This is a genomic window from Brevundimonas vancanneytii (assembly GCF_901421975.1).
Classification (GTDB): domain Bacteria; phylum Pseudomonadota; class Alphaproteobacteria; order Caulobacterales; family Caulobacteraceae; genus Brevundimonas; species Brevundimonas diminuta.
Genome location: NZ_LR588407.1, coordinates 500,613 through 555,655, shown reverse-complemented (window position 1 = coordinate 555,655; position 55,043 = coordinate 500,613). Strand labels below are relative to the sequence as shown.

At 69.0% G+C, this 55,043-nt stretch carries 55 protein-coding genes, 2 tRNA genes and 5 pseudogenes (2 of these 62 cut by a window edge); 25 read left to right on the top strand and 37 right to left on the bottom strand.

Annotation, left to right across the window (positions count from 1 at the left end; all coding sequences use genetic code 11):
- Together FGL25_RS02720 and FGL25_RS02715 are read right to left on the bottom strand one after the other, a co-directional pair.
- Positions 1-12 carry the 5' end (the start) of a MaoC family dehydratase gene (locus FGL25_RS02720; RefSeq protein WP_138140889.1) on the bottom strand. Its footprint begins 450 nt before the window's first position, so the window shows 12 of its 462 coding nt (coding positions 1-12); its start codon is at positions 10-12; the stop codon falls past the left edge of the window.
- A 38-nt stretch (positions 13-50) separates the two neighbouring features.
- Positions 51-920: a TIGR01459 family HAD-type hydrolase gene (locus tag FGL25_RS02715; protein ID WP_138140888.1), complete on the bottom strand. Its 870-nt coding sequence runs from the start codon at positions 918-920 to the stop codon at positions 51-53.
- A 106-nt stretch (positions 921-1,026) separates the two neighbouring features.
- Between FGL25_RS02715 and lspA the strand changes: the two genes are divergently transcribed.
- The 5 genes from lspA to FGL25_RS02690 all read left to right on the top strand — a co-directional run bounded on the left by lspA (position 1,027) and on the right by FGL25_RS02690 (position 7,174).
- Complete coding sequence (gene lspA / locus FGL25_RS02710; RefSeq protein WP_003165948.1) at positions 1,027-1,554, top strand: signal peptidase II; 528 nt, start codon at positions 1,027-1,029, stop codon at positions 1,552-1,554.
- Between the two features lie 67 nt (positions 1,555-1,621).
- Positions 1,622-2,188 (top strand): DUF3035 domain-containing protein, encoded by a 567-nt coding sequence (locus FGL25_RS02705; protein ID WP_138140887.1) that lies wholly within the window; start codon positions 1,622-1,624, stop codon positions 2,186-2,188.
- A 167-nt stretch (positions 2,189-2,355) separates the two neighbouring features.
- Positions 2,356-3,831: a TolC family protein gene (locus FGL25_RS02700; protein WP_252969984.1), complete on the top strand. Its 1,476-nt coding sequence runs from the start codon at positions 2,356-2,358 to the stop codon at positions 3,829-3,831.
- Positions 3,828-4,895, top strand: coding sequence for an HlyD family secretion protein (locus tag FGL25_RS02695; protein WP_252969983.1), 1,068 nt, complete (start codon positions 3,828-3,830; stop codon positions 4,893-4,895). The genes FGL25_RS02700 and FGL25_RS02695 overlap by 4 nt, the downstream gene beginning before the upstream one ends.
- Positions 4,892-7,174: an ABC transporter permease gene (locus FGL25_RS02690; RefSeq protein WP_138140886.1), complete on the top strand. Its 2,283-nt coding sequence runs from the start codon at positions 4,892-4,894 to the stop codon at positions 7,172-7,174. Before FGL25_RS02695 ends, FGL25_RS02690 begins: the two co-directional genes overlap by 4 nt.
- 4 nt (positions 7,175-7,178) lie before the next feature.
- Here the strand turns inward: FGL25_RS02690 and FGL25_RS02685 are convergent.
- Positions 7,179-8,067: pseudogene (locus FGL25_RS02685) on the bottom strand (SDR family NAD(P)-dependent oxidoreductase).
- A 43-nt stretch (positions 8,068-8,110) separates the two neighbouring features.
- Positions 8,111-8,843 (bottom strand): annotated as a pseudogene (gene gloB, locus FGL25_RS02680) (hydroxyacylglutathione hydrolase).
- 369 nt (positions 8,844-9,212) lie between these two features.
- Here gloB and FGL25_RS17210 point away from each other — a divergent pair.
- From FGL25_RS17210 to FGL25_RS17190, 8 genes and pseudogenes are all read left to right on the top strand, one after another.
- Positions 9,213-9,722: a methyltransferase domain-containing protein gene (locus FGL25_RS17210; RefSeq protein WP_354702819.1), complete on the top strand. Its 510-nt coding sequence runs from the start codon at positions 9,213-9,215 to the stop codon at positions 9,720-9,722.
- A gap of 10 nt (positions 9,723-9,732) precedes the next feature.
- Positions 9,733-10,227, top strand: a complete 495-nt coding sequence (locus tag FGL25_RS02670; protein ID WP_088410353.1) for a SixA phosphatase family protein — start codon at positions 9,733-9,735, stop codon at positions 10,225-10,227.
- Positions 10,224-10,577, top strand: coding sequence for a DUF952 domain-containing protein (locus FGL25_RS02665; protein WP_138140885.1), 354 nt, complete (start codon positions 10,224-10,226; stop codon positions 10,575-10,577). Before FGL25_RS02670 ends, FGL25_RS02665 begins: the two co-directional genes overlap by 4 nt.
- Before the next feature lie 2 nt (positions 10,578-10,579).
- Positions 10,580-11,618: pseudogene (locus FGL25_RS02660) on the top strand (quinone-dependent dihydroorotate dehydrogenase).
- A 456-nt stretch (positions 11,619-12,074) separates the two neighbouring features.
- Positions 12,075-12,518: a histidine kinase dimerization/phospho-acceptor domain-containing protein gene (locus FGL25_RS17205; RefSeq protein WP_252969981.1), complete on the top strand. Its 444-nt coding sequence runs from the start codon at positions 12,075-12,077 to the stop codon at positions 12,516-12,518.
- Positions 12,519-12,631: 113 nt separating this feature from the next.
- Positions 12,632-12,913: an ATP-binding protein gene (locus FGL25_RS17200; RefSeq protein ID WP_252969980.1), complete on the top strand. Its 282-nt coding sequence runs from the start codon at positions 12,632-12,634 to the stop codon at positions 12,911-12,913.
- Entirely contained in the window at positions 12,897-13,070 is a 174-nt protein-coding gene (locus tag FGL25_RS17195) for a hypothetical protein (RefSeq protein WP_252969979.1), read from the top strand. Before FGL25_RS17200 ends, FGL25_RS17195 begins: the two co-directional genes overlap by 17 nt.
- Positions 13,071-13,080: 10 nt before the next feature.
- Positions 13,081-13,572 carry a response regulator gene (locus FGL25_RS17190; RefSeq protein WP_252969978.1) on the top strand — a complete coding sequence of 164 codons (492 nt, stop codon included), beginning with the start codon at positions 13,081-13,083 and terminating at the stop codon, positions 13,570-13,572.
- On the opposite strand, the gene FGL25_RS02650 is transcribed toward FGL25_RS17190, so the two are convergent.
- On the bottom strand, positions 13,569-13,988 hold the full coding sequence (locus tag FGL25_RS02650; protein ID WP_128720635.1) for a very short patch repair endonuclease: 420 nt from the start codon (positions 13,986-13,988) through the stop codon (positions 13,569-13,571). The genes FGL25_RS17190 and FGL25_RS02650 overlap by 4 nt on opposite strands.
- A 23-nt stretch (positions 13,989-14,011) precedes the next feature.
- Positions 14,012-14,500, bottom strand: coding sequence for a peroxiredoxin (locus tag FGL25_RS02645; protein ID WP_088410358.1), 489 nt, complete (start codon positions 14,498-14,500; stop codon positions 14,012-14,014).
- Between the two features lie 134 nt (positions 14,501-14,634).
- Between FGL25_RS02645 and FGL25_RS02640 the strand changes: the two genes are divergently transcribed.
- Positions 14,635-15,204 (top strand): YqgE/AlgH family protein, encoded by a 570-nt coding sequence (locus FGL25_RS02640; RefSeq protein ID WP_003165965.1) that lies wholly within the window; start codon positions 14,635-14,637, stop codon positions 15,202-15,204.
- 16 nt (positions 15,205-15,220) lie between these two features.
- Here the strand turns inward: FGL25_RS02640 and FGL25_RS02635 are convergent, their stop codons facing one another.
- The 13 genes and pseudogenes from FGL25_RS02635 to coxB form a co-directional block, all read right to left on the bottom strand.
- On the bottom strand, positions 15,221-16,216 hold the full coding sequence (locus FGL25_RS02635) for a serine hydrolase domain-containing protein (protein WP_003165966.1): 996 nt from the start codon (positions 16,214-16,216) through the stop codon (positions 15,221-15,223).
- Positions 16,217-16,395: 179 nt separating this feature from the next.
- Positions 16,396-18,069 carry a putative bifunctional diguanylate cyclase/phosphodiesterase gene (locus tag FGL25_RS02630; RefSeq protein ID WP_138140884.1) on the bottom strand — a complete coding sequence of 558 codons (1,674 nt, stop codon included), beginning with the start codon at positions 18,067-18,069 and terminating at the stop codon, positions 16,396-16,398.
- A complete protein-coding gene (locus FGL25_RS02625) occupies positions 18,066-18,686 on the bottom strand; it encodes a GNAT family N-acetyltransferase (RefSeq protein WP_138140883.1) in 621 nt (206 codons plus the stop codon). The genes FGL25_RS02630 and FGL25_RS02625 overlap by 4 nt, the downstream gene beginning before the upstream one ends.
- A 46-nt stretch (positions 18,687-18,732) precedes the next feature.
- Entirely contained in the window at positions 18,733-19,947 is a 1,215-nt protein-coding gene (locus tag FGL25_RS02620) for a M16 family metallopeptidase (RefSeq protein WP_138140882.1), read from the bottom strand.
- A gap of 55 nt (positions 19,948-20,002) precedes the next feature.
- The gene (locus FGL25_RS02615) at positions 20,003-20,521 is read right to left on the bottom strand and encodes an SURF1 family protein (protein ID WP_252969977.1); all 519 of its coding nucleotides are present in this window, start codon (positions 20,519-20,521) and stop codon (positions 20,003-20,005) included.
- 100 nt (positions 20,522-20,621) lie between these two features.
- Positions 20,622-20,729: pseudogene (locus FGL25_RS17185) on the bottom strand (SURF1 family protein); the annotation flags it as partial.
- Complete coding sequence (locus FGL25_RS02610) at positions 20,726-21,154, bottom strand: DUF983 domain-containing protein (RefSeq protein ID WP_436835247.1); 429 nt, start codon at positions 21,152-21,154, stop codon at positions 20,726-20,728. The pseudogene FGL25_RS17185 and the gene FGL25_RS02610, both read right to left, overlap by 4 nt.
- Complete coding sequence (locus tag FGL25_RS02605; protein ID WP_003165974.1) at positions 21,151-22,029, bottom strand: cytochrome c oxidase subunit 3; 879 nt, start codon at positions 22,027-22,029, stop codon at positions 21,151-21,153. The genes FGL25_RS02610 and FGL25_RS02605 overlap by 4 nt, the downstream gene beginning before the upstream one ends.
- 42 nt (positions 22,030-22,071) lie before the next feature.
- The gene (locus FGL25_RS02600) at positions 22,072-22,647 is read right to left on the bottom strand and encodes a cytochrome c oxidase assembly protein (protein WP_003165975.1); all 576 of its coding nucleotides are present in this window, start codon (positions 22,645-22,647) and stop codon (positions 22,072-22,074) included.
- 5 nt (positions 22,648-22,652) lie between these two features.
- Positions 22,653-22,913, bottom strand: coding sequence for a hypothetical protein (locus FGL25_RS02595; protein ID WP_003165976.1), 261 nt, complete (start codon positions 22,911-22,913; stop codon positions 22,653-22,655).
- A gap of 5 nt (positions 22,914-22,918) precedes the next feature.
- Positions 22,919-23,897: pseudogene (cyoE, locus tag FGL25_RS02590) on the bottom strand (heme o synthase).
- Positions 23,898-23,960: 63 nt separating this feature from the next.
- A complete protein-coding gene (gene ctaD / locus FGL25_RS02585) occupies positions 23,961-25,607 on the bottom strand; it encodes a cytochrome c oxidase subunit I (protein ID WP_046652139.1) in 1,647 nt (548 codons plus the stop codon).
- Positions 25,608-25,630: 23 nt separating this feature from the next.
- The gene (gene coxB, locus FGL25_RS02580) at positions 25,631-26,599 is read right to left on the bottom strand and encodes a cytochrome c oxidase subunit II (RefSeq protein WP_138140880.1); all 969 of its coding nucleotides are present in this window, start codon (positions 26,597-26,599) and stop codon (positions 25,631-25,633) included.
- 264 nt (positions 26,600-26,863) lie between these two features.
- Here coxB and FGL25_RS02575 point away from each other — a divergent pair, with 264 nt between their 5' ends.
- The 4 genes from FGL25_RS02575 to tldD all read left to right on the top strand — a co-directional run bounded on the left by FGL25_RS02575 (position 26,864) and on the right by tldD (position 30,203).
- A complete protein-coding gene (locus tag FGL25_RS02575; protein WP_252969976.1) occupies positions 26,864-27,277 on the top strand; it encodes a PadR family transcriptional regulator in 414 nt (137 codons plus the stop codon).
- Between the two features lie 15 nt (positions 27,278-27,292).
- The gene (locus FGL25_RS02570; RefSeq protein ID WP_138140879.1) at positions 27,293-27,859 is read left to right on the top strand and encodes a DUF1700 domain-containing protein; all 567 of its coding nucleotides are present in this window, start codon (positions 27,293-27,295) and stop codon (positions 27,857-27,859) included.
- Positions 27,860-27,884: 25 nt separating this feature from the next.
- Positions 27,885-28,664 carry a GIN domain-containing protein gene (locus FGL25_RS02565; protein ID WP_138140878.1) on the top strand — a complete coding sequence of 260 codons (780 nt, stop codon included), beginning with the start codon at positions 27,885-27,887 and terminating at the stop codon, positions 28,662-28,664.
- A 108-nt stretch (positions 28,665-28,772) separates the two neighbouring features.
- Positions 28,773-30,203 (top strand): metalloprotease TldD, encoded by a 1,431-nt coding sequence (tldD, locus tag FGL25_RS02560; protein WP_138140877.1) that lies wholly within the window; start codon positions 28,773-28,775, stop codon positions 30,201-30,203.
- Here tldD and mnmH read toward each other — a convergent pair.
- From mnmH to FGL25_RS02540, 4 genes are read right to left on the bottom strand one after another with little or no spacing between them, the layout of a single operon-like run.
- Positions 30,200-31,252 (bottom strand): tRNA 2-selenouridine(34) synthase MnmH, encoded by a 1,053-nt coding sequence (gene mnmH / locus FGL25_RS02555; RefSeq protein ID WP_252969975.1) that lies wholly within the window; start codon positions 31,250-31,252, stop codon positions 30,200-30,202. The two genes, tldD and mnmH, sit on opposite strands and share 4 nt — an antisense overlap.
- Complete coding sequence (gene selD / locus FGL25_RS02550) at positions 31,252-32,307, bottom strand: selenide, water dikinase SelD (protein ID WP_138140876.1); 1,056 nt, start codon at positions 32,305-32,307, stop codon at positions 31,252-31,254. Before selD ends, mnmH begins: the two co-directional genes overlap by 1 nt.
- Positions 32,308-32,338: 31 nt before the next feature.
- A complete protein-coding gene (locus FGL25_RS02545) occupies positions 32,339-33,271 on the bottom strand; it encodes a TraB/GumN family protein (protein WP_252969974.1) in 933 nt (310 codons plus the stop codon).
- 55 nt (positions 33,272-33,326) lie between these two features.
- Entirely contained in the window at positions 33,327-34,304 is a 978-nt protein-coding gene (locus FGL25_RS02540; RefSeq protein WP_138140874.1) for a TraB/GumN family protein, read from the bottom strand.
- Between the two features lie 145 nt (positions 34,305-34,449).
- Here FGL25_RS02540 and FGL25_RS02535 point away from each other — a divergent pair, with 145 nt between their 5' ends.
- Positions 34,450-36,498, top strand: a complete 2,049-nt coding sequence (locus tag FGL25_RS02535) for a TonB-dependent receptor plug domain-containing protein (protein ID WP_138140873.1) — start codon at positions 34,450-34,452, stop codon at positions 36,496-36,498.
- 168 nt (positions 36,499-36,666) lie between these two features.
- Here the strand turns inward: FGL25_RS02535 and FGL25_RS02530 are convergent, their stop codons facing one another.
- Positions 36,667-38,517, bottom strand: a complete 1,851-nt coding sequence (locus FGL25_RS02530; RefSeq protein WP_088410368.1) for a peptide MFS transporter — start codon at positions 38,515-38,517, stop codon at positions 36,667-36,669.
- Between the two features lie 332 nt (positions 38,518-38,849).
- Between FGL25_RS02530 and FGL25_RS02525 the strand changes: the two genes are divergently transcribed.
- Positions 38,850-40,013 (top strand): N-acetyltransferase, encoded by a 1,164-nt coding sequence (locus tag FGL25_RS02525; protein WP_138140872.1) that lies wholly within the window; start codon positions 38,850-38,852, stop codon positions 40,011-40,013.
- Between the two features lie 24 nt (positions 40,014-40,037).
- Here the strand turns inward: FGL25_RS02525 and mscL are convergent, their stop codons facing one another.
- The 5 genes from mscL to aroA form a co-directional block, all read right to left on the bottom strand.
- Complete coding sequence (gene mscL / locus FGL25_RS02520; protein WP_003165991.1) at positions 40,038-40,445, bottom strand: large-conductance mechanosensitive channel protein MscL; 408 nt, start codon at positions 40,443-40,445, stop codon at positions 40,038-40,040.
- Between the two features lie 26 nt (positions 40,446-40,471).
- Positions 40,472-40,762: an integration host factor subunit beta gene (locus FGL25_RS02515; RefSeq protein WP_003165992.1), complete on the bottom strand. Its 291-nt coding sequence runs from the start codon at positions 40,760-40,762 to the stop codon at positions 40,472-40,474.
- Between the two features lie 260 nt (positions 40,763-41,022).
- Positions 41,023-42,720, bottom strand: coding sequence for a 30S ribosomal protein S1 (gene rpsA, locus FGL25_RS02510; RefSeq protein ID WP_003165993.1), 1,698 nt, complete (start codon positions 42,718-42,720; stop codon positions 41,023-41,025).
- A 186-nt stretch (positions 42,721-42,906) separates the two neighbouring features.
- Positions 42,907-43,551, bottom strand: coding sequence for a (d)CMP kinase (gene cmk / locus FGL25_RS02505; RefSeq protein WP_138140871.1), 645 nt, complete (start codon positions 43,549-43,551; stop codon positions 42,907-42,909).
- Complete coding sequence (aroA, locus tag FGL25_RS02500) at positions 43,548-44,882, bottom strand: 3-phosphoshikimate 1-carboxyvinyltransferase (protein ID WP_290125511.1); 1,335 nt, start codon at positions 44,880-44,882, stop codon at positions 43,548-43,550. The genes cmk and aroA overlap by 4 nt, the downstream gene beginning before the upstream one ends.
- A gap of 133 nt (positions 44,883-45,015) precedes the next feature.
- On the opposite strand from aroA, the gene FGL25_RS02495 reads away from it, so the two are divergent.
- From FGL25_RS02495 to FGL25_RS02485, 3 genes are all read left to right on the top strand, one after another.
- A complete protein-coding gene (locus FGL25_RS02495; RefSeq protein WP_003165998.1) occupies positions 45,016-45,477 on the top strand; it encodes a TIGR02300 family protein in 462 nt (153 codons plus the stop codon).
- Positions 45,478-45,608: 131 nt separating this feature from the next.
- Positions 45,609-45,684 (top strand) — tRNA-Ala (locus tag FGL25_RS02490).
- 91 nt (positions 45,685-45,775) lie between these two features.
- Positions 45,776-45,851, top strand: a tRNA-Ala gene (locus FGL25_RS02485).
- Positions 45,852-45,898: 47 nt separating this feature from the next.
- On the opposite strand, the gene FGL25_RS02480 is transcribed toward FGL25_RS02485, so the two are convergent.
- Together FGL25_RS02480 and trhO are read right to left on the bottom strand one after the other, a co-directional pair.
- Complete coding sequence (locus tag FGL25_RS02480; RefSeq protein WP_138140870.1) at positions 45,899-47,515, bottom strand: acyl-CoA dehydrogenase family protein; 1,617 nt, start codon at positions 47,513-47,515, stop codon at positions 45,899-45,901.
- Positions 47,516-47,566: 51 nt separating this feature from the next.
- Complete coding sequence (gene trhO, locus FGL25_RS02475) at positions 47,567-48,505, bottom strand: oxygen-dependent tRNA uridine(34) hydroxylase TrhO (RefSeq protein WP_138142349.1); 939 nt, start codon at positions 48,503-48,505, stop codon at positions 47,567-47,569.
- 188 nt (positions 48,506-48,693) lie between these two features.
- On the opposite strand from trhO, the gene FGL25_RS02470 reads away from it, so the two are divergent.
- Positions 48,694-50,385, top strand: coding sequence for an MFS transporter (locus FGL25_RS02470; RefSeq protein ID WP_197733793.1), 1,692 nt, complete (start codon positions 48,694-48,696; stop codon positions 50,383-50,385).
- A 153-nt stretch (positions 50,386-50,538) separates the two neighbouring features.
- Positions 50,539-51,819, top strand: a complete 1,281-nt coding sequence (locus tag FGL25_RS02465; RefSeq protein WP_354702818.1) for a D-amino acid dehydrogenase — start codon at positions 50,539-50,541, stop codon at positions 51,817-51,819.
- 153 nt (positions 51,820-51,972) lie between these two features.
- On the opposite strand, the gene FGL25_RS02460 is transcribed toward FGL25_RS02465, so the two are convergent.
- The 6 genes in view from FGL25_RS02460 to FGL25_RS02435 are tightly spaced (at most 8 nt apart) and all read right to left on the bottom strand, a layout consistent with a single transcriptional unit that may run on beyond the window.
- Positions 51,973-52,425 (bottom strand): hypothetical protein, encoded by a 453-nt coding sequence (locus FGL25_RS02460; RefSeq protein ID WP_046652162.1) that lies wholly within the window; start codon positions 52,423-52,425, stop codon positions 51,973-51,975.
- Complete coding sequence (locus FGL25_RS02455) at positions 52,422-53,009, bottom strand: response regulator (RefSeq protein ID WP_003166006.1); 588 nt, start codon at positions 53,007-53,009, stop codon at positions 52,422-52,424. Before FGL25_RS02455 ends, FGL25_RS02460 begins: the two co-directional genes overlap by 4 nt.
- Positions 53,010-53,012: 3 nt before the next feature.
- Complete coding sequence (locus tag FGL25_RS02450; protein WP_003166007.1) at positions 53,013-53,387, bottom strand: hypothetical protein; 375 nt, start codon at positions 53,385-53,387, stop codon at positions 53,013-53,015.
- Between the two features lies 1 nt (position 53,388).
- On the bottom strand, positions 53,389-53,934 hold the full coding sequence (locus FGL25_RS02445; protein ID WP_138140868.1) for a chemotaxis protein CheD: 546 nt from the start codon (positions 53,932-53,934) through the stop codon (positions 53,389-53,391).
- Positions 53,931-54,320, bottom strand: a complete 390-nt coding sequence (locus FGL25_RS02440) for a response regulator (RefSeq protein WP_003166009.1) — start codon at positions 54,318-54,320, stop codon at positions 53,931-53,933. The genes FGL25_RS02445 and FGL25_RS02440 overlap by 4 nt, the downstream gene beginning before the upstream one ends.
- Before the next feature lie 8 nt (positions 54,321-54,328).
- Positions 54,329-55,043, bottom strand: the 3' portion of a protein-coding gene (locus FGL25_RS02435) for a protein-glutamate methylesterase/protein-glutamine glutaminase (protein WP_003166010.1). 323 nt of this gene lie beyond the right edge of the window; the window shows 715 of its 1,038 coding nt (coding positions 324-1,038); its start codon lies beyond the right edge, outside the window — the gene reads right to left on this strand; its stop codon occupies positions 54,329-54,331.

Below are 55,043 nucleotides of genomic sequence, written 5' to 3'. Positions count from 1 at the left end.
CAGATCAACCATGAGCCGCCTTTAAGGCAGGTGCGACGAAATGGCGAGACTCACCACGTCACTTCCAGCGCGGCGTAGCGGGCGAAGGTCGTCTCGGCGCGGAGCAGTTCGGCCGCGCGCGCCGGATCGAGCGTTCCGTCCGCCCCCTTGGCGGCGTCGCCGTGAATGCCCTGGGCGATGAACAGACAGTCCAGCGCCTGTTCTGCGGCGCCCAAAACGTCCGTGACCACGCCGTCGCCGATGCACAGGACGCGCGAACGATCGACGGGGCACCCCATCAGGCCCTCAGCCTCTTTCAGAGCCAGGGCGTAGATGGGGGCGAACGGCTTGCCCGCCATGACCACCCGACCGCCCATCGATTCATAGAGGTCGGCGATGGCGCCGCCGCAGTAGATGATGGAATCGCCGCGCTGCACCACGCGGTCGGGGTTGGCGCAGATCAGCTCCAGTCCGCGCGCGACGGCGGGCGTCAGGCGCTCACGATAGTCCTCGGGCGTCTCGGTCGTATCGTCGTAGGGGCCGGTGACGGAGATGAAGGCGGCGTCGTTCGCGTCATGGGCGCTGGTCAGGTCCAGGCCCTCATAGAGGACGAAGTCGCGATCCGGCCCGATGATCCAGGCCGGGCCCGGCGCGCGGCGCGCCAGTTCCATGCGGGTGGCGTCGCCCGAGGTGACGAACGCCTTCCAGGCGCTGCGCGGCACGCCCAGAGCATCCAGCTGGGCCACCACGTCCGGCGAGGGGCGCGGCGAGTTGGAGATCAGGACGACATGGCCGCCCTTCTCATTGAACTTCGTCAGGGCATCGCAGGCCGCAGGCCAGCTTTCGCGACCGTTGTGGATCACGCCCCAGACGTCGCAGAGCAGGATGTCGTAGTCGTCGGCGACGGCGGACAGGCGGGGCAGCGGATGAGGCAGGGTCATGCCCCGCTTATAGCGGGGGAAAACCGGGGGGGAAGGCCGTGCGGCGATCGATGCGCCTGCGCTTTCCCTCTTCGCCGTCGAACGTCTTCCTGCTAACCGGCAGGACATGAAGATTTCCCGTCTCGCCCTGGGCGCCTATCTGATCGCCCTCGCCGTCATCGTGCTGGATCAGCTGACCAAGGCCTGGGTGTTGAGCGCCATCGGCGCCGAACACATCACCCACATTCCCGACGGCTTTCGCATCGCCGAGGTGGCGCCGCCGGTGTTCAACCTGACCTATGTGCTGAACACGGGCGTCAGCTTCGGCCTGTTCGGCGGCGGCGCCGGGCGCTGGATCCTGAGCGTCTTCTCCGTCGTGGTGGCGGGCCTGCTGGCCTGGTGGGCGACGCGGGCGGACCGTCGACTGCTGATCGCCGCCATCGGCCTGGTCATGGGCGGCGCCGTCGGCAACGTCATCGACCGCATCCGCTTCGGCGGCGTGGTCGACTTCCTCGACTTTTCCGGCACGGGCCTGTTCCCCTGGATCTTCAACATCGCCGACAGCGGCATCACCGTAGGCGTCGCCCTGCTGATCCTGGACAGCTTCTTGTCCGAGCGCCGTTCCGCAGTTGGCTCGGCCCACGAAAAGTCGTAATCACACCCCCTTAACTATCGACCCGAGCCTGCGCCCGCGCGGCGCGCCTCCCGGAGCCGAACGACCCATGCGTATCCGTCCCGTCCTGATCGTGACCCTGGCCGCCGGCGCGGCCCTCAGCCTGAGCGCCTGCGGATCGATGAAGCAGAGCATCGGCCTGACTAAGGTCGTGCCGGACGAATTCGTCACCGTGGCCAGCGCCCCCCTCGTGGTGCCGCCGGAATACGGCCTCACCCCGCCTTCGCCCGGCGCCCCGCGCCCGCAGGAGCTGGCGCCTGAAAGCGCCGCCCGCCAGATTCTGCTGGGTCAGCGCCAGGCCGTGACCCGCACGCCGGGCGAACAGATTCTGGCCGCCGAGGCCGGCGCCGACCGCGCCGATCCGCTGGCCCGCTACGTCGTCGACGACGAATTCGGCAGCCTGGCGCACAAGGAAGAAAGCTGGGCCAACCGCATCATGTTCTGGCGCAAGGACGATCCGGCCAGCCAGGCCGCAACCGTCAGCCAGACCTCGGAAGGCGGCAAGACCATCGACGCCGCCAGCGAGCGCGCGCGTCTGGACGCCCTGACCGGCGGTCGCGAGGGCATCACCATCGCCCCCCGCCGCGACGGCCGCTTCAAGCTGCCGGGCCTCTAAGACCGGACAGGCTGCATCTTCAGCCAAGGGGCGCGCTCGTCACGGCGAGCGCGCCCTTTGCAATTGGCGCGCTTGCTTGACGCAACGGCTGCGCTTCAGGATCGTTGTTCACAGCTGGTTGCGGGGTTGAAGCGATGGCTAGGGCTTGGAACGGATGGCGTGTCGCCTTGGCTGCGGGCGTTCTGACGGCCTGCGCGACGCCCGCCCTGGCTCAGACGCAAGCCGCCGCCGAGACGCCGCGCACGCCCCTGACCTACGCCGAGGCCGAGGCTCGGCTGCGCACGACCTCCAGCCTGGGGCGCGCCGCCGGCTACGGGGTCGAGGCCGCCGAGGCCCAGGCCCAGGTCGCCGCCGGGCTGAACCGGCCCACGGTGTCGCTGGACGCCCAGCTGATCCGCTATCGCAAGACCTTCGACCTGTCGCTGTCGGACACGCTGGACCGCGCCCAGTCCGACCTGGGCGCCGCCATTCCCGGCCTGATCTCGGACCTGCCGGGCGTGCCGGGCGATGTGCTGAACGCGGTGGGGCAGCGGTTGCAGGCCGCCCTGCCGGAGATCTTCGCCGCCCTGCCCCACGACATCCGACTGCAGGTGGACGACACGACCTTCCGCCCGACGGTCACGGCGCTGCAACCGATCTACACCGGCGGGGCCATCCCCGCCCTGCGACGCGCGGCGGCGGCCAATGTCGACCTGGCCGAGGCCCGACGGCAGGAGGCCCTGAACCTGGAAAGCGTCAACCTGACCCGCGCCTATTTCGGCCAGGTGCTGGCGGCCGAGGCGTTGAAGATCGCGCTGGAGACCCGCGACGGCTTCGACCTGCACCTGAAGAACGCCCGCCGCATGGAAGAAGAAGGGATGCTCAGCCGCGCCCAGACCCTTCAGGTCGAGGTCGCGCGCGACGCCGCCCAGCGCCAGGTCAACCGCGCCGAGCTGGAGCATGACAACGCCGTCGCCTCCCTGGCCCGCGTCGCCGACGTCGAGACAGGCGTGACCCCCACCACGCCTCTGTTCGTCAATCGCGATCCGGTCGGCCCGGCCGCCGTCTTCCTGGACAGCGCGAGCCAGTCGAATTCGCGCCTCGTTCAAGCCCAGGCGGGGCGCGATCTGGCCGAGGCCGGAGCGGATCTGGCGGCCTCGCGGATGAAGCCGTCGGTCTACGCCTTCGGCACCTACAACATGAACCCGGACAATTCCCTGCCGACCGAGCCGGACTGGGCCTTTGGCCTGGGCGCTCGCTACACCCTGATGTCGTCGCTGGACCGGCGGCGGATGCTCGGCGCCGCCCGCGCCCAGGCCTCGGCCGCCGGCGAGGTCGAGCGCCAGGCCCGCGACGACGCCCGCCTGCTGGTCACGCGCGCCTACAACCAGGTCGAGCTGGCGCGGCGGCAGTTCCTGACCATGGACAGCAGCCTGGCGGCCGCGCGCGAGAACCTGCGCGTGCAGGAGGTCGGCTTCCGCGAGGGCGAGGCGACCGCCGCCTCGGTCATCGACGCCCGCAACCTGCTGGGGACGGCGCGGCTGCAACGGGCGGCGGCGGCCTATGAGTACGACCTCAGCCTGTCGGCCCTGCTGGCGGCGGCGGGAAGCGACCAGACCCTGAACGACTATCTGCAACGCGACGACCGGATCAGCGCCCCATGAATCAGCGCCCCATGAGCGAGACGCCTTCCTCGGCCTATACGCCGCCCCAGCCGGCCGAAGCGCCCCCGCCCAAGCCGCGCCGGTCGCCGCTGCCCCTGATCATCGCGGCGGGCGTGGTCCTGCTGATCGCCTTCATCGTCGTGGGCTTGTTCCTGGCCGCCCGCCCGGCGCCGGATCAGGTGCAGGGCATGGTCGAGGCCGAGACCTTCACCGTCGCCACCAAGGTGCCCAGCCGCGTCGAACGCTTCCTGGCCGCCGAGGGCGATCAGGTGAAGGCCGGGCAGGAGCTGGCCCTGATGAGCAGCCCCGAGATCGAGGCCAAGGACGCCCAGGCCCGCGCCCTGCTGCAGTCGACCGAGGCCATCCAGTCCATGAGCCGCGAGGGCGCCCGCGCCGAAGACGTGCAAACGGTCGAGTCGATCTGGCGCGCCTCTCAGGCCACGGCCCGTCTGGCCGACCAGACCGCGCGCCGGGCTGAAAACCTGTTCGCCGAGGGCGTCATCTCGGCCCAGCGCCGCGACGAGGCCGTCGCCGCCCGCGCCGCCACCGCCTCCCAGACCGAGGCCGCCCGCCAGCAGTATCTGAAGGCCCTGGCCGGAACCCGGCCGCAGGAGAAGTCGGTCGCCGACGCCAACGTCAGCGGCGCCCGCGCCGCCGTCGCCGAGGTCGAGAGCCTGCAGGGCGAGACACGCCTGACCGCCCCCCACGGAGGAGAGGTGTCGGAACGCTTCGCCAATGTCGGCGAACTGGTGCTGACGGGGGTGCCGGTCTTCACCATCGTCGACACAGCTGGCCCCTGGGTCGCCTTCAGCGTGCGCGAGGACCAGTTCCGCGACCTGAAGATCGGCGCCGCCGTGCGCGGCGACGTGCCCGCGCTGGGCGTGAAGGGCGCCGCCTTCCGCGTCACCGCCATCAGCCCCCAGGGCGAGTTCGCCACCTGGCGCTCGACCCGCCAGTCCAGCGGCTATGACGTGCGCAGTTTCCAGGTGAAGGCCAAGCCCGCTCGGCCGATCCAGGGCCTGCGGCCAGGCATGAGCGTCCTGTTCGACTGGTCGTCGCGATGACGCGCGGCGCGGCCGTCTTCCTCGCGGCCGTTCAGGACGAGACGCGGCGGCTGGCGACCCGCCCGTGGGACGCCTTCGTCGCCTTCGGCCTGCCGCTGATCCTGCTGGCGGTGATCGCGGCCATGCTGGCACCCGGCGTGATCCGCCAGGCTCCGGTCGCCGTGGTGGATCAGGATGGCTCGGCCTTCAGCCGCGCGGCGATCCGCAACATGGAGGCCAGCCCCGGCGTGCGCGTAGCCCGCGCCCCGGCGACGGTGGATGAGGCCGTAGCCCTGATGCGGCGCGGCGAGGTCTACAGCATCGCCCACTTCCCTTCAGGCTTCACCGAAGGCGCCTTTCGCCGCCCGGAACAGGTGACGGTGTCGTTCAACGGCGCCTTCCAGACCGTCGGCGCCCTGTCGGCCCTGGGCCAGTCCTCGGCCATCGCCTCGGCCGCCGCGCCCCGGCTGGAGGAGCGCGCGCGCCAGATGGGTCTACCGGCCACGGCGCTGGAGCCCCCCGCCGTCCAGGTGTCGATCATCGGCAATCCGCAGTTGAGCTTCGAGCTGTTCCTCGGCGGCCTGCTGGCGCCCGGCGTGCTGCACCTGCTGGCGGCCTGTTCGGCGGTGCTGGCGGTCGGACGGCTGATGCAGGGCGGGTCGTTCCAGACGTTCAGAGCGCAGACCGGCGGGCGGACCACGGCGGCCCTGATCGGGCGGCTGACGCCGCACTTCGTCGTCTTCACCCTGTGGGGCCTGGCCTGGATCGGCTGGCTGTGCGGGGTCAGGGGCTGGGGCGTGGCGGGGTCGCTGCCCCTGCTGATGCTGGGCGTGGTCGCCCTGATGGCGGTCAGCGTCGCCCTGTCGGCCCTGCTGGTCGCCCTGCTGGGAGATGTCGACATGGCCTTCTCGGCCACCGCCATCTATTCGGGCGCGGCCATCGCCTTCTCGAACGGCACCCTGCCGCTGGATCACGGGCCGCGCTTCGCCCGGATCTGGAGCGACATCCTGCCCTACACCCACTATCTGCGCCTTCAGACCGGTCAGATGGTGACAGGCGCGGCGGCCGGCGGCGCCTGGCGCGACCTGATGATCCTGAGCGTTGTCGCCCTGATCGCCCTGATCCTGGCCGCCGTGCTGATCCGCCTGCGCGCCCGCCGCGCGCCCAAGGCCGAGGCGTTGGCCTTTCCCCTGCCCGAACAGGGCGTCGGCGCCGCCTTCATCGCGACCTTCCGCAACCTGCCGCGCGCCCGGCCGGTCAGCAGCCTGCTGATCCTGGCCGTGGTCCTCTACGCCTTCTACTATCCGGCGGCCTACGCCGGGCAGGCGGCGACGGGCCTGCCGGTCGCCGTGGTGACGCCGACGCAGAGCGCCCTGACCCGCGCCCTGGTCGAAGACCTGAACGCCTCCCACGCGGTCGAGGTCGCCGCCGTCATCCCCTCGACCGCCGAGGCGTCGGACCTGATGCGGCGCGGCGTGGTCGACGGCGTCGTCATCCTGCCCGAACGGTTCGAGGCCGACCTGGCGCGCGGCGCGCCCGACGGCGTGGCCGTCTGGCTGAACGGCGGCTATCTGGTCCGCGTCACATCTGTCGGCAAGGCGGTCGCTGCCGCCGCCGCCCATGTCGCCGAGACGCGGCTGGAGGGCCTGCCCGAGGCCGCCCGCGCGGCCCGGTTGGCGCCGAGCCTGAAACAGGTCTCCCTGTTCAACCCGACCGAGGGCTATGGCGACTACGCCGTGCCCGCCGTCAGCCTGATCATCCTGCAACAGACCCTGCTGCTGGGCGCGGGCGTCATCGCCGCCCTGCGTCGCGAGACCGGCGCCGCCCCCATGCGACGCAGCGCCCGGCTGGGCCTGTGGCTAGCGCTGACCGCGATCGGCACGGCGTCCTGCCTGTTCTATTTCGGCTTCGTCTTCTGGTTTCAGGACTATCCGCGCGCGGGCGACATGGCCGGGGTGATCCTGTTGGCGCCGGTCTTCTCGGCCGGGGTTGCGGCGCTGGGCCTGCTGCTGGGCGGTCTGTTCGACCGGCATGAGCGGGTGTTGCAGGTGCTGGTCGGCACGTCAGCGCCCCTGTTCTTCCTGGCGGGCGCGGCCTGGCCGCACTTCATGATGCCCAAGCTGCTGGTCTGGCTGGCCCATCTGTCGCCCTCGACCGCGGCGGTTCAGGCCTTCGTGCGGATGAACGCCATGGGCGCCAGCCTGCCCGAGGTCGCGCCCCAGGCGTTGACGCTGGTCGCCCTGGCGCTGGTCTTCGGCGCCCTGTGGTTGTGGCGCGGCGACGACCGCCGCCGCGCCTGAAGGCTCATCCCGCAGCGACCGGCGCCGTCACGCCCGCCGAGGCCATCTCCTGCGCCGCCTGCTGGAAGCCGAAGTCCGGCACGATCTCGCCCTCGCGGTTCGAGGCCTCGTCCCAGCGCGCGATCAGCTGCTCGCCCGCATCCGCGCCCCCGCCGATCCGCACGCCCGGCGTCAGGGTGATGTTGGCCGTGGCGAAATGCCCGCCGCCCGCGCACAGGATGGCCCGCGTCGGCGCGTCCTCGCCCACCAGCGCCAGCAGGCCGGGGCTGACCAGGGCCGGGTCCAGCGCCTTCAGCACCTCCTCCGACAGGATGCCCGCCGTCATCTGGGTGGCGGCGGTCGGCGCCAGGGCGTTGACCTTGATGTTGTATTTGGCGCCCTCGATGGCCAGGGTCTGCATCAGACCCACCTGTGCCAGCTTGGCCGCGCCATAGTTGGCCTGGCCGAAATTGCCGTAGAGGCCGGACGAAGAGGTCGTCATGACGATGCGGCCGTAGGTCTGCGCGCGCATGATCTCCCACACGGCCTTGGAGCAGATGGCCGCCCCCATCAGATGCACGTCCACCACCAGGCGGAAGTCATCCAGCGTCATCTTCGAAAAGCTCTTGTCGCGCAGGATGCCGGCGTTGGTTGATCAGGATGTCGATGCGGCCCCAGGCCTTCATCGCCGCCTCGACCATGGCCTGGACCGCGTCGACGTCGGTGACGGAACCCGCCGCCGCCATCGCCTGGCCGCCCGCCGCGACGATCTCGTCCGCCACGCCCTGCGCCGCCGCCTCGGTCAGGTCGTTGACCACGACCTTGGCGCCCTGACCGGCCAGATAGAGGGCGTGACAGCGGCCCAGACCCCCGCCCGCGCCGGTCACGATCGCCACACGTTCCTTCAACTGCATGAACATCTCCGATGATGGGTGACTGGAAAATCCGGCGGGCGCCCTAGCCCTTGAAGCCGTCCTTGAGGGCGCGGCGCGCGGCGAAGTCGGCGGCGTCGCGGGCGCGCAGGAAGGGGTTGAAGCGACGCTCGATCCCCACCGTGGTCGGCACGCTTGCCTCGCCGCGCTCACGAGCGGCGAAGATGGCCTCGGCGTGCGCCTTCAACGCCTCATCGGCGTCCGGCAGCGACAGGGCGAAGCGGGCGTTCGACGCCGTATATTCATGGGCGCAGTAAAGCGTCGTCGCTTCGGGCCAGGCGGCGATGCGGTTCAGGCTGTCCCACATCTGCTGCGGCGTTCCCTCGAACAGCCGCCCACAGCCCAGGGCGAAGATGACGTCGCCGACGAAGGCCAGCCCATCCTCCGCCGCATGATAGACCACATGGCCCAGGGTATGACCCGGCGACAGCACCACATCGAAGGTCGTTTCACCCAGACGCACCGCCTCGCCGTCGACCAGAACGTGATCCAGCGGCGCCGCGCGGCGCACCTCTTCCGGCCCGGCGATCTCGCAGCCCGTCTCGGCCTGCAACCGTTCGTTGCCGCCGGTGTGATCGGGGTGCCAGTGGAGTGTTCAGGATCAGATCCAGCCGCCCCCAGCCCGACGCCTCCAGATCGGCCAGGACGGCCTCGGCGTCCGGCGTGTCGACGGCGGCGACCAGCCCCGTCGCCTCATCGCGGATCAGGAAGCCGTAGTTGTCGGACAGACAGGGAAACTGGCGAACGGTCAGGGTCATGGGGAGGTCTCCTATCGAAACCCTATCCTAAGCCACGCGAAGAGGAACCCTCCGCCGCCCAGAATGGATGAAGTCGGCGCAGACTTTCAGCCCATACTGCCCCCCATGCGCCGCAGCATCGGACGATCTCCGCACCTTCTACGGCGAGCCGACCGGCGCGCTCGCCCGGCGCATGCTGGCGCGACGGCTGGAGGACGCCTGGGGCGAGGCCAACAACTGCGACGTTCTGGGCCTGGGCTACGCCACGCCCTGGCTGGACGGCTTCATCGGCGCGCGCCGGGGTGATCGCCGCCATGCCGGGCGGACAGGGCGCCGAGCAGTGGGCCGCGGCGGGACGCAACCGCACCGTCCTGGTCGACGGACCGGCGCCTGCCCTTCGCCGCCGGAACGTTCGACCGCATCCTGCTGGTCCACGCCCTCGAGGAAGCCGACGATCCGCAGGGCCTGCTGGCCGAGGCGGTGCGCGTCCTGGCCCCGGCCGGTCGCATCATCCTGGCGGCGGCGGCGCGCGGCGGCATGTGGGCGCGGGCCGAGACCACCCCCTTCGGCCACGGCCGCCCCTTCACCCGCGGACAGTTGGAGCGGCTGGTGCGCGAGGTCGGACTGGAGCCCGCCGCCTGGTCGCAGGCCCTCTACGTCCGCCGTGGCGGCCGATGCTGCCGCTGGCCGACGGTCTGGAGCAGATCGGGCCCAAGCTGTTTCCCGGCGCGGCGGGGCCTGATCATGCTGGAAGCCTCGCGCAGGGCCTACGCCCGCGTGCAGCCCGGCGGCGCGGCCCAGGCCGTGCTGGCCGGACGCCCGGCCCTGACCCCCTCGCCCGCCGCTCGCGATCAAGCGTCCGCCGCGCACCCTATGGTCGCCGCACGCAAACAGCCGTAAAGCCCTCGCCATGCAGAGACTGATCCTGATGCGTCACGCCAAGGCCGAAGCCTCGGCGCCGGGCGGCGACGTGGCCCGTCCCCTGAGCGAGCGCGGCCGCCGCGACGCCGCCGCCATGGGCCGCGCCCTGGCCGAGCGGGGTCTGAAGCCCGACATGGCCCTGGTCTCGGGAGCCCAGCGCACGCGCGACACCTGGGATGGCGTCAGCGAGCATTTCGGCGATGTCGAGCTGCACGTCTCCGACGCCCTTTACAACGCCCCCGCCGACGTGCTGCGCCGCGCGGTCGAGGCGGCCGAGGACCAGGCCGGTTGCCTGCTGCTGATCGCCCATAACCCCGGCGTGCACCAGCTGGCGGTCGAATATCTGATCGAGAGCGCCGCCTCGCCCTCGGTGCTGGACAAGATGAGCGGCGGCTTCCCCACCGGGGCGGCGGCGATCTTCAGCGTCGATGTCGCCGGTCGCCCCTCCTATGAAGGCTGGCTGACGCCGGAGACCCTGGCGTGACCGATCTGCCCGACGTCGCCTTCAAGATCCTGAGCCGCGCCGACTGGCGCGCCGCCCTGACCGAGGGCCGTTATGACGGCTCGCCCGTGGACGTGGCCGACGGCTACATCCACCTGTCCGCCGCCGACCAGTTGGAAGCCACGGCGGCGAAACACTACGCCGGTCAGACCGAGCTGATGCTGGTCGAGGTCGATCTGACCGCCCTGGGCGACGCCTTGATCTGGGAGCCGTCGCGCGGCGGCGCCCTGTTCCCCCACATCTACGGCCCCCTGCCCGTCGCGGCGACGCGCGCCGCCCGCGCCCTGTCGGTGACGGCCGACGGCCGCATGATCGTCGAAGAGACCGCCTGAACATGAGCCTGACCGACCTCGGCGCCTGGGCGCTGCGCCAACTCGACCCCGAAACCGCGCACCGCCTGGCCATCCGCGCCCTGCAGATGACGCCCCTGCCCGCACCCGGCGCCGACGATCCGATCCTGAAGACCACGATCGCCGGGCTGGAGATGTCCAACCCCGTCGGCCTGGCCGCCGGCCTCGACAAGAACGGCGAGGCGCTGGAAGGCCTGTCGCGCCTGGGCTTCGGCGCCGTGGAGTGCGGTTCGGTCACGCCGCGCGCCCCAACCCGGCAATCCCAAGCCGCGCCTGTTCCGACTGGCCGAAGACCGGGCGATCATCAACCGCATGGGCTTCAACAACGAGGGGCTGGAACCCTTCGCCGCCCGCCTGGCGCGGCGTCCGACCCGCACGGCCATCGGCGCCAACCTGGGCGCCAACAAGGACACCGAAGACAAGGCCGCCGACTATGTCGCGGGGCTGAGGCAACTGGCGGGGCTGGCCGACTATTTCACCGTCAACATCTCCTCGCCCAACACGCCGGGCCTGCGCGCGCTGCAGGGCCGCGAGGCGCTGGACGACCTGCTGGGCCGCATTCATGAGGCCCGCCCCGCCGACGGGGCGCCTGTCTTCCTGAAGATCGCACCCGACCTGATCGGCGAAGAGATCGGCATGATCGTCGAGGCCTCCATCGCCCACCGCATCGACGCCCTGATCGTGTCCAACACGACGCTGGAGCGGCCCGCCTCCCTGCGGTCCGCCTATAAGGGCGAGGCGGGCGGCCTGTCGGGCGCTCCATTGAAACCTTTCGCCCAGAAGGCGCTGGAGGCCGCGGCCGAGGCGGCGGGCGGGCGCCTGCCGCTGATCGCCGTGGGCGGCATCGCCGACGGCGCGGACGCCTATGCCCGCATTCGCGCGGGCGCCTCGGCGGTCCAGGTCTATTCGGCCCTCATCTATGAGGGACCGGGCATGGTCGGCCGGATCAAGCGCGATCTGGCGGCCCGTCTGCGCGCCGACGGCTTCGCCAGCATGGCCGAGGCGACCGCCTCCGGCCGTTGACGGAGCATTAGGTCTCCGTCGCCATGATGCAACCGAGGGGCGCCATCGCCCGTTCGGAACGCCGCATGACGCAGACCGACGCATCCCGGAACGGGTGGGCTTACGCCATCCGACAGCGGCACAAGATGCTGCCCCAACGGCTTGTCGTGGGGTTGGCCTGCGCCCTGTTGTTCAGCCCTATCCTGGGCCTGCCCATCTGCCTGGGCTGGCTGGCGGTCTATCTGCTGATGCAAGCGGCCGAGGCCGCCGCCTTCGCCCCCGTGACGCGCGGCCAGGTCTCCGCGCCCAAGGGCTGGCGCGGCGCCCTGGGCGATCTGGCGCTCACGGCCAACGCCGGGGTCTACGCCAGCATCGCCGTGCCGCTGTGGATCATGGGCGGTCTGCCCGGCGGCGTAGTCGCCCACTACCCTGCTGGCGGCGGGCGCGATCAATTCGGTCATCGCCTCGGCCGGCAATATGCGGGTCTTCCTCTGGACGGCCGCGCCCCAGGTGGCGGTGCTGGCCTTGGCGCCGCTGTTCATGGCTCGCCTGGGGGTCGAGGGCCGCTTCATCCTGCCGGTCGCCATCGGCGTCGTGGCCTTCATCTTCTTCTGCCTGACGACCCGCAGCCGCCTTCACGCCGCTGGCGAAGCCGAAGCCCGCGCCCTGAAGGAAGCCGACGGCAAGCGTCGTCAGGCCGAGAGCGTCATGGCCGGCCGCAGCGCTCTTCTGGCCGCCGTCGCCCACGACCTGCGCACCCCGATCGGCGCCATCCTGACCGGCGCCCATGAACTTACGCGCGTCGCCGCCCCCTCGTCCGCGACGCGCCAGCAGACGGCCATGATCGAGGACGCCGGGCTGATGATGAAGGGGCTGCTGGACGACCTGCTGGACCACGCCGCCTCGACGCCGGGCGCCTGAAGGTCGAGACGCGGGATTTCAACCTGCGCGACCTGCTCAACCACACCTTCCGCCTGTGGCAGGGCCCGGTCAGGGCCAAGGGCCTGCGCCTGCGCCTGGACGGCTCGCGTTATATGCCGGGCGTGGTTCAGGGCGACGCCATGCGCCTGCGCCAGGTGCTGAACAACCTGATCTCCAACGCCGTCAAATTCACCGATGCGGGCGTCATCACCATCCGGCTGCGCTCCTGGCGCGATGAGGCCGGGCTGCATGTCCTGCTGATCGACGTGGCCGATACCGGAGCGGGCATGACGGCCGGTCAGATGGACCGCCTCTTCACCCCGTTCGATCAGACCACCGACGGGCGTCGCCGCACGCTACGGGGGCTCGGGGCTGGGCTTGGCGATCAGTCGTGATCTGGTCGAGCTGATGGGCGGCCGCCTGACGGTCCGCAGCCAGGCGGGCCAAGGCTCGACCTTCACTGTCGCCCTGACCCTGCCCGAAGGCGTGGGAAGAGGCCGCCGCGCTCGCCTCCGACCTCGTCGCCGCTCCCCCTGTCCGCAGCCTGCCTGAACGGGCGCCCATGCCGCCGTCAGCCCCGACCTTGGCTCCAGCCCCGACGCCGCCCTCCGTCATGACTGAGACGGATGCACCGCGCGACGCAGAACGCCCCTTAAGAGTGCTGGTGGTCGACGATCACGCCATCAACCGCCGCGCCATTCAGGTGATCCTGCAAGCCTTCGACTGCGAGCTGACCATGGCCGAGGACGGCCTGGCCGCGCTGAAGGCCTGCGAATCCGGCGTCTTCGACGTCATCTTCATGGATGTGCGGATGCCGGAGCTCGACGGCCGCGAAACCACCCGCCGCCTGCGCTCGGGCCATGGGCCGAACGTCGCGACGCCCGTCATCGCCGTGACCGCCGACACCGCGCCCGAGGACATCGCCGCCTGCCTGGACGCGGGCATGAACCACTTCGTCGCCAAGCCGTTGACCCCGGCGGTGCTGTTGGCCGCCCTGAGCGAGGTGCTGGGCGCGGCCGACGAGGCAGACATCAACGCCCAGGCCGTCGCCTAAGTCGTCGCCTTCTCCAGCAACGCGTCCAGCAGCCGCTCGCCCCAATCCGGCGCCTTCTGCTCGCATTCCCACAGGGTCAGCACGCGCCAGCCCTGCGCCTGCAGCTCCGCCGTGACGCGGTCGTCGCGCGCCCGGTTGCGATCGATCTTGGCCAGCCAGTAGTCGGCGTTGGAGCGGGGCTGGCGCGCCCCGCGCGGGCAGTCATGGCCATGCCAGAAACAGCCGTGGACGAACAGGACGACGCGCCGCCCCTTCATCACCACATCGGGTCGGCCAGGCAGGCCGCAGCCGCCCAGCCGATAGCCGATCCCGGCGCCCCGCAGCAGGCGCCGGACCTTCATCTCGGGCGCGGTGTCGCGCCCCTTCACCCGGCGCATGACGGCGCTGCGTTTTTCCGGGGTGAAGACGTCGCCCATGGTTCAATAAGCGACGCGGGTCGTCACAGCTGGGCCAGCAGGTGCTCGGCCGAGGAGACCTTGAACTCGCCGCCCTGCTCGATGTTGAGCTGGTCGACCACGCCGTCCTTGACCAGCATGGAGTAGCGCTGCGAACGCTCGCCCATGCCGAAGCCCTTGGCGTCCAGCGCCAGGCCCACCGCGCGGGTGAAGTCGCCGTTGCCGTCGGCCAGCATGACCACGTCGTCGGCGCCGTTCAGATCATTGGCCTTGGCCCAGGCGCCCATGACGAAGGCGTCGTTGACCGAGACGCAGGCGACCGTGTCCACGCCCTTGCCCGCCAAATCGGCGCGATGGTCGACATAGCCCGGCAGATGGCGCGCCGAACAGGTCGGGGTGAAGGCGCCCGGCACGGCGAACAAGGCGACCGTCTTGCCGCCGAACAGCTCGGCCGTCGTGACCGGCTTGGGGCCGTCGGGCGTCATGGTCGTCAGGGTGGCGTCGGGAATGCGGTCGCCGATCTGGATGGTCATGTCGGGGTCTCCGGGAGTTCGGCCCGGACGATCCAGGACGATGGGAGTCAGATAGAGACCCGTAAGGAGATCGCCAAGCGCGTGGGCCTTGAGAATGGCTTGCGCCCATCATCGTCCGCCCCGATGATAGGGGCATGACCGCCTTCTCCTCCCTGACCGGGCGTCTTCTGGTGGCGATGCCGGGCATCGACGACGATCGCTTCCGCCACGCCGTCATCCTGATCTGCGCCCACGACGACGAACACGCCCTGGGCCTGCGCCTGGACCAGCCCGCGCCGGGCGTCTCCCTGGCCGAAGTTCTGGAAAAGCTGGACACCCCCGTCGACGACGCCGCGCGCGACCGTTCGGTGCTGATCGGCGGCCCGGTCGAGCGCGAGCGCGGCTTCGTCCTGCACACCGCCGACTGGACCAGCGAGGACGCCAGCCTGACCTTCGGCGACGGCCTGGCCCTGACCGGCACCCGCGACGCCTTGGCCGCCATGGCCGACGCCGAGGACGGCCCCAGCCGCGCCATCTTGCTGCTGGGCTACGCCGGGTGGGGCGAGGGGCAGTTGGAGGAAGAGCTGAACGAGAACGTCTGGCTGACGACGGACGCCGACCCGGCCCTGATCTTCGACGCCGACTACGACACCAAATGGAGCCGCGCCCTGGCCGCGCTCGGCGTCGACGCCGCCCGCCTGTCCAGCCAGAGCGGCCGGGCCTGAAGGCGGTCGAACGCCCTCAGGCTCCGAGCATCTCGCTGACGAACTCATCGGTGTGACGGCGTTTGGCGGACAGGGCCGCGACGGCGATCCGTCGATCCTTCACCACGACGACCTCGGCCTGCGATCCCCATGTCCCGCCGTTGTGGAAGGCGGCCTCTCCGCCCTTGTGCGGGGCCAGAAGCCAGCAATAGCCGATGGCGACCGCGCCCATCTGGGCCACAGGCGTCTGAGCCCTGAGCACGCCCTTGACGATCTCGTCCGGCCCCTCGCCCCAGGCGGCGCGCAGGAAACGCAGTTGATCCTCGACCGTGGAAGCCAGCATCCCCGCAGGCGCCATCTGGTCGCGCAGATAGGGCACGGGGCGATCCCAGTCGTTGACGCTGATCGCCACCAGATCGGGCTCTTCCTCCGGCCGCAGGAAGTCCGTGCGTCGGATTCCCAGCGGTCTGAGCAGGCGCTGATCCAGCAGATCGGCGAAGTCCATCCCCGCGGCGTGCGCCAGGGCGTCGCCCAGCAGGCTGACGCCCATGCTCGAATACCGAGGCGCTTCGCCGACCCGCGCCTGTTTCACCGCCGCCATGAGCATGGCGCGATACTTCGCTGCATCCACGCCGCGCCACGGATCCTTCACCGACAGGGACAGGGCGGCCAGGCTTTCGCGCCAGAACAGGGGCTTGGGCGTATTCGGCAGTCCGCTGCGATGGCTGGCCAGTTCAACCAGGGTCGGCGGCCTGAACGGCCAGGGCAGAGCCTTGCCGAACAGATGATCCACCGGCGCCTCGGGATCGACGTCTCCCGCTTCGACCATGACGCCCAGCAAGGAGCCGGTGAAGACCTTGGTGACGGAGCCGATCTCGAACCGTCGGTCGATTTCATGATCGGGGAAGGCGGCGAAACAGAGCCTGGCCCCATCCTGCACGCCGACGGCGAGCGGCGCCGAAGAGGCGCCTTTCAGCTTTTCAAAGCTGACATCAAGGCGCTCGTTCGTTTGAGACTCACCTTGCAAACGCATCGACTGTGCGCCCCTGAATGTAAAAACAAGAGGCGATCAATCAGTTCGACAGCAACGGGTTCAAGTTACAAATAACTTAGATAAAGCCTATCCGGCGTCACCTTTAACGCCCCAAGCAAATCTATTTTATACGAACCGACGCGACACGGCCGCATCTTCTCGCCTGCAGCTTGCTGAAATCAGCCGGACCGCGCCTTGATCGGCGCCGCGCCGTCGGCGAGGGATTCGTTCAGATAGACCTCGGCCTCCTGGGCCGGCAGAGCGGGCGCATAGCCGAAGCCCTGGCCGTAATGGCAGCCGTCATCGAGCAGCAGTTGCGCCAGGGAGGCGTTCTCGACCCCCTCGGCCACCACTTCCAGCGCCAGGTCGCGACCCAGGTTGACGACGGATTTGACGATCTTGGCCGAGCCTTCGTCCTTGTCCATCGTCAGAACGAAGTAGCGATCGATCTTCAACGTGTCGAACGGCAGCTTGGCCAGGTAGGACAGGGACGAGAACCCCGTGCCGAAATCGTCCAGCGCTAGGCTGGCGCCCGCCTCGCGCAGGGCCTTCAGCACCTCAGCGGCGCGTGCGGTGTCGCGCATGATGTCGCCCTCGGTGACTTCCAGCTTCAGGGCGCCGCGCGGCAGGCCCGCCTCCTTGATGATGCGGGCCACGTCCTCGACCAGATGGGCGCGCTCGATCTCGCCCACCGACAGGTTGACGCTGCAGAACAGCCGCCCGGCGCCGGGGTGGCGCTGCAGCCACTCGGCCAGCTGACGCGCCGCCTCGGTCATCATCAGCAGGCCCAGCTCGTTCATCAGGCCCATTTCGTCGGCCAGGGTCAGGAACTCGTCCGGCGGCACCAGGCCGCGCCGGGGGTGGCGCCAGCGCGCCAGGGCCTCGAAGCCCGCCACGGCGCCGCTGTTCAGATTGACGATCGGCTGGAAGAAGGGCTCGATCTCGCCGCGCACGAAGGCGTTGCGCAGGTCCGCCTCAAGCGCCAGGCGCGACAGACTGTCCGTCTCCAGCGCCCGGCCATAGGCCGCCGCCCCGCCGCGCCCGGCCTGCTTGGCCTGCTCCACCGCCAGTTCGACCCGACGCAGCAATTCAGCGGCGTCCGGCGCGTCCGGTCCGCCCTCGGCCGTCACGGCGCCGATGGATAGGGTCGGGTAGATGTCGAAGCCCGCCAGCCGCAGCGGCTGCTCCAACGCCTCGCGCAGGCGTTCGCTGCCGCTGGCGCCGCTGCCGCCGCGCCGCACCAGGACCGCGAACTCGTCCTCGCCGATGCGGGCCGGGATGCAGTCTTCGGAGAAGGCCGCCGACAGGCGCGACCCCAGGGCCGACAGCACCAGATCGGCGCGCTCATGGCCCAGCGCCTCATTCAGGCGGCGCAGCCGGTCCAGGTCGGCCACCACCATCTCATAGTCGCCCGCCGTCCCCAGCGTCTCGGCCACGCGCACCAGGAAGGTGCGTCGATCCAGCAACCCTGTCAGCGTATCGCGATCCGCGCCCGCGAACTTGGTTTCAAGCGCGACGATACCCGCCGCGCGCAGGCCGTCCTCCAGCCAGACGCCGCGCCACAGGCAGGTCTCGCAACCGCGCATCCGCAGGCGCACGGCGATCTCCGTCCCCTCGGCCTGGGGTTTCAGCAAGCGGTCGGCCAGGGCGCGGTCCTGCGGCATGGCCAGGGCGGTGAAGGCGGCGCCTGAGCACTGCGGCGCCAGCGGTCCCAAGCCCAATGGCCGGGTGGCTCCGGTGAAGCGAATCTGATCTTCCGCCGGCGTCCAGATCCACAGGGCGGCGTCGGCCGCGGCGAGGGCTTCGATCGCCGTGGTCGGATCCCACGTCAGGGCTCTGGCTCGTGTGCTCAAGACGGGTCCGATACTCTGACGGAAGGGGCGGCGTCGGCGGCGAACTCATCACGCAGGACGCCGAACAGCAGATGGTCTGCCCACCGGCCGTTAATTTTCAAATAAGCGCGGGCGACGCCTTCCTGACGAAAGCCCGCCTTTTCCAGCACGCGGCGCGAGGCGTGGTTGGTCGGCACGCAGGCGGCCTCGACGCGATGCAGCCCCAGGGCGCTGAAGGCGTGGCCCAGCATGGCCCGCGCCGCCGCCGTGCCGACGCCCTGTCCGGCATAGGGGCGGCCGATCCAATAGCCCAGGGTGCCCGTCTCGGCCACGCCGCGCCGGATGTTGGACAGGGTGATGGCGCCCAGCAGCGCTTCGTCGGCTTGATCGAACACGAACAGGGGCCAGGCCGTGCCCTGCTCCATCTCCCGCGCATAGACGCCCAGGCGGCGACGATAGGCGGCGCGGGTCAGATCGTCCTCAGCCCAGGCCGGCTCCCACGGCTGCAGATAGTCACGCGATTCCTCACGCAGGGAGGCCCACGCCACATAGTCCGCAGGGCGCGGCGGGCGCAGCAGAACCCCCTGCCCGTTCAGGACCGGTCCGGTCGCCTCGGCCATCCAATCGAACAGGGCCATGGGGCAGACGATAGCGCGAAGCGATCTCGGCGTCAGCAGGCCGCGATCAGTCCGCCGCCATCCGCTGGCGGAAGACGCGCCCCGCCCCGCCCGCGGCCTTGGGCCCCAGAACCGCCGTCGCCGCCAGTCCCTGGCTCGTCATGGCCTGGCCCACCGCGCGCAGATCCTGCGCCGTCTGCGCCTCGATGCGGGCGGCGCTCTCTTCCGACGAGACGGGCGCGCCGAACGCCAGGGTCTGCCCCGCCAGACGGCCCGAGCGGCTGGCCGGGCTTTCGTCGGCCATCCACAGGCTGGCGTTCAGCACCGCCTTGGCCCGCGCCAGCTCCGCCTCCGTCGGCCCCTTGTCGGCCAGATCGAGGATCTCGGCGGCGCACAGCTCGGCCAGTTCCAGCGACCGCTCGGCCGCCGCCCCGGCGTAGACGCCCAGCACGCCCAGTTCGTCATAGGTCTCTTGATAGGCGTCGATGGCGTAGGCCAGGCCCCGATCCTCGCGCGCGCTCTGAAACAGGCGCGAGGCCATGCCCCCGCCCAGGATTTCGGTGAACAGGCGCAGGGCCGGCTGGCGCGGATCACGAACGCCCAGACTGGGCAGCTGGAAGACCAGATTGGCCTGTTCGATCTTGCGCGCCAGCTTCGCCTCGCCGCCGGTGAAGACAGCCGACGCCGTCGGTTCGTGCGGCGCGGCGACCGCCTGGCCGAACCAGGCCTCGGCCAGGGTCAGCAACTCGGCCTCATCGACCGCGCCGGACACCGACACCACCATGTGATCGGGCGAATAGAGGCGCGCGCGCCAGTCGGCCACGGCCGCCCGGTCGGCGGGCGCCAGGCTGGCGATCGAGCCCAGGATCGGCCGCCCCAGAGCCTGGCCGGCGAAGGCCTGGGTCTGGGCCATCTCGAACACATGATCGTCGGGGGTGTCGAAGGCCTCGGCGATCTCCTGCGCCACCACGTCCTTCTCGCGCTCGATCTCCTCGGACGACAGGGTCGGGCGGAACACCAGGTCGGACAGCACCTGCATAGCCAGCGGCAGGCTGCCCTTCAGGGCGCGCACGTCGAAGCTGGTGCGCTCATAGCCGGTGGCGGCGTTGATCGAGCCGCCCTCGGCCTCGATGCGCTCGACGATCTCGCGCGCGCCCATGTCGCCCGCGCCCTTGAAGACCAGATGCTCCAGCAGGTGCGACCAGCCGGAACGCGCTTCATCCTCCATGCGGGCGCCGCCGTTGACGGCCACGGTCACGGCGATGGTGCGAAGGCCGGGCATGGGGTCGCACACGACGCGCACGCCGTTGGACAGGGTGTGAAGACGAGCAGTCAGGTCAGCGATCCTTGGAAGGCGTGGGGCGATAGCGGCGCAGCAGCAGGGCCGCATAGAAGACGACCAGGGTGATCGCCAGGCCGAACCAGGTCAGGGCGTAGCCCAGGTGGTTGTTGCTGAAGGCGGCGGGCGGCGCCACCGGCCGCAGCGCCGTCAGTTCAGGATTGGCCGAGGTGGTCGCATAGACGGTGTAGGACGACACCGCCCCCGTCACGCCCAGGGCCTCAGCCATCGCCGCCCGGTCGCGGCCGTAGAAAACCTTGCCCGACGGCGGCGGGGTCATGGCGTTGGGGCCGGGCGCCTGACGCACCACGCCCGCGACGACGACCGGCATGGCGGCCTCGGCCCGCACGGCGGGGCGCTCAAGGGTTTCGGCGGGCAGGAAGCCGCGATCGACCAGCACCGTCCCCCGCCCCTCGACCGGACAGGCCGAAATCAGCCGCACCCCGGCGTCGCCGTCCTCGATGCTCTGAAGCTCGACGAAGGGCGCCGCGTTCAGGCCGCGGCAGGTCACGACCACCTGGCGGAACTCGGGATCCTCCAGCGCCAGGGCTTCGGCCAGGGGAAGCGGCGCCTGGGGTCGCAGCGACCTCGGCCTTGTCGATCAGGTCCAGCTTCCACTGCAGCCGCTGCACCTGCCACACGCCCAGCGTCAGCAGGGCGCCCAACAGCAGGACGGCGATCACGGTCAGGATGATGGGAAAGCGAGGCCGGGCGGCGACGGTCATCGGGTCTCTCGGTGGGAATTGGCGCCGCGCTGGCGCAGCATCTGCAGGGCCGTCATCAGCCCTTTGCCCGGCCGCATCAAGGCCACAGCCAGAACCGCGACCAACGGCAGCCAGATGATCAGGTGCAGCCAGATCGGCGGGCTCCAGGCGATCTCGACGGCCAGGGCCGAGAAGCCGACCAGAAAACCCGCGATCTGCATGATGAAGGTGGCCGCGCCGTCGCCCGTCTCGACCGCGCCCAGGTCATAGTCGCAGGCCTCGCAGACGGCGCGGCGCTTCAGGAAGCCCTGGAACAGAGGCCCGCGCCCGCAGGCCGGACAGCGCCCCATCAGCCCCGCGCGAACGGCGGGCCAGACAAGCAAATCGGCGCGGGGCTTGGGGCCCCGCGCCGACGAAAGCTCGATTTGTCCGTCGCGTTCGATCAACCGAAGACGACGTACATGAAGACGAAGAGGAACAGCCACACCACGTCGACGAAGTGCCAGTACCAGGCGGCGGCTTCGAGACCGAAATGCTTCTGCGGGGTCATCTGACCGGCGTAGAGACGCAGCAGGCAGACGGCCAGGAAGATGGTGCCGACCAGGACGTGGAAGCCGTGGAAGCCCGTCGTCATGAAGAAGATGGAGCCGTACAGCTTGGCCTGGGCCGCTTCTTCGCTGAAGAACAGGTGGCCGTGCAGGATGTGGTAATATTCATAGGCCTGAACGCCGGTGAACAGCACGCCCAGCAGGACGGTGATCAGCAGGCCCAGCTTGGCGCCCTTGCGGTCGCCGCCGATCAGGGCGTGGTGCGCCCAGGTCAAGGTCGTGCCCGACAGCAGCAGGATGACCGTGTTCATGAGCGGCAGGCTCCACGGGTCCAGCAGCTCGACGCCCTTGGGCGGCCAGGTCTGCCAGGCGGTCGCCGTGTCGGCCCAGTTGCCGACTTCCGGGATGATCGTGCGCGCTTCGTTGAAGATCGCCATGTCGAAGAACATCCAGAAGAAGGAGACGAAGAACATCACCTCCGACGCGATGAACAGCACCATGCCGTAGCGCAGGCCGATGCCGACGACCGGGGTGTGGTCGCCCTTCTTGGATTCCTTGATGACGTCGGCCCACCAGCCGTACATCGTGAACAGCACGCCCGCGAGACCGGCGAAGAACAGCCACTTGGTGCCTTCCGGCAGACCGAACAGGCCCTTCATCCACATCACGGCGCCCACGAACATGATGCAGGCGGAGAAGGAGGCGATCAGCGGCCAGGGGCTCGGATCGACCAGATGGTAGTCGTGTTGCGGTTTCGCGTGAGCGTCAGCCATTCCCAAGGTCTCTGAATTAAGGCGAGAGTCGTTTGAAGAGGGCTATAGCCCCCGCTCTCCGGCTTTGCCAACAGCAGAGTCGTTCGCAACGGCCTGCTGAAAGCCTTTGGTTGGAAAGAAGGTGTAGCTGAGGGTGATTTCGCGCACCCCCTTCACCTCGGCGTCGGTCGCCATCTCGGGCGCGACGAAATACTGCATCGGGAAGGAGACGGTCGCGCCCGGCGCGATCTCCTGCCCCTCGAAGCAGAAGCACTGAAGCTTCTGGAAGTACGGACCGGCCCGCTCGGGCACCACATTGTAGGCCGCCGTGGCGTGGATCGTCTGGTTCGAGGTGTTGGTCACCTCGAAATAGGCCATGCCCGTCTCGCCGATGCGGACCTTCTGACTGAACTGCTCGGCCTTGAAGGTCATCGGCAGGTCGCGGACGTTGGTGTCGAAACGGATCAGGACTTCCTGATCCAGGATCTCGGTCGGCGCCGCCTCGGCCTTCATGGTCGTGCCGTCGAAGCCCGTGACCTGGCAGAACAGCCGGTACAGCGGCACGGCGGCGAAGGCCGCGCCCGTCATGAAAATGACCAAGGCTGCGCACAGCAGCGCGACCGAATTCTTGTTCTTCACGGCCCTCAAGGCTCCTGGGTTGCGGGCGCGGGAACGGGTGCGTCCGGCTGGACCGGCGCCGGCAGGGCCGGATCGGCCCTCTCCAGCGTGGCCAGGGCCGCCGCCTCGGCTTCATGTCGCGCCTGGTTGTTGGCGTGCATGCGCGACACCGTCACGGTGTAGACCAGGGCGATGAAGGCCAGCAGGCCCAGGGCGATGGCCACGTTGCGACGCTTGCGCGCACGAACCTGTTCATCGTTCAGCTTCAGGTACTGGAGGTTGGACATGGGATTCAGACTCCGACGCCCGACAGATGCTCGACCAACAGGGCCGAGAACAACGCCATCAGGTACAAGATCGAAAAGGCGAACAGGTTGCGGGCCGGTTTGGCCTCGGCCCGGACGTCATACAATGCGGCCTCTCGCCCCACGGCCTCGGCCTTGTCGGGTTGATCGCCGGCGCGCGAGCGCCACAGGCGGAAGGCCAGGGCCAGGAAGCCCAAGCCGCCCGCGACCGAGACCACCAGATAGATGGGGCCGCCCAGGCCGGTGAAGGCGGGCGCGATCGCCACGGGCACGAAGGCCAGGCTGTAGAGCATGATCTGCAGGCGGGTGGACTTGGCTCCGCGCGCCACCGGCATCATCGGAATGCCCGCCTTGGCGTAGTCGCCGGCCGAATAGAGGGTCAGGGCCCAGGTGTGCGGCGGCGTCCACATGAAGATGATCAGGAACAGCAGCCAGGCCTGCCACGGCGCGTCGCCCGTCACCGCCGCCCAGCCGATCACGGGCGGCAAGGCCCCGGCCGCGCCCGCCGATGACGATGTTCTGGGGCGTGCGGCGCTTCAGCACCAGGGTGTAGAGCCAGGCGTAGTAGACGATGGTCAGGGCCAGCAGGCCGCCCGCCAGCCAGTTGGTCGTCATGCCCAGCAGCATGACCGAGAAGATCGACAGCACCATGCCGAAGGCGATGGCGTCGTTCTTGCGCACGCGTCCGGCCGCGACCGGGCGTCCGCGCGTGCGACGCATCAGGGCGTCGGTCTCGCCCTCGACCGCCATGTTCAGCGCGCCCGCCGCCCCGGCGCCGATGGCGATGCACAGAACGGCGATGACAGCGTTGACCCAGCTCAGCTGCCCCGGCGCCACGACCAGGCCCGTCACCGCTGTGAACACCACAAGCGACATGACGCGCGGTTTCAACAACTGGAAGAAGTCTTCCGGCTGGGCCGTGGTGACGAGGGGCGTTTCTTGGGCGGGGCGTTCGATCATGGTCATAAAGCGCGAAGGCCGCCCTTCCGGTTACGGAAGGGCGGCCTCTCCGAGTCTATCCGATACGGATCAGTGGTTGTCCGCCTTGACCACCGGCAGTTCGTTGAACTGGTGGTGCGGCGGCGGCGAGGACAGGGTCCACTCCAGCGTGGTGGCGCCTTCGCCCCACGGGTTGGCCTCGGCCTTGCGGCGACGGATGGCGGATTCCACCAGCAGCACCAGGAACACGCCCACGCCGATGATGGTGATCAGATAGCCGACCGACGAGACGTGGTTCCAGTAGGTGAAGGCTTCCGGATAGTCGACGTAGCGACGCGGCATGCCCTGCAGACCCAGGAAGTGCTGCGGGAAGAACACCAGGTTCACGCCCACGAACATGATCCAGAAGTGAGCCTGAGCCAGGAACTCGTTGTACTTCACCCCGAACATCTTCTCGTACCAGTAGTAGAAGGCCGCGAAGATCGAGAAGATGGCGCCCAGCGACAGCACGTAGTGGAAGTGCGCCACGACGTAGTAGGTGTCGTGCAGGCTGTAGTCGATGCCGGCGTTCGACAGGACCACGCCGGTCACGCCGCCGACGGTGAACAGGAAGATGAAGCCCATCGCCCACAGCATGGGCGCCTTGAAGGTGATGGAGCCGCCCCACATGGTGGCGATCCAGCTGAAGATCTTCACGCCCGTGGGCACGGCGATGATCATGGTCGCGGCCACGAAGTAGGCGCGCAGGTTCACGCTCATGCCGACCGTATACATGTGGTGCGCCCACACGATGAAGCCGATGAAGCCGATGGCGACCATGGCGTAGGCCATCGCGAGGTAGCCGAAGATCGGCTTCTTCGAGAAGGTCGAGACGATGTGCGAGATCATGCCGAAGCCCGGCAGGATCATGATGTACACTTCGGGGTGGCCGAAGAACCAGAACAGGTGCTGGTACATCACCGGGTCGCCGCCGCCGGCCGGATCGAAGAACGAGGTGCCGAAGTTACGGTCGGTCAGCAGCATGGTGATGGCGCCCGCCAGAACCGGCAGCGACAGCAGCAGCAGGAAGGCCGTGATCAGCACGCCCCAGGCGAACAGCGGCATGCGGTGCAGGGTCATGCCCGGCGCGCGCATGTTGAAGATGGTGGTGATGAAGTTGATCGCGCCCAGGATCGACGAGGCGCCCGCGACGTGCAGCGAGAAGATCGCCAGGTCGAACGACGGCCCCGTGTGGCCCATGGTCGACAGCGGCGGATAGGAGGTCCACCCCCCGCCGAAGCCGCGGCCCGGCCCGCCGTCGACGAACATCGACAGCACCAGCAACACGAAGGCGAAGAAGATCAGCCAGAACGAGATGTTGTTCAGGCGCGGGAAGGCCATGTCCGGCGCCCCGATCATGATCGGGATGAAGTAGTTGCCGAAACCGCCCATCGTCGCGGGCATGACGACGAAGAACACCATGATCAGGGCGTGAGCCGTGACCGTGACGTTGTAGCCGTGCTTGGACGCCTCGACGATCCCCAGTTGCTGGATGATCGTGCCTTCCTTGAACAGCTGGATGCCCGGCTCGGCCAGTTCCCAGCGGATCAGGCCCGACAGGGCGCCGCCGACAAGGCCGGTGAAGATGGCGAACACCAGGTACAGAATCCCGATGTCCTTGTGGTTGGTCGACAGGAACCAGCGGGTGAAGAAGCCCGGCTTATGGTCGTGTGAATCGTGAACAGCAGCGGTGGCCATGGGTCTGGGCTCTCGCGTCTCTCTTACTGAGCGGCCGGCGCGGCGGGCGCGGCGGCGGTTGCGGGGGCCGCAGGCGCGGCGTCGGTCGGGGCGGCGGCGCCGGCGGCCGGAGCGGCGGGCGCTTCGGCGACGGCGGGCGCAGCCGCAGCAGCGGCGGCCGCTGCGTCATCGGCGGCCTTGGTCATGGAGCCGCCCTTGGAGGCGACCCAGGCGGCGAAGGCTTCCTTGCTCACCACCTTGACGTGGATCGGCATGAAGGCGTGGTCGACGCCGCACAGTTCGGAGCACTGGCCGTAGTAGTCGCCTTCCTTTTCGGCGCGGAACCAGGTCTCGTTCATGCGGCCCGGAACGGCGTCCACCTTGATGGCGAAGGCCGGCACGGCGACGGCGTGGATCACGTCCGAAGCGGTGATCAGCAGGCGCACGTTCTGACCGACCGGAACCACCATCGGCTCATCGGCGGCCAGTCGATACAGATGCTTGGGCGCCTTATCTTCCGGCAGCATGTTCGAGATGTACTCGGCCACGCCCTGGTCCGGATATTCATAGCCCCAGTTCCACTGGTTGCCGGTGATCTTCACCGTGACGTCCGAGTCCGGATAATCGTGATAGGCGAACAGTAGGCGGAACGAGAACAGGGAGATGCCGACCAGGATCAGCACCGGCACCACGGTCCAGATGACCTCGATGACCGTGTTGTGGCTCCACTTGGCCGGGGTCGGGTTGGCGCGCTTGTTGTAGCGGATCGCGATCCACACCAGCAGCGCCAGCACCAGGACGCAGATCACGGTGATGACCGGCATCAGCACGACGTTGTGGAAGAAGTGAGCCTCGTGCGCCAGCGGCGCGGCGGCCGTCTGCAGGCCCAGGCCCGCCGGAACCGGCTGCCCCAAAAGATCCTGCGCCATCGCCGGCGCAGCGAAAATGGCGGCAAGGGCGGTCGCGGCGATACCGCCCCCCAACCGCGCCATGGCTCGCATGCCCATCCCCATTCGAGAAGTCCTCATAAACCGTTCTGCAGCAGACGTTTGCGAGCAATTCGCAAGCGTCGCCGGGCCCAGACGGACCTCGGCGTGTCATGGCCGGTCCTTATCGGCTCGAACCGCCCTTGCCAAGCGATCAAGCGCACCTATGGCGCCCTCTCGACAAAATGCGGTCGATTAAATCGCTGTCATGTTTGAACAGCTACCTTGCACGACAAGATACCTTGCGATACCCCTTGAACATCCGAAGAGCGGACGCCCAAGAGGGATCGAATGCCCGACACCATCGACATTCAACTGAAGAAAGGCGTGCTGGGGCTCTGCGTCCTGGCGCTGCTCGCCCGACGCGACAGCTACGCCTATGAGATCGCCAGCCGCCTGTCCGACGCCATCGGCATGGGAGAAGGCACCATCTACCCGCTGATGCGGCGGATGCAGACCGACGGCCTGGTGGAGACCTATCTGGTCGAATCATCCAGCGGCCCGTCCCGCAAATACTATCGCCTGACCGGCGCGGGCCGCCGCGCCCTGGACGGCCAGACCGGCGAGTGGCGAGCCTTCGCCCGCGCCGTCGAAGCCCTGATCGCCGGCGATGACGACGAAAGCGTCATTGTCGCGGAAGCTCCAGCGGAGACGCCCGCCTTGCTCGATCAGAGCGCCCGAACCGAATCGACCGCCCCAAGCTGACAGGGGAGAGGACAAATGAACCGCGCGGAATTCCTGGCGCGACTGCGACGCGGCCTGGTGGGCCTGCCCGCCGCCACCGCCAATGAGATCGTGGCCGACTACGAAGCCCACTTCGCCGACGGCGCCGCCGCCGGCCGCAGCGAGGCCGAGGTGGCCGAGGCCCTGGGCGACCCGGATCGCCTGTCTCGCGAGCTGAAGGCCGAGGCCGGCGCCCAGCGCTGGCGTCAGGAGCCGTCGGCCTCATCCGCCGCCGGGGCCGTGTTCGGCATCCTGGGCCTGGGCGCGATCGACATCCTGATCCTGCTGCCCATCGCCCTGCCCGTCTTCGGCACGGTGCTGTCCCTGCTGCTGGGCGGGGTCGGCGTCTTCATCGCCGGCGGCTTCGTCATGGTGGCGGGCGCCTTCATGGGTCTGCCGGGCGGGGCGCTGGCCGCCGCGCTTCTGGGCGTCGGCCTGATGGGTCTGGGCATCTTCATGGTCGGGATCATGGCGCTGCTGACCAAGTGGCTGATCGACGCCACCGTCTGGTACGCCCGCCTGCACTACCGCGTCGTCAAACCCGCCCTGGAACCCCAGGCCTAAAAGCCAGAGAGAGGAGAACACAGTCATGATCCGCAATCTGCTCATCATCTCCGGCGCGGGCCTGATACTGGCCATCGTCGGCATCGGCGGCGCCTTCGCCGTGGGAGGCCGCGACCTGGCCCGCCACGACTGGACCTGGGTCATCACCGACGACGAAGCCGGCGACAGCGGCTTCACCGTCGAACGCGGCCAGGTCTCGCCCGACACGACCCGCACCATCGAATGGACCGGCGGCGACCGCCTGGCCATCAACATCCCCGCCGACGTGGTCTACGACCAGCAGGCCGATACGCCGGGCATCACCGTCTCGGGCGCCCAGAGCGTGGTCGAGCGTGTCCGCTTCTCCAACGGCCGCCTGACCCTGGACGAGGCCCCGCGCGGCGATCGCAGCTATGTCCGCTGGACCCGCACCGGCATTCGCGGCTGGAGCGAGACCGACGCCCTGAAGATCATCATCAAGGCCCCCTCGGTGAAGACCTTCGACCTGTCCGGCCCGACCGAGCTGAAGATCCGCGGCTATGACCAGCCGTCGCTGGACCTGACGCTGACCGGCTCGTCCGACGTGCGGGTCCAGGGCCGGACCGACGCCGTGACGATCGACGTCTCCGGCGCCGGCGACGCCCGCATGGACGAGCTGATCGTCGACGACGCCAAGGTCCGCGTCAGCGGCTCGGGCGAGGTCCGCGTCGGCCCGAGCAGCAAGGCCGAGGTCGACGTCTCGGGCAGCGGCGAAGTCCGCCTGACCCGCCGCCCCGCCGAACTGCGCCAGTCGGTCAGCGGCTCCGGCGAGGTGACGGAGGACTAGGCGTCGCCTGCACGTGCATGACGCCGATCGGCCCCTTTCGCACGACGAGAGGGGCCGATTGCTTTTGCGGGCCGTGACGCCGCGCTCCTCAGCCCCTATCTAGCGTCCATGAGCACCGTCGCCTCCCCCTCCCCCATCCTCGACGCCGCAGGCGTAGCCCCGGACGAGGCCCTGTCGATCCTGCAGACCGCCCTGGCGGGCGCCGACGACGGGGAGCTGTTCCTTGAAAAGACCGAGAGCGAATCCCTGGTCTTCGACGACGGGCGGCTGAAGGGCGCCTCCTATGACGCCGTCGAGGGCTTCGGCCTGCGCGTCGTGGCGGGCGAGACCGCGGGCTACGCCCACGCCAATGAGATCTCCGCCGCCGCCATCCGCCGCGCCGCCGACAGCGCCGCGCTCGCCAAGCGCGGCTATGACGGAACCGCCGCCGAGGCGCCGCGCGCCACCAACCAGCGCCTCTATGATCCGGTCGATCCGCTGCTGACCCCGGCCTTCTCGGACAAGATCGCCCTGCTGGCCGAGATCGACGCCTGGGCCCGCGCCCGCGATCCGCGCGTGGTGCAGGTCTCGGCCTCCCTGGTCGGCGAGCGCCGCGCCATCGACATCCTGCGCGGCGACGGGCGGCTGCTCAGCGACCTGCGCCCGCTGGTGCGGCTGAACGTCTCCGTCACCGTCGAGAAGGACGGCCGCCGCGAGAGCGCCTCGTCCGGCGCGGGCGGCCGCGCGGGCTTCGAGGAATGGGTCGCCCCCGAACGCTGGCAGGCCCAGGTGGACGAAGCCCTGCGTCAGGCCCTGGTCAATCTGGAGGCCGTCGACTGCCCGGCGGGCGAGATGGACGTGGTGCTGGGCGCGGGCTGGCCGGGCGTCCTGCTGCACGAGGCGGTCGGCCACGGCTTCGAGGGCGACTTCCACCGCAAGGGCTCGTCGGTCTTCACCGGCATGATGGGCAAGCGCGTCGCTGCGCCGGGCGTGACGGTCGTGGACGACGGCTCCATCGCCGGACGCCGCGGCTCGCTGTCGTTCGACGACGAAGGCACCCCGACCTCGCGCACCGTGCTGATCGAGGACGGGATCATGGTCGGCCTGATGCACGACCGGCTGTCGGCGCGTCAGTTGGGGGCGAACGCCACCGGCAACGGCCGCCGCCAGTCCTTCGCCCATACGCCGATGCCGCGCATGACCAACACCTTCATGGAAGGCGGCAGGGACAGTCAGGCCGACATGATCGCCTCGACCAAGCGCGGGCTCTACGCCGCCAACTTCGGCGGCGGCCAGGTGGACATCACCAACGGCAAGTTCGTCTTCCAGTGCACCGAGGCCTATCTGATCGAGGACGGGAAGATCACCGCCCCGGTGCGCGGCGCCACCCTGATCGGCGACGGGGCCACGGCCCTGACCCAGATCCAGATGATCGGCGACGACTTCGCCTTCGACCCCGGCGTCGGCACCTGCGGCAAGGCCGGTCAGGGCGTCCCCGTCGGTATCGGCCAGCCCAGCCTCAAGATCGGCGGCCTGACGGTCGGCGGCACGGCGGTCTAGAGCGCGGCCGCCCGCACCGCCACAGCCTCAGCGGCGCGATCCAGATCGCTCTCAGCGCCGCCGTCCATCGTGATCTCGTCCAGATCGCGCGCCCCCGCAGACGCGCGGCGATAGGCCGGGTCGTAGTGCTCGCGCATCAGGGCCGTCGCCAGGGCGCGCAGGTCGCCCGCCTGCGACAGCGCGCGCCACTGCGCGATCCGCTCGCGGCTGTGATGGCTGGGCATCCGCGCCAGCAGGGCGTCGCGCACGGCCGCATCCTCGGTCGCCGCCTGATAGTCGCGCAGCACCCGCTCGACCCGCGCCTCGAACGGGGCGGACAGGCGCAAGGCGGGCGCCGCCTTCATCGCCGCCCACAGCACGGGCGGCACGGTCAGGCGGCCGATGCGGCTGGCCTCGGCCTCGACCACCACGGGACGGCTCAGGTCGAGGGCGGAAAGCGCCGCATAGAGACGGCTCTCAAACAGCTTCTGCGACGGCTGCTCCGTCTCGGTGCGCCCGAACAGGGAGCCGCGATGCGCCGCCAGCCCTTCCAGATCCAGGCTCTGGACGCCGTAATCCGCCAGGCGCGCCAGCACCTCGGTCTTGCCGCTGCCGGTCAGGCCGTCCAGCAGGACCAGCTTCAGCGTCGGGGCCGTCTCCAGGTCATGCAGGGCGGCGGCCACCGTCCGGCGCCAGCTCTGATAGCCGCCCTCCAGCCGCGTGACGGGCCAGCCGACCTGCTCCATCACCGTGGTCATGGCCGTCGAGCGCTGTCCGCCGCGCCAGCAATAGACCAGGGGCTGAAACCCGCCGTCGCGGTCGCCCAGCGCCCCGTCCAGATGCGCGGCGATGTTGCGCGCCACCAGGGCCGCGCCCAGGCGGCGGGCGAGGAATTTCGAGGTCTGGACGTAGAGGGTTCCCACCTCGGCCCGCTGGGCGTCGTCCAGCACCGGCAGGTTGATCGCGCCGGGCAGGTGGTCCTCGGCGAATTCGCCGGGGCTGCGCACGTCGATGACGGCGTCGTAGCGGGCGAGCGCCCCCAGCGACACGTCCGCCGTCAGCCGCGCCATCAGCCGCCCGCCTTCACGACCACGGAAGGCGCGCCCTCGCGCACCCGGCCGACGCGGCGCGCCGAGGCGAAGCCCATGTCCTGAACCAGCGCCATCACGTCGTCCGCCGCCTCGGGCGGGACGGCGATCAGCAGGCCGCCCGAGGTCTGGGGATCAGTCAGCAGGTCGCGCCGCCATTCCGGCAGTTCGGCGTCCAGCGTCACCGCCCCGCCATAGGCCGCCCAGTTGCGCACCGAAGCGCCGGTCCGCACCCCGGTCTGAGCCAGGGCGGGCGACCCGTCCAGAAACACAGGCGCGTCGGCGTCGATCTCGACCGTCAGGCCCGCGCCGCGCGCCATCTCCAGCGCATGGCCCAGCAGGCCGAAGCCGGTCACGTCCGTCACCGCATGGACGCCGTCCATCGCCGCCAGCTTCGGCCCCGGCGTGTTGAGCTTGGTGGTCGAGCCGATCAGGGCCTCATAGCCGCCCGCCTCCAGCCGCCCCTGCTTATAGGCGGCGCTCAGAACGCCGACACCCAGGGCCTTGGTCAGGATCAGCACGTCGCCCGCCCGCGCGCCGCGATTGGTCAGCACCCGGTCAGGATGCGTCAGGCCCAGGGCGACCAGGCCGTAGATCGGCTCCAGGCTGTCGATCGAATGGCCGCCCGCCACGGGCACGCCCGCCTCGGCGCAGACGGACGCGCCGCCTTCCAGCACCCGGCCGATGGTCTGGGGCGACAGCTTGCCGACCGGCATGCCGACGATGGCCAGGGCGAAGATCGGCGTCGCCCCCATGGCGTAGACGTCCGACAGGGCGTTGGCCGCCGCGATCCGGCCGAAGTCGAACGGATCGTCCACCATCGGCATGAAGAAGTCGGTCGTGGCCACCAGGGCCTGCTGGTCGTTCAACCGCCAGACCGCCGCGTCGTCCGAGGTCTCGGTCCCCACCATCAGATCGGCGAAGGCCGCCGTGCGCGGCGTCGAGGCCAGGATGGACTGCAGCACGTCAGGCGCGATCTTGCAGCCGCAGCCGCCGCCATGGGCCAAGGAGGTGAGTCTGGGTTCGATGTCGCTCATGCCCCCGGCGTCGGCCTTCGGAGGCCGGGCGTCAACCGCCTTCGTGCGCGGAGGAGACGCGCCATTCGGGACCGCTGACCTCCAGTCCCCTTGCCGCCGCCTGATCCAGCAGACCGCCAGCTTCCGCCGCGACGCTGATCGGCATGACCATCAGGGTGGTCCGGGCGGCCGTCAGGGCGTCGGCCAGCGCCTCACTCCACTGCGTGCGGCCGTTCCGGCGCAGATCGCTATCGGCGAACATGGCGCAATGGTCGATCGCCTGTTCCAACGGACTGGCCATGACCGCACGAACGTCCTGCCTGGCCCAGCTCGCGCCCCTCTGAGCCATGCCGTCCTTTCCCGCCTCGGTCGCGCGAATGGCGGCCGAAAGACAGGCGATCTGGTTGTCGTCCGGCACGGCGACGGCCTCGTCGACATGGCGAGCGTCCAGGTCTCCAACGTGAACCGTCGATTTCTTCGCCTTACGCGCCATGGAGCGGACCGTCGTCAGCACGCCGCGCCCCGCGCCGCGCTCATAGGCCAGCCGGTCGTCCAGCAGATCGCGCGCAACGGCCACCAGCCCCCGGTCGGCGTAGTTCTGGCGATAGCGGGCGCCCAGGGCCTCCAGCCGGGTCAGTTGATCGGCTTCAAGATAGTCCGCCGTCGTCGCGCCATCCGGCAGACGGGCGCGGGCGCGGCGCATGCGCATGTAATCCCCCAGGCTCATCGTCGCCGTCTGGGACATGACGATGGCGTCCGCCTGTAACACCGCCGCCTCCAGCGCCTCGGGCCGCCAGACGATGTCGCGCGGCACGGCCGAGAGCGCCCCTACGATGATCACGACGCTCTCTCCGTTGCGAATCTCCCATGTCGGCGCACCCGATCGACGCGCCACCACGACGATGTCCTCAAGAGTCGTTGCGGCTTCGTCCTGAGCCCAGGTCGGCGTCCCCGACACCAGAATCATCGCCGCTGCGAGAACCATTGCGCCTTTTGATCTCATGGCGTCCCCTCCCCTTCCTAAGCCCCGTCCGACGTCTTCAGCCGCCCGAAGGCGCCGCCTTCCACTGCGGACCATCCACCTCGAAGCCCTGGGCCTCCAGCGCATCCAGCACGCCGCCCGGCTCGGCCAGACGACGCAGCGGGGCGACGGCCATGGTCAGGCCGGGCTGGGTCAGGGCCTGGGCGATGGCGTCGGTCCATTCGGTACGCAGTTGCGACCCGATTTGCGGGTCGCCCCAGGGCCAGCAGCGGTCCACCGCCTGATCGACCGGCGAGGCCAGCACCTCGGCCACCCGCAGCCCGCGCCATGCCTCGGCCCGCAGGCGCACCGCCTCCGGTCCCAGTTCGGCCGCCGACAGGGCGGCGCGCAGGCATTCGCGATGCGTCAGGGGCGGAGCGGAGATCAGGCTCTCCACCAGATCGGCGCCGCGCACCACCCCGACGGAGCGGATCGGCACGCGCGCCTTGCGGGCGGCGCGGCGCACGGCGTCGTCGGCGCCGACCGGCCGGGCGTCCTTCTCGCCCGCCTTGTCCTTGAACAGGTCGATGGCCAGCATCAGCAGACTGTATCGCCGCCACTGGTCGGTCTTTTCGTCCGCCATCAGGGCCTCCAGCCGCGCCTGATCCTCGGGCGTCAGGTAGTCGGCCGTCGTCGCGCCTTCCGGCAGCCAGCCGATGGTGCGGATGCGCCACATCAGGCGCAGGACGTCGGCGGGCGAGGCTCGGCCGCGCTGTGGGAACAGGATGCGGTCGGAACGGGCGGCGGCCTCCTCCAGCGCCTGGGCGCGCCATTCGAAGTCGCGCGGCGCCTCCTCGATGGCGCCGACCAGGATCATCACCCCCTCGCCGTCGCGCCGCACCGTCCACATCGGCGCGCCTGCCCGACGCGCCGTGACGACCACCTCGTCCACGCGGGTCGCCGCCTCGGCCTGCTCCTGGGCGGCGAAGGCCGAGGACGGAGCCGCCGCAGCAAGGATGAGAGCGGCCAGGGCGACGGAAAGAAGAGGAGCTTTCATGCCTTCATCCTAAGGGCTGAAAATTCCATCGCACGTGACTATTCCGTAATGCTGTCAGCGATTTAATCCACCTGTCGGGCTTGTAACTGGAGATCGAACCGCCACGCCGCCAAACCTCTGCCAGACACCGAGGGAGAGGGACGTCATGAACACCAAGAGCGCCTTGCTGGCGACCACCGCCCTATTGCTGGCCGCCGCGCCGACCATCGCGCTCGCCGCCGATGCGCCCGCCGCACCCGTGCGCCAGTCGGCCGCGCCCGGCGATCAGGCGGTGCTGATCTTCACCCCCGACTTCTTCGCCGACGCCCGCCCGAACACGGCGCTGGACATGGTCAACCGGGTGCCCGGCTTCTCGGTCAACGACGGCGACGGCGCGCGCGGCTTTGAAGGCGCGGTCGGCAACGTCCTGATCAACGGCTCGCGCCCCGCATCGAAGAACGACACCGGCTCCAACGTCCTGGGCCGCACCGTGGCCAGCCAGGTCGAGCGCATCGAGTTGATCCGCGGCGGGGCGCCGGGCATCGAGATGCAGGGCTATTCCGTCGTCGCCAACATCATCCTGAAGAACACGACCAGCCGCGAACACATCGCCACCTTCAACGCCAGCCTGTTCGAGGGCGGCCAGGATCTGTACGGCGGCTCCTATCAGTTCACCGAGCGCAGGGGCGACCGCACCTGGGGCGTGACGCTGAGCGACGGCATCTCCAGCAGCGACTCCAACGGCGCCGGGCCGTTGCGCCGGGTCGGCCCGAACGGCGAGCTGCTGCGCGCCGAGGATTACTACAACGACGGCTACGGCGGCGGGAACTCGATCCGCGGCAACTTCTCAAGCCCCCTGCTGGGCGGCAAGGTCGACCTGACGGCGCGCTACGGGATCAACGACTGGCACAACATCAACCGCCAGACGGCGCCGGGCGTCCGCCGCGAAGCCCTGTTCGACGAGGACACCAAGAGCGGCGAGGTCGGCGTGGTCTACACCCGCCCCCTGTCCAAGCGACTGAAGCTGGAGACGCGCTTCATTCACGAGTTCGAGGAGTTCGACAACGTCGCCACGTCGCGCAACCGCGAAGCCGACATCGAGGAGCCGATCCAGCGTTTCGCCGCAACCGGCGATTCATCCGAAACCATCCTGCGCGGCCTGCTGCGCTTCGAGCGGTCCGCCGCCCTGGAGTTCGAAGGCGGGGGCGAGATCGCCTACAACATGCTGGAGGTCGAGCAGGCCTATTCGGTCGGCGGAACGCCCATTCCCCTGCCCTCGGCCTCGGTCAAGGTCGAGGAGACGCGCGGCGAATTGTTCGGCAAGGCCACCTGGCGCATCAATCCCAAATGGACGCTGGAAGGCGGCCTGAGACTGGAATCCTCGACCATCAGCCAGTCGGGCGACGCCGAGCAGGAGAAGAGCTTCGTCTACGCCAAGCCGCGCCTGCTGACGACCTGGACGCCGACGGCCGGCGCCCAGGTCCGCCTGCGGATCGAGCGCACGGTCGGCCAGTTGGACTTCGGCGACTTCGCCGCCTCGGCCGAGCTCCAGAACGAAAGCGTCTTCGGCGGCAACGTCGATCTGCAGCCGGAACAGCGCTGGGTCAGCGAACTGACCTTCGAGAAACGCTTCTGGGGCGAAGGCATCGTCAGCGTCGGCCTGCGCCATGACGAGATCACCGACGCCATCGACGTCATCCCTCTGGACGGCGGCTATGCGGCCGTGGGCAACATCGGCGACGGCACGCTGGACCAGCTGGTGCTGAACGTCACCGTCCCGACCGACAAGCTGGGCCTGTCCGGAGGCAAGTTCGGCTTCAAGAACACCTGGAACCATACCGAAGTCACCGACCCCACCACCGGCGAGACCCGCCCCATCTCGGGCATACGCGCCAGCCAGGCGACCATCTCCTTCCAGCAGGACGTCACCCGTTTGAAGCTGCAGTGGGGCGGCGCCTGGATTCCGCTGCTGGGCCAGAAGAACTATCGGCCGGACCAGATCTCCGGCTGGCGCGGCCACGACTATTACGAGCTGTGGGCTGAATACAAGCCGACGCCGACCCTGGCGATCCGCGGCCAGATCAACATCTGGGATGACTTCAACGTCGAGCGCACCGAGTTCGGGGACCGCATCGCCCGACCGATCGCCTTCGTCGAGAACCGCTTCGTCGACCCGCGGACCTTCTACCAGATCCGCCTGCGCAAGACCTTCTGAGCCATAAGAAGAGAACCCTCCGGTCGTCGTCTCGTCCCCCCAACGCGAGCCGGCGCCAGGCGGGCGATCCCGGACCAACTGAAAAGGGCGGCGCCTCCTGCGAGACGCCGCCCTTTCCTTGTGTCAGCCGGCCCGACGCGAACGCCGGACCCGCCGCGCCGAGTGCGCTTACTGCGCCGCCTTCTCGTGCGACCAGCCCTTGATGAAGAAGCTGATGACGATGAAGCCGACGCCGATGCCCATGCCCCACAGGCCCAGCATCTCGAACACCTCGAGCGAGGTGCGCAGCGCCGCGCCGGGGTCCAGCACCTGGCCGCCCACGGTTTCGGTACCGGCCAGGCCGGCGATCCAGCCGCCGACGTACTGGGCGATGGACGAGGCCAGGAACCACACGGCCATCATGAAGCTGACCACCTTGGCCAGCGATAGCTTGGTGATCTCCGACAGGCCCACCGGCGACAGGAACAGCTCGCCCAGAGTGTGGAACATATAGAGCAGGCCCAGCAGCAGAATCGGCATCTGGAAGGCCGAGTCGGCCATGCCCGCGCCCCACACCACGATCATGAAGCCCAGGCCGACCTGCAGCAGGCCGAGGCCGAACTTCAGCGTCGGGTTCGGGTCCAGGTTGCGCTTGCCCAGGAAGGCCCACAGGGCCGCCATGATCGGCGCGAAGATCAGGATGAAGCCGGCGTTGAACGACTGGGTCTGTGCCGCCGTCACCGTGGCGTCGATCCAGAAACCCGACGGAGTGATGCCCGCCGCAGCCAGCTGCGAGGGCGTGCCGATGGTGACGCCCAGGAACTGCACCGCCGTCGGCGTCAGGCTGAGGTCGACGTTCCGGTCAGCGAACAGGTTCAGCGACGTGCCCGCCTGTTCGAACAAGGTGAAGAAGACCACCGAGCCGATGATCAGCACCACCGCCAACATCATGCGCTCGCGCTGGATGCGGTTCTCGCAGACCTTGATGATGACGTAGGCGATGAAGGCCAGCGACGCGAGGGTCGCGGCGCCCAGCACCCAGCCCACCAGGGCGTTGCGCTGAACCATGAACCACACCACGCCGACGCCCAGGATGCTGAGCAGATAGATCGACCATTCGCGGTTCAGCGGCCCCAGGAAAGGCTTCTTGAGATTGCCCTCGGCCGGCGGCTCGCCCTTGCCCTGCAGCAGCGGCTTGCCCAGGACGAAGACGACCCAGCCCAGCGCCATGCCGACGCCGGCCAAGCCGAAGCCCGCCCACCAGCCGACCGTCTGACCCAGGTAGCCGCACAGCACCGCGGCCCAGAAGGCCCCCAGGTTGATGCCGTAATAATAGAGAGTGAAGCCCGAATCCCGGCGCGGATCACCCTCGGGATACAACTGCCCCACGATGGTCGAGATGTTCGGCTTCAGATAGCCCACGCCCATGATGATCAGAGCCACGGCCAGGTAGAAGACGTTGATGCCCGCCATGTCGCGGGTGACGTCGATCTTGTATTCGCCGGTCGGCAGCACGGCCGGAATCGGCGCGCCTTGCGGCAGATCCTTGATCGCCAGGCCGTTCTCGACCGGGGCGAAGGCGTACTTCTGACCGTCGATCACGATGCCCACGTCGCGCGCGGCGCCCCGGCCCTCGGCCGAAATCTCATAGGCCGCGCCCTGATAAGTCAGGGTTTCGGTGGCCGGGCGGCCCTCGAAGGCCATCATGGCGTGACCGGCGACCAGCAGCAGGGCGCCGAAGGCCACGGCCTTGCGCGTGCCGATGAAGCGGTCGGCCATCATGCCGCCCAGCAGCGGCAACAGATACACCAGCGAGGTGTAGGAGCCGTAGGTCGAACCCGCCAAGGCGTCGTCGAACAGGAAGTGCTGCGTCAGGAAGAAGATCAGGATGCCGCGCATCCCGTAGTAGGAGAAACGCTCCCACATCTCCGCGAAGAACAGGATGATCAGCCCGCGCGGGTGGTTCTTCAGGATCTGCATCAGCACGGGCACGCCCGTGACCAGGGTGATGATCAGACCGATCGCGATGACGATATTCATGCCTGGGCCCCCGCGCAGATCATGATCGACATCGTTTCATTCATAGCCATCGCCTGGGCTGCGCCCCCTCGAGTGCCGGGCCGGCGCGCCGATCGCGCGCCCCCTCCGTCCGTCGTTCTCAACGGCAAGCTCCATTTTCTGACGCCCCCGACGGGCGCGGAAGCGTGCAGAAACAGCACGGTCACGGATTGCAAACAAGCGTTAACGGCGAAATCCGGCCTACATGACGTCGCAGCCGAGGCGTTTCTTCGCCCTATGCGTGTCATTAGCCGAATTGACACTCTTTTACGGCCAGGTAGGCGTCTTGTGTTCCGCCTTTGGAGACGCGCAGGATGTCCATCCGCCCGGTTCGCCACTCGGACCTACACGCCGTGAACGCCCTGTACCACAGCGTATGGTGGCCTCAGCGCTCAGCCGAGGGATGGGCCTGGCTATGGTCAAACCCTGCGGCTGCGGGCCGGAACGCGCCCCAGGGTTGGGTCATCGACAACGGCGACGGCCCGGTCGCCTGCGCCGGCAATTTCATCCAACGCTTCTGGCAGGGCGACGAAGCCCTGTACGGAGCGACCGGCTACTCCATCGTCGTGCCGCCCACGCACAAGGGCCGCAGCCGCGACCTGGTTCACGCGTTCGTGCAGCAGACCGGCTGCTTCGCCAAATACACGTTTAACGCGAACGCACGCTCAAGTCCTCTGTACAAGCGTCACGGCATGACGCCCTGGCCGCCGCCGACGCACGACATCAAGCTGTCCTGGCTGGTTGATCCTCTGGCCTGCCTTTACGGGCGCGGCCTGCGTCGCGTCGTCGATCATGCTCCCCAGGTGGCGCGTCTGCTAGGCGAGCAGTTGGCGCCCCTCCCTCGCCTGCTCAGCGGACGACTGCAGCGCGCCCAGTCTCGCCTGCCTGCCACGGTCGACCTGCTCGACGACCTGGGCGACAATTCGGATTACGCTCGGTTCTGGGACGCCTTGCGACGCGAAGGGCGACTGGTCGCCGACCGCAGCCCCGCGATGATGCGCTGGCGCCTGTCTGACCCGGATCTGACGGTGCCTCCGCTGGTCCTGGCGCATCGCGCGGATGGGCGGATCGACGGCTTCGCCCTGGCCATGCTGAACAAGCAGACGCCGCTAGAGCCGCCGATTCTGGAGATCATCGACCTGGTCGGTCTCGAGAGCGAACCGTCGGCCGTACAGACCCTGGTGGAAGGATTACGCATCCTGGCTCCGACGCTGGGCGCGGCCAAGGTGCGTCTGCAAACGGTCTCGCCTAACTTGCTTCAGGCCCTAGGTCCGCTCGTCGACAAGGCCCGCCAGGAAGGCGGCTGGGGCCACTGTCATGTCGCCTTCGATACAGGGATGCAGGACGCAGGCTGGCGGCCCACCCCATATGACGGCGACTATTCCTTCTGTTTGCGGCCGTTGCCTGCGCGGGCCAGCGCCGCCCTGCGGCTGGCGCCGGCGCCCGCGCGCCGCTCAGCGGTGGAAGCGAGGGCCTGAGACGACCCTCGCTGCGACATCCCCTTAGGGGCGCGCCTTCAGCTCGTCGCGGATTTCGGCCAACAGGGCTTCGGTCGGCGTCGGGCCGGCTGCAGGCTCGGCCGGCTGCTCGCGGCGCATCTTGTTAATGGCCTTGACCGCCAGGAAGACCACGAAGGCCACGATCAGGAACTGAATCAGGGTGTTGATGAAGGCGCCGTACTGAATGGCCACCTTTTCGACCGCCTCGGTCGCCGGGTTCTCCGGCACCAGCACCCATTCCATCTTGGAGAAGTCGACCTTGCCCAGAAGCAGGCCGATCGGCGGCATCACCACCTGATCGACCAGGCTGGTGACGATCTTGCCGAACGAAGCGCCGATGATGACGCCGACCGCCAGGTCGACGACGTTGCCGCGCGCGGCGAATTCCCGAAACTCGGTCAGCAGGCTCATGGGATCTTCAGTCTTTCGATTAGAGGTCAGGCGTCGCCGGAAGCGTTGAGACGCTCGCGCAGTTCCTTGCCGCTCTTGAAAAAGGGCACGGCCTTGGCCGGGACTTCGACCGTCTCGCCGGTGCGGGGATTGCGCCCCGTCCGCGCCGGGCGGCTACGCACCGAGAAGGCGCCGAAACCGCGAAGCTCGACCCGTCCGCCGTCCGACAGGGTCTCTGTCATACGGCCCAGGATCACGTTCACGACCCGCTCCACCTCAGCATGGGTGAGATGCAGGTTCTCAGCCGCCAGTTTCTCGATCAGTTCAGACTTGATCATTCAGGCCCCCGCCTTGGCTTCACCGTCCGGGACGACACCCTAACCGTCTGTCGCCACAGGAAGAAAGAGACAAAACGTATCGTCGTGAAGGTTTCTTGCTTTCGAGGCGGACAGGTTTCGCCGCGCAAGGGGCTCTCGCAGGGAGAAAAAGCCGACAGACGCTGCGATCGATTCCCAGAAGATCGCGCCGATGCGACGCAAAAGGAAAAGGGCGGCCGGATCGCTCCGGCCGCCCCTGGCTTCCCGTCAGACGGAGAAACCTATTCCTTCGACGCGTTCTTGAGCGCGGCGCCCAGGATGTCGCCCAGCGAAGCGCCCGAGTCCGACGACCCGAACTGTTCGATGGCTTCCTGTTCGTCCTTCATCTCGAGAGCCTTGATCGAGACCGAGACGCGGCGCGTGGCCTTGTCGACGGCGGTGATCATGGCGTCGACGCGGTCGCCCACGGCGAAGCGCTCGGTGCGCTGCTCGTTGCGGTCGCGCGACAGGTCCGACTTGCGGACGAAGGCCGTGACCGGCGCATCGTCTTCACCGAACTTCACCTCGATGCCGCCGGTCTCGATCGCCGTCACGGTGACGGTGATCTGCTGGCCGCGCTTGTAGGTGTCGCCTTCCATCGGGTCGCCGCCGAGCTGCTTGACGCCCAGGGAAACGCGCTCCTTCTCGATGTCGACGTCCAGAACCTTGGCCTTGATGACCTCGCCCTTGCGGTAGCGCTGGATGGCTTCTTCGCCCGACACGTTCCAGTCCAGGTCCGACAGGTGGACCATGCCGTCGATGTCGTTGTCCAGGCCGACGAACAGGCCGAACTCGGTGGCGTTCTTGACTTCGCCTTCGACGGTCGAACCGACCGGGTGAGCCTCCAGGAAGGCCTCCCACGGGTTGTTCTGAGCCTGCTTCAGGCCCAGCGAGATACGACGCTTGGCGCTGTCGACGTCCAGGACGATGACGTCCACTTCCTGCGAGGTGGAGACGATCTTGCCCGGGTGGACGTTCTTCTTGGTCCAGGACATTTCCGAGACGTGGACCAGGCCTTCAACGCCGGCTTCCAGCTCAACAAACGCGCCGTAGTCGGTGATGTTGGTGACGCGGCCGGTGTACTTGGCGTTGACCGGGTATTTGGCTTCGACGCCGTCCCACGGATCCGACTGCAGTTGCTTCATGCCGAGGCTGATGCGCTGGGTGTCCGGGTTGATCTTGACGATCTGGACCTTGACGGTGTCGCCGACGGCCAGGACTTGCGACGGGTGCGACACGCGCTTCCACGACATGTCCGTGACGTGCAGCAGGCCGTCGATGCCGCCCAGGTCGACGAACGCGCCGTAGTCGGTGATGTTCTTGACGACGCCTTCGCGGATTTCGCCTTCTTGCAGCTGGCCGACCAGCTCCGTGCGCTGTTCAGCGCGGGCTTCTTCCAGGATGGCGCGACGCGAGACGACGATGTTGCCGCGCGGACGGTCCATCTTCAGGATGGCGAAGGGCTGTTCCTTGCCCATCAGCGGGCCGACGTCGCGCACCGGGCGGATGTCGACTTGCGAGCCCGGCAGGAAGGCCGAGGCGCCGCCCAGGTCGACGGTGAAGCCGCCCTTGACGCGACCGACGATGGCGCCGTTGACCGGGTGGCCTTCGGCGAACACGGCTTCCAGACGGGTCCAGGCTTCTTCGCGGCGAGCCTTGTCGCGGCTGATGACGGCCTCGCCCAGGGCGTTCTCGACGCGCTCCAGGTAGACTTCGACGTTGTCGCCGACCTTGGGCAGGACGGCGCCTTCGCCCTGGCCGAACTCGCGCATGGCGATGCGGCCTTCGGTCTTCAGACCGACGTCGATGATGACGATGTCTTTTTCAATGCCGACGACGCGGCCGTGAACGACCTGGCCTTCGCCGAGGTCGCGGCCTTGCAGCTGTTCGTCGAGCAGGGCGGCGAAATCGTCGCGGGTGGGGTTGAGGGTTTCAGTCATGGAAACTCTTGGGGTTGATGAAAGGCGAAACGCACACGGCCGAGCGGACATGCGCGAATGGGTGAAAACAAAGAGGAAGTCAGGTCGTCACGAAACGAGGCCGGGCGCGCAGCAATGCGCACGAAGAGAAAGCCAGAACGCCCGCGGCCGTCGAGGAGATCGGAGCGTTGGATTCGCCCGGCGGGATCAGATCCCGGCCCTGGCTCGCGCCGCCTCGACGATACGGCGGGCCGCATCGAAGGCGGCCTCTATACCCAGATCGGTCGTATCCAGCAAGACGGCGTCGTCCGCCTGGACCATGGGGGCGTCGTCGCGACCGGCGTCGCGGGCGTCGCGGCGGCGGATATCCTCCAGCATGTCCTCAAAGGCGATGACCTCGCCGCGCGCAGTCAGCTGCTTCCAGCGGCGCTCGGCGCGCACCTCGGGGCTGGCGGCGATATAGAGCTTGGCCGGAGCGCCCGGCGCGATCACCGTGCCGATGTCGCGCCCGTCCAGCACCGCCCCGCCCGCTTGGGCGGCGAAATCCTGCTGCAGCTTCAGCAGGGCCGCCCGCACCCCCGGATGGCTGGCCACGCGGCTAGCCGCCTCGCCCGCCCCGCGATCGGTCAGGCGCGGGTTGTCCTTCAGGCTCGCCAGGTCCAGCGCCCGCGCGGCCTGCGCCGCCGCCTCGGCGTCGCCCAGATCCTCGCCCGCATCCAGCACCGCCAGCCCCACGGCGCGATACAGCAGGCCCGTGTCCAGATACGGCAGGCCGTAATGGGCGGCCAGGCGCGCGGCGATGGTGCCCTTGCCCGAGGCGGCGGGGCCGTCGACGGCGATGACGAGACTCATGCTGCATCTCCCGCGACGATGTTCCCGCCCAGCCCGTTCATCATCTCCACGAAACCGGGGAAGCTGGTGGCGATCATCTCGGGATCGCGGACCGAGATGGGCTGTTCGGCCGCCAGACCCAGCACCAGATGGCTCATGGCGATGCGGTGGTCGTGGGCGGTGTCGACGGTCGCGCCGCCCCGCACCGGACCGAGCGCGCCGGTAACGATGAAGCCCTCCGGCTCCTCTTCGACCTGAACGCCGCAGGCCGACAGACCTGCGACCATCAGAGCGATGCGGTCGCTTTCCTTGACGCGCATCTCGCCGACGCCGCGCATGACGGTGCGCCCCTCGGCGAAGGCGGCGGTGGCGGCCAGGATCGGATATTCATCGATCATGGAGGCCGCGCGGTCTTCGGGAACCACGATCCCCTTCAGCGCCGAGCAGCGGGCGGTGACGTCGCCGACCTCTTCACCGCCAGCCATCCGCCGGTTCGTGATGGTCAGGTCCGCGCCCATGTCGAGCCAGGTTTGGAACAAGCCGGTGCGCAGCGGGTTCAGCATCACCCCCTCGACCGTCACTTCCGACCCCGGAACCACAAGGGCCGCCGCCAGCGGAAAGGCCGCCGAGGACGGATCGCCCGGCACGGCGACGTGGGTTCCTTTCAGCGTCTGTCCCCCCGGCAGACGGATGCGCCAGCCGGCGCCTTCTTCCATCACCTCAAGCTCGGCGCCGAAGGCGCGCAGCATCCGCTCGGTGTGGTCCCGGCTCTTCTCCGGCTCGACCACGACGGTCTCGCCCGTGGCGTTCAGCCCGGCCAGCAGGATGGCCGACTTGATCTGGGCCGAGGCGACGCTCTGCACGAAGGTCACGCCCTTCAGCCCGCCCCCGTGCAGGGTCAGCGGCACCCGGTCCTCGGCCGCGTTCCAGTCGAAACGCGCGCCCATCTCGGCCAGCGGCCCAGTGACGCGCTTCATCGGCCGCTTGCGCAAGGAGGCGTCGCCGTCGAAGGTCGCCGTCAGCTCATAGCCCGCGACCGCCCCCATCAGCAGGCGCACCCCGGTCCCGGCGTTGCCGCAGTCGATGACGCCGTCAGGCGAGCGCAACGGCCCGCGCCCTTCGACCCGCCAGCGCCCCTCGCCGATCCGCTCGACCGAAGCGCCCAGCGCCTGCATCGCGCGGCCGGTGGCCAGGATGTCGTCGCCTTCCAGCAGCCCCTCGATCTCGGTCACGCCCTCGGCCATGCCGCCGAAGATCAGAGCCCGATGCGACATCGACTTGTCGCCCGGCGCGCGGACCACGCCTCTCAGCCCGGAAACGCGGGACGCGGTGAAGGTCTGGGGAGTGCTCACCCTGGTGCAGGCTCCGAATGTCAGGAGGGCCGCGCAGGCGCGGAAAAGAAGGCTTTTGACAGCGGCCCCCGCCGGTGGCAAGGGAGCCGCCCTATTTCCGATTTTCCCTTAAACCCGCCGAAGGTCTAATCACGTGGCCAATCCCGAACTGGGCCAAAAGCAGGTCTGCCCGAACTGCCAGGCCAAATTCTACGATCTGAACCGTCGCCCGGCTCGCTGCCCCAAGTGCGACACCGAGTTCGATCCGATGGAAGAAGCCGTCCGCAGCCGTCGCGTGCGTCGCGGCGCCGGCTACGCCGCTGACGAAGAATCCGAAGATCAAGTCGCCGACAAGTCGGTCGACGGCGACGATGACGAAGAGGACGCCGAAGGCTCCACCCCCGAAATCGACCAGGAAGGCCATGAGCCGATCCTGACCCCGGACGACGACGACGGCGAGCCGGGCGGCGACGACGCCGGCATGGGTTCGTCCGACGGCGACGATGACGACGACGTCCTGGACGACGACGATGATGATTCCGTGCCCTTCATCGAAGACGAAGACGACGATGACCTCGACGAAGAGCTGGCCAAGCCGTCGCGCGACGACGACTAAGCAGCAAGGTTCGGAAAAATAAGCGGAAAAAAATGTGTCAGACCCGCTTGATCTTCAAAACGGCCTGACCTAGTTTCCGCGCCTCGCCGGGGGGCGACATTCTCTCCCCGGCGGGACCGACCGAAAGGTTCGGGGCTATAGCTCAGTTGGTAGAGCGCTTGAATGGCATTCAAGAGGTCAGCGGTTCGACTCCGCTTAGCTCCACCATCGAAGGCCTCGCGGAACGCCGCGGGGCCTTCGTCCTTTCCAGGCGCTTTCGCTTGATCCGGTCGACGACATAACCAAGCCGAAACGGCCTGGGGCTATAGCTCAGTTGGTAGAGCGCTTGAATGGCATTCAAGAGGTCAGCGGTTCGACTCCGCTTAGCTCCACCACCGAAGGCCTCGCGGAGCCCCCGCGGGGCCTTCGTCCTATCTGGGCTTCACACCGGCATGGCCCGCTCCAGCACCGCCCGGTGATCCGCCTCGACCTCATAGGCCCCGTAGGCCATGCCGCGCGGACGCAGACGAAGGGCGATGAAGGCCTCGGCCGAGGGACTGTCCATCTCCAGCAGGGCCGCCGCCTGGGCCGCCAGCGCCAGACGTTCGACCGCCAGACGCGCCCCCGCCTCGCTCGCCGTCACGTCCAATTCGGCGATGAAGCGGTCATAGTCGGGGGACTTCCCGGCCTGCGACGCCAGCCAGTCGCGCAGCGCCTCGACGGCCTCCGGCTCGCGCCCCGCCGCGCGCAGCACGTCCAGGGCGATGACGTTGCCCGAGCCTTCCCAGATGGCGTTCAGCGGCGACTGGCGGAACAGGCGCGGCATCGGCCCCGTCTCGACATAGCCCGCGCCGCCCAGCGCCTCCATCGCTTCATAGACCAGGTTCGGCGCGCGCTTGCAGACCCAGTATTTGGCCACCGGCGTCAACAGACGTCCCACGGCGTCATCTGCGTCGAAGGTGGCCGCCAGCCGCATCGACAGGGCCGTCGCCGCCTCGCTCTCCACCGCCAGATCGGTCAGGACGGCGGCCATCATCGGCTGGTTGATCAACCGCTTCTGAAAGGCGGTGCGGTGCGCCGCGTGCCACGCCGCCTGGGCCAGCGCCCCGCGCATCTGCAACGCCGAGCCGACCACGCAGTCCAGCCGGGTATGCTGGACCATGCGGATGATGGTCGCCACGCCCCGCCCCTCTTCGCCCAGCCTTTGCGCCAGCGCGCCGTGATACTCGACCTCGGACGAGGCGTTGGAACGGTCGCCCATCTTGTCCTTCAGCCGCATGACGCGGAAGCCCGCATTGCGCGTCCCGTCCGGCAGCCAGCGCGGCAGGATGAAACAGGTCAGCCCGCCCGGCGCATAGGCCAACGTCAGAAAGGCGTCGCACATCGGCGCCGAACAGAACCACTTGTGCCCGGTCAGGGAATACCAGCCGTCCTCGCCGATCGGCTCGGCGCGGGTGGTGTTGGCGCGCACGTCCGAGCCGCCCTGCTTCTCGGTCATGGCCATGCCGAGCGTCACGCCCGCCTTCTCGCTCGCCGGACGCACCGCAGGGTCATAACGGCCGGACAGCACGCCCCCGATCCACGGCTCGCCCACGGCCCGATCGGCCTGAAGCGCCGCGACCGAGGCGTAGGTCATGGTCATGGGACAACTGGTCCCTGAATCCGCCTGCCCCGTCAGGAACAGGATCGCGGCATGCAGCAGATGCCCGTTCGGCGTCCCGTCCCAGGCGCTGGCGGCGAGGCCTGCGCCCAGCCCCAGGTCCATCAGCTGATGATAGGCCGGATGAAAGGTCACCTCGTCGATGCGGCGGCCGTAGCGGTCGTGTGTGTCCAGCACCGGCGGGACGCGATTGGCCTGCACGCCCCAGTCGATCACCTCGGCCGAGCCGCAGCGGCGGCCCAGATCGGTCAGCCGCTCGACATGCCCCGCCCCGCCCCAATGGCGCACGGCGTCGTGCAGCGCCCTGTCCCCGGTGAACAGGTCGACGTCCTCCAGCGGCGGAACCTGATTGGACACCTCATGGGTGTCGAGACGCTCGACGGGACGCAAGGCGGACATGGGCGGGCCTCCTGACAGGGGCAGGAGGATGGCACGGGCGGAGAGAGACTTCTAACCCTTCTGCGCCGCCCCCACGTGCGCCACGCCCCTGGCGCGGGCGATCTCCATCTGCTTCTGCCGCTCGGCGTAGCCTTCGCGCTGGACCTGATCCCGGCTGTCCCAGCAGCGGTCGCAGGACACGCCCTCGACATAGCGGGCAGAGCGACGCCCCTCAGGGCTGACCGGCATCCGGCATCCCCGGCACAACGTATGTTCGCCCTCGACGAGCCCGTGCCCCACGGCCACCCGCTCGTCGAAGACGAAGCACTCGCCGCGCCACAGGCTTTCCGGCTCCGGCACGGTCTCCAGATATTTCAGGATGCCGCCTTCCAGGTGATGCACGTCGCGCACACCCTCGGCCTTCAGGAAGGCGGTGGCCTTTTCACAGCGGATGCCGCCGGTGCAGTACATGGCGACCTTGGGCGGGGTCGGCCGGTCTAGCAGGGCGCGCCCCTCGGTGCGGAACCAGTCGGCGAACTCGCGGAAGGTGCGGGTGTTGGGCTGGACGGCGCCCGCAAAGGCGCCGATCTCGCCCTCATAGTCGTTGCGCGTGTCGATGAGAACGGTGTCGGGATCGGCGATCAGGGCGTTCCAGTCCTGAGGCGAAACATAGGCTCCCACGCCCTCGACCGGGTCGATGTCGGGCTGGCCCATGGTGACGATCTCGGCCTTCACCCGCACCTTCATGCGGTGGAAGGGCATGGCCTGGGCCGTCGAATACTTCAGCTCCAGCCGCTGGAACCCCGGCAGGGCGCGCACGCCGTCGATAACGCGAGCGATGTCGGCTTCCGGCCCGGCGATGGTGCCGTTGATCCCCTCATGCGCCACCAGAAGCGTGCCGCGCACCTGCGTCCCGCACAGGTCCAGCAGGTGCAGGCGCAGCGCCGCCGGGTCGGCCACGGGCGCGAAACGATACAGGGCGGCGACGGTGAAAGGGGTCGAGGGCGACATCGGGGGAACGGCTGGGACGGTCACGACCTTCCTATAGCGTCCCGCCGCCGCCCTCGCGACGCCAATAATCCGGAACCCAGAGTGACCGCTTCCCGGCTTGCTTCCCCCGTCGAAGCCGTGTGGACTGCCCGCATGGTCGTCGTCGGTTCCCGCTTGCTCCGTATCGTCCATGCGAGGAGCCGCCCCGCATGAGTTCGACCGCCGACGCCGCCGCTTCTGGGCCGCCGTCCGTCCCGCCGGAACGCCCCTCGGCCCTGGCGCCGCTGCGGCATCCGATCTTCCGGGCGGTGTGGATCACCAGCCTGGTCACCAATTTCGGCGGCCTGATCCAGTCGGTCGGCGCCGCGTGGATGATGACCTCCATCGCCTCGGCGCAGATGGTCGCCCTGGTGCAGGCGTCGATCACCTTGCCGATCATGCTGCTGTCGCTGGCGGCCGGGGCGCTGGCCGACACGGTGGACCGGCGCAAGATCATGCTGGCGGCCCAGACCTTCATGCTGCTGGTCTCGGCGGGGCTGGCCGCCATGACCTGGATGGGATGGATCACGCCCTGGGTGCTGCTGACCTTCACCTTCCTGATCGGCTGCGGCACGGCCTTCAACGGCCCCGCGTGGCAGGCGTCGGTCGGCGACATGGTCCCGCGTGAGGATCTGGCCGGGGCCGTGACCCTGAACTCCATGGGCTTCAACATGGCCCGCAGCGTCGGCCCGGCGCTGGGCGGCATGATCGTGGCGGCGGCGGGCGCGGCGGCGGCCTTCGCCGTCAACGCCGTCAGCTATCTGGGCCTGCTGGTCGTGCTGTTCCGCTGGAAGCCCGAGCGGCCCAAGCAGACCCTGCCGCGCGAGGGCCTGCTGGCGGCCATGGCGGGCGGGGTGCGTTACGCCTTCCTGTCGCCGCGCGTGACGGCCGTGCTGCTGCGCGCCGTGGTGTTCGGCGTCGGCGCCAGCGCGGTCCAGGCCCTGATGCCCGTCGTCGCGCGCGAAGGCGGCGGCGGCCCCCTGGCGTTCGGTCTGCTGCTGGGATCGTTCGGCATCGGCGCGGTCGGCGGGGCGCTGTTCGTCGGGCGGCTGCGCGCCAAATACGAGACCGAGACCATCGTCCGCGTCGCCGCTCTGGCCTTCGCGGCGGCGGCCCTGGGCCTGGCCTACATCCCCTGGCTGGCCGTCACCCTGCCGGCGCTGATGCTGGCCGGGGCGGGCTGGGTGCTGGTGCTGTCCAGCTTCAACGTCACGGTCCAGATGTCGGTGCCGCGCTGGGTCGTGGCGCGGGCGCTGGCGCTTTATCAGATGGCGGCCTTCGGCGGCATGGCGGGCGGCAGCTGGCTGTGGGGCAGCCTGGCCCAGACCTATGGCGTCGACGTCGCCCTGGGCGTTTCAGCGGGGGTGCTGGTTCTGTGCGTGCTGATCGGCCTGAAAGTGCCCCTGCCCTCGACCGCCAACCTCAACATGGACCTGCTGCGCCGCTGGACCGAACCGCAGACCGCCCTGGCGATCGAACCGCGCAGCGGGCCGGTCATCGTCTCCATCGCCTATCGCATCCGCGAGGAGGACATCGACGCCTTCCTGGCCCTGATGGACGAACGGCGCCGCATCCGCCGCCGCGACGGCGCGCGCCAGTGGCGCCTGATGCGCGACCTGGCCGAACCGCAGATCTGGGTCGAGAAATACCAGACGCCGACCTGGCTGGACTACATCCGGCACAACCAGCGGATCACCCACGCGGACGCCGCCGTCAACGAAGGCATCCGCGCCCTGCATCAGGGGCCGGACAAGCCCGAGGTGCATCGCCTGATCGAGCGGACCACCGCCCCCCTGGCCGCCAATCTGCACGGCGACCGCCACTACGGCGAGCCGCTGACCGACCCGACCCGATCCTCCTAGATCAAGCTTATCGCGCCTGCCCGATATAGCGAGCAAATAATCAACCGTGATCGGCCGAACACAGGCAGTCCTTATCAACACCGCCGATATTGCGACGCACACAAACTGCGACTTGCGTGAAGGGCGCAAAATCTGGTCTAGGGGGCCACGCGTCTGGTTCGCGCAAGGTCAAGACCCATGAAGATCGCAATTCTCGGCGCCGGCGTCATCGGCGTGACCACCGCCCACTACCTGGCCCGCCAGGGTCATGAGGTGACCGTCATCGACCGCCAGACCGGCCCGGCGCTGGAGACCAGCTTCGCCAATGCGGGCGAGATCTCGCCCGGCTATTCCTCGCCCTGGGCCGCGCCCGGCATTCCGGCCAAGGCGGTCAAGTGGCTGTTCATGCGCCACGCCCCGCTGATCCTGCACCCCCAGATCAACGCCCCGACCGTGCGCTGGCTGCTGGCCCTGCTGCGCAACTGCACCTCCAGCCGCTATGCCCTGAACAAGGCGCGCATGGTGCGCCTGGCCGACTACAGCCAGGTGGTGCAGACCGAGCTGAACGAAGAGCTGGGCCTTGAATACGATCACCGCACCCAGGGCACGCTGCAGTTGTTCCGCACGCAAAAGCAGCTGGACGGCATCTACAAGGACACCGAAGTCCTGCGCGAAGGCGGCGTCCCGTTCGAAGTGCTGGACCAGGACGGCTGCATCCGCGCCGAGCCGGGTCTAAAGGCCACGCGCGACCTGTTCGTCGGCGGCCTGCGCCTGCCGCGCGACGAGACCGGCGACTGCTTCAAATTCACCAACGCCCTGGCCGATCATGCGACGGCCGCTCAGGGCGTGACCTTCCAGTATGGCACGACCATCCAGGGCCTGATCGCCGAGGGCGGCCGCATCACCGGGGTCAAGACCGACAAGGGCGTGGTCACGGCCGACGCCTATGTGCTGGCTCTGGGGTCGTACTCGCCGCAGATGGTCAAACCGCTGGGCATGACCCTGCCGGTCTATCCGGTGAAGGGTTATTCGATCACGGCCCCGATCATCGACGAGCCCGCCGCCCCCGTCTCGACCATCATGGACGAGAGCTACAAGGTGGCCATCACCCGCCTGGGCGACCGCATCCGCGTCGGCGGCATGGCCGAGATTTCGGGCTACAACAACGTCCTGCCGGAACAGCGCCGCAACACGCTGGAGCATTCGGTCGGCTCGCTGTTCCCCGGCGCGGGCGACCTGAAGGCGGCCAGCTACTGGTCCGGCCTGCGCCCGATGACGCCGGACGGCACCCCGGTCATCGGCAAGACCAGGCTGGACAACCTGTTCCTGAACACGGGTCACGGCACCCTGGGCTGGACCATGGCCTGCGGCTCGGCCCGCGTCATCGCCGACCTGATCAGCGGCCAGACCCCCGACATCGAAACCGCCGACCTGGGCATCGCCCGCTACGGTTGACCGGACCCTTCTCCCCTTACGGGAGAAGGTGGCCAGTCAGGGCCGGATGACGGGTCTCTCCGAAACCGGATGCAAGGATTGCGAGGCGAACGTCCCGCAACCCCTCATCCGTCTCGCTTCGCGAGCCACCTTCTCCCACAAGGGGAGAAGGAATTAGGCGCGCGCCTTCACCGCCACGGCCTTCAGTCCCGCCAACAGATGATCGGTAGCCGCATTGCGTTCGCAACCGGCCTTGAGGATCAGCCGCAAAGCCTGAACGTGCACCTGAACCGGCGGCCAGTCCCAGACGCCGGCCGTCGCCATGCGATCCGACACGTCGGCCAGACTGTAGCCGGCGTCGAACAGCGGGCCGGTGTCGAAGAAACCCGCCAGATCCAGAATGCGCGACGCCAGTCGATAGACCTCGGCGGCCGACGCCTCCGACCGTGCGGCGCACAGCCCTTCCAGCCCCGCGACGGCGGCTTCGATCTCGGCCATGACCTCGGCCTTGTGGCGGCCCAGGCGCTCATTGGCGCGGCGTTCGACATCCGCCAGCGTCCGCCCGCCCGGCTGGGTCATCTGCTGCGCCAGAGACGTCCTGATCTTCTGCGTCCGAACCTCGCTCACAGCGACACCCTCTGCGGCTTCAACAGCATGTCGATGTCGGCCTGATCCATGTTTTCCTCAACGGCGTGGCCGACGTGGGCCGACAGGTCGCCCTTGCGTCGCCCGGCCATGCCGACCGGCGGCCCGAAGTTGCGCACCCGGCGATCGGGGCCGACGTAGGTCTCGCACTCGACGAACTCGCGCTCGTCGCCCGCCAGCCACAGGATGCGCTTCAGCAGCACCGCAGGCGTCAGGGGCTTGGCGACCACGAAGCTGACGCCGCAGTCGCGCCCTTCCTGAACCTTGGCCTGCGAGGCGTGGCCCGTCACCAGGATGACGGGGGTGTAGCGCAGGGGCGCAGGCGTTTCGCGCCGCAGCCAGCGGGTGAAGGCGTAGCCGTCCATCTCCGGGTCGCCGCAGTCGATGACGATCAGATCGACCGGGCGCTGTTGCAGGATTTTCACCGCCTCGACGGCCGAGGGGCATTTGATCTGCTCCTTGACGCCGAAGCCCTGGAAGATCGAGCCCAGCATGTCGAGCGCCTGCGGCGCGTCGTCCACCAGCAGGACCGTCGATTGCTCCAGATTGATGCGGTCCTCGGCCATGGGTCAGAACAGGTGCAGCACGCCCGCCGTCGCGACGGGCTCGGTGTCGTCAGCGTCCGCGATCGGGGCCGCGCCGGGCCGGGCGCGGTGCGCCGTCTCCTGCATCCGCTCGGCCATCTCGGCCAGGGGCAGGGCGGCCAGGGCGGTGTCCATCGGCTGATCGTCGGCCACGGCCTGAGCCAGGCCCGACAGGGCCTCGATGCGCTGGGACAGGACGTCGAAACTTTGGCTGCGCGTCAGATAGCCCAGCCGCGCCTCGGCCGGCAGTTGGCGCAGGACTTCGGACACCAGGCCGCCCGCCGCCTCGATCTCGGCGCGGATGTCCGCCAGCTCCGCAGCCATGGCGGCCAACAGATCGCGGTTGTCGTTCTCGCCCATGTCAGAAGAGCTCCAGATCGCCGGTCGCGACGGACGGCGGCGGCGGCGTCGCGGGCGGCAGGATCGCGCCGTCCGTCACCACGCGCTGACGCGCCCGACCGCTGACCGGCCAATAGTGAATGCGGCGCCCGCCCGCGCCTCTCAGACTACGGCTGACGACGGGGATGCCCTCGTCGGCCAGGAATTTCTCGGCGAAGTCGGCGTTGGCGGCGCCCACGTCGCTGAGGCTGTCGAACATGCGGCCGCCGCCGAACAGCTTGGCCTCCAGCCGCTCGCGCCGCCCGCCCGCCTTCAGCACGTCGTTGATCAGCACTTCCATCAGATAGGCGCCGTAGCGACGGCTGGCGTCCGTTCCCGATCCCGCCCCTTCGGGCAGCAGAAAGTGGTTCATGCCCCCCACCCCGGCCGCCGGATCACGCAGGCACAGGGCCACGCAGCTGCCCAGGACGGTCGTCAGCACGACGTCGGGATCGGACGACACGCAGTGATCGCCCTGCCCCACGTGCACGCGCCGCTCCACCGGCTCCTGAGCGGCCGCGCCGATCACGTCAGCGTGCCGAAGACCGCTTCCAGCTTCTCTTTCAGCTGGGCGGTGGTGAAGGGTTTGACCAGGTAGTTGTTCACGCCGAACTGCACGGCGCGCTGAACCAGTTCGCGGTCGGCCCGGCCCGTCAGCATGATGAAGGCCGTCTTGGAGATCGGCGGGTGCGCCCGGATGGCCCGCAGCAGGCTGAGCCCGTCCAGGTTCGGCATGTTGAAGTCCGAGATCACCAGATGCACCGGCTGGACCAGCAGGGAGCGCAGGGCCGCCTCGCCGTCGGGCGCCTCCTCGATGTCGCGCACCCCGATCTGTTGCAGACTGGCGCGGACTAAGGAGCGCATCGTCAGCTGATCGTCGACGACAAGGGTGCGAATGGCGGAAGCGGCGGGCATGAACGTCCTTACGCAACAGACTGGGGCGCGCCCGAACGGGCGGCGCACGATTCGAGAATGGCCGAAGCCATGCGGGACAGCGGCAGCTGACGCTCGACGGCGCCCAGCTCAAAGGCGGCGCGAGGCATGCCGTAGACGACGCAGGACGCCTCGTCCTGGCCCAGGGTGCGGGCGCCGGCCTGACGCATGGCCAGCAGGCCCTTGGCCCCGTCCTTGCCCATGCCCGTCAGGATGACGCCCGTCATCGGCCGGCCCAGCTGGGCGACCGAGCCGAACAGCACGTCGACCGACGGGCGGTGGCCGTTGACCGGGTCGGCGGCGACCAGGCGGCAACGCCCGCCCGACACGGCCAGATGGGCCTCGCCGCCCGGCGCGATGTAGACATGGCCCGGCTTCAGCGGCGCGCCGTCCTCGGCCTCGCTGACCGTGGCGGCCGAGACCTTGTTCAGGCGGGCGGCGAAGCTCTTGGTGAAGCTGGCGGGCATGTGCTGGGTGACGACCGTCGCCGGGCAGTCCGCCGGGAAGGCCGACAGAATGGTCAGCAAGGCCTCGACCCCGCCGGTGGACGAACCGATGGCCAGCACATGATTGGGGTCCGCGTGATAGACGCCCTCGTGTCCCCGAACCGCGCGATCCTCCAGCGGACGAACACGAGACCGCGCGGCGACCTTCACCTTCTCGGCCAGGTCGGCGAAGGCTTCGGCGGCGGGCACGCCCGGCGCG

Excerpts from the sequence above, each read along its gene's own strand:
- FGL25_RS02715 (WP_138140888.1), bottom strand. The coding sequence starts at position 920 with ATGACCCTGCCTCATCCGCTGCCCCGCCTGTCCGCCGTCGCCGACGAC.
- lspA (WP_003165948.1), top strand. The coding sequence starts at position 1,027 with ATGAAGATTTCCCGTCTCGCCCTGGGCGCCTATCTGATCGCCCTCGCC.
- FGL25_RS02705 (WP_138140887.1), top strand. The coding sequence starts at position 1,622 with ATGCGTATCCGTCCCGTCCTGATCGTGACCCTGGCCGCCGGCGCGGCC.
- FGL25_RS02695 (WP_252969983.1), top strand. The coding sequence starts at position 3,828 with ATGAATCAGCGCCCCATGAGCGAGACGCCTTCCTCGGCCTATACGCCG.
- FGL25_RS02690 (WP_138140886.1), top strand. The coding sequence starts at position 4,892 with ATGACGCGCGGCGCGGCCGTCTTCCTCGCGGCCGTTCAGGACGAGACG.
- FGL25_RS02670 (WP_088410353.1), top strand. The coding sequence starts at position 9,733 with ATGCAGAGACTGATCCTGATGCGTCACGCCAAGGCCGAAGCCTCGGCG.
- FGL25_RS17205 (WP_252969981.1), top strand. The coding sequence starts at position 12,075 with ATGCGGGTCTTCCTCTGGACGGCCGCGCCCCAGGTGGCGGTGCTGGCC.
- FGL25_RS17200 (WP_252969980.1), top strand. The coding sequence starts at position 12,632 with ATGCCGGGCGTGGTTCAGGGCGACGCCATGCGCCTGCGCCAGGTGCTG.
- FGL25_RS17190 (WP_252969978.1), top strand. The coding sequence starts at position 13,081 with ATGCCGCCGTCAGCCCCGACCTTGGCTCCAGCCCCGACGCCGCCCTCC.
- FGL25_RS02650 (WP_128720635.1), bottom strand. The coding sequence starts at position 13,988 with ATGGGCGACGTCTTCACCCCGGAAAAACGCAGCGCCGTCATGCGCCGG.
- FGL25_RS02645 (WP_088410358.1), bottom strand. The coding sequence starts at position 14,500 with ATGACCATCCAGATCGGCGACCGCATTCCCGACGCCACCCTGACGACC.
- FGL25_RS02640 (WP_003165965.1), top strand. The coding sequence starts at position 14,635 with ATGACCGCCTTCTCCTCCCTGACCGGGCGTCTTCTGGTGGCGATGCCG.
- FGL25_RS02635 (WP_003165966.1), bottom strand. The coding sequence starts at position 16,216 with ATGCGTTTGCAAGGTGAGTCTCAAACGAACGAGCGCCTTGATGTCAGC.
- FGL25_RS02625 (WP_138140883.1), bottom strand. The coding sequence starts at position 18,686 with ATGGCCCTGTTCGATTGGATGGCCGAGGCGACCGGACCGGTCCTGAAC.
- FGL25_RS02620 (WP_138140882.1), bottom strand. The coding sequence starts at position 19,947 with ATGCCCGGCCTTCGCACCATCGCCGTGACCGTGGCCGTCAACGGCGGC.
- FGL25_RS02605 (WP_003165974.1), bottom strand. The coding sequence starts at position 22,029 with ATGGCTGACGCTCACGCGAAACCGCAACACGACTACCATCTGGTCGAT.
- FGL25_RS02595 (WP_003165976.1), bottom strand. The coding sequence starts at position 22,913 with ATGTCCAACCTCCAGTACCTGAAGCTGAACGATGAACAGGTTCGTGCG.
- ctaD (WP_046652139.1), bottom strand. The coding sequence starts at position 25,607 with ATGGCCACCGCTGCTGTTCACGATTCACACGACCATAAGCCGGGCTTC.
- coxB (WP_138140880.1), bottom strand. The coding sequence starts at position 26,599 with ATGGGGATGGGCATGCGAGCCATGGCGCGGTTGGGGGGCGGTATCGCC.
- FGL25_RS02575 (WP_252969976.1), top strand. The coding sequence starts at position 26,864 with ATGCCCGACACCATCGACATTCAACTGAAGAAAGGCGTGCTGGGGCTC.
- FGL25_RS02570 (WP_138140879.1), top strand. The coding sequence starts at position 27,293 with ATGAACCGCGCGGAATTCCTGGCGCGACTGCGACGCGGCCTGGTGGGC.
- FGL25_RS02565 (WP_138140878.1), top strand. The coding sequence starts at position 27,885 with ATGATCCGCAATCTGCTCATCATCTCCGGCGCGGGCCTGATACTGGCC.
- tldD (WP_138140877.1), top strand. The coding sequence starts at position 28,773 with ATGAGCACCGTCGCCTCCCCCTCCCCCATCCTCGACGCCGCAGGCGTA.
- mnmH (WP_252969975.1), bottom strand. The coding sequence starts at position 31,252 with ATGGCGCGGCTGACGGCGGACGTGTCGCTGGGGGCGCTCGCCCGCTAC.
- selD (WP_138140876.1), bottom strand. The coding sequence starts at position 32,307 with ATGAGCGACATCGAACCCAGACTCACCTCCTTGGCCCATGGCGGCGGC.
- FGL25_RS02545 (WP_252969974.1), bottom strand. The coding sequence starts at position 33,271 with ATGGTTCTCGCAGCGGCGATGATTCTGGTGTCGGGGACGCCGACCTGG.
- FGL25_RS02540 (WP_138140874.1), bottom strand. The coding sequence starts at position 34,304 with ATGAAAGCTCCTCTTCTTTCCGTCGCCCTGGCCGCTCTCATCCTTGCT.
- FGL25_RS02535 (WP_138140873.1), top strand. The coding sequence starts at position 34,450 with ATGAACACCAAGAGCGCCTTGCTGGCGACCACCGCCCTATTGCTGGCC.
- FGL25_RS02530 (WP_088410368.1), bottom strand. The coding sequence starts at position 38,517 with ATGAATATCGTCATCGCGATCGGTCTGATCATCACCCTGGTCACGGGC.
- FGL25_RS02525 (WP_138140872.1), top strand. The coding sequence starts at position 38,850 with ATGTCCATCCGCCCGGTTCGCCACTCGGACCTACACGCCGTGAACGCC.
- mscL (WP_003165991.1), bottom strand. The coding sequence starts at position 40,445 with ATGAGCCTGCTGACCGAGTTTCGGGAATTCGCCGCGCGCGGCAACGTC.
- FGL25_RS02515 (WP_003165992.1), bottom strand. The coding sequence starts at position 40,762 with ATGATCAAGTCTGAACTGATCGAGAAACTGGCGGCTGAGAACCTGCAT.
- rpsA (WP_003165993.1), bottom strand. The coding sequence starts at position 42,720 with ATGACTGAAACCCTCAACCCCACCCGCGACGATTTCGCCGCCCTGCTC.
- cmk (WP_138140871.1), bottom strand. The coding sequence starts at position 43,551 with ATGAGTCTCGTCATCGCCGTCGACGGCCCCGCCGCCTCGGGCAAGGGC.
- FGL25_RS02480 (WP_138140870.1), bottom strand. The coding sequence starts at position 47,515 with ATGTCCGCCTTGCGTCCCGTCGAGCGTCTCGACACCCATGAGGTGTCC.
- trhO (WP_138142349.1), bottom strand. The coding sequence starts at position 48,505 with ATGTCGCCCTCGACCCCTTTCACCGTCGCCGCCCTGTATCGTTTCGCG.
- FGL25_RS02470 (WP_197733793.1), top strand. The coding sequence starts at position 48,694 with ATGAGTTCGACCGCCGACGCCGCCGCTTCTGGGCCGCCGTCCGTCCCG.
- FGL25_RS02455 (WP_003166006.1), bottom strand. The coding sequence starts at position 53,009 with ATGGCCGAGGACCGCATCAATCTGGAGCAATCGACGGTCCTGCTGGTG.
- FGL25_RS02450 (WP_003166007.1), bottom strand. The coding sequence starts at position 53,387 with ATGGGCGAGAACGACAACCGCGATCTGTTGGCCGCCATGGCTGCGGAG.
- FGL25_RS02440 (WP_003166009.1), bottom strand. The coding sequence starts at position 54,320 with ATGCCCGCCGCTTCCGCCATTCGCACCCTTGTCGTCGACGATCAGCTG.